We start from the raw sequence: 55,474 nt of genomic DNA on the forward strand, positions 1-55,474 counted from the left end.
CGCGCTCGTGCTCGGCGACGCCACGCTGCATGCGGCGTTCGCCCACAATCCGTTCGGCGCGCCGAAGGGGACGCCGGAGCCGCAGGCCGGTGGCATCGTCGGCTGGCTGCTGGCGCAGCAATCGGCATTCTACAAACAGATGTCGGCGACGATCCGCGCCGCCAAGGCTGACGGCAGCGCGGTGTGGACATTGCTCGGCATCTCGTTCGCCTACGGCGTGTTCCACGCCGCCGGGCCCGGGCACGGCAAGGCGGTGATCTCGTCCTATCTGGTCGCCAACGAAGAGACCGCCCGGCGCGGTATCGCGCTGTCGTTCATTTCGGCGCTGCTGCAGGCGCTCGTCGCGGTGTCGATCGTCGGCGTTTGCGCCTGGCTGCTCAACGCCACCGCCAGCACGATGTGCAGCGCCGAGCGGGCGATCGAGATCGGCAGCTACGCTCTGATCGCGCTGTTCGGTGCGCGCCTGGTCTGGGTCAAGGGCGGCGGCTTCTTCCGTGCGCTGCAGGCGAATATCCGCAGGCCGCAACTGGCGATGGCCGGCGTGCCCGCGGGGGTGGCCGAGCATGACCATGATCATGCGCACGGTCATGCCCACGCCCGGCATGCGCATGCGGCCGATGACCATCATCACGACCACGATCATCACCACCCCGGGCACGACCACGGCCCTGCGCACAGCCACGCGCACGCCCATGGCGATCACCATCATCACGGCCCCGGCGAATCCTGCGATCATTGCGGCCATTCGCATGGGCCGGAGCCGAGCGAGCTTGCCGGCCCAGGCGGCTGGCGCCGTGGGCTGGGTGCGGTGCTGACGGTCGGCATCCGTCCATGTTCCGGCGCGATTTTGCTGCTGGTGTTCGCGCTGGCCCAGGGATTGTTCTGGGCCGGCATCGCCGCCACCTTCGTCATGGGGCTCGGAACCGCGATCACGGTCGCGACCATCGCGGTGGCGGCGGTGTCGGCCAAGGGGCTGGCCCGCAAGCTTGCCGTGCAGCGTGACGGCGGCGGCATGCTGGTGATGCGGGGGCTCGAATTCGGCGCCGCCGGCCTCGTGCTGCTGCTCGGCTGCGGACTTCTCCTAGGCTATGTTGCGGCCGAGCGTGTGACGTGTCTTTAACCAGCAGGCCGCAGATTTCTGTTTTTGAACCGTCACGGCAAAACTCGACGGAGTTTCGTGCGTAGATGGTGTAGTCGTCACGGAGCCGCTGCGGTGATTCCGCAGTGGCTGAACAGCAGCCCCGTCATCGCGTCGTCTTGACAACGATAGGCCAAAGCGCGAAGCCAAGCAGCAACATGAGCGTCATCATACCGATCCATGGACCTGCGATCGCCCCGGCGCCCGCGCCGGAGCGGGTCGGCGTGCTCCTGGTCAACCTCGGGACCCCCGACAGTTGCGACACCAAGGGCGTGCGGATCTATCTGCGCGAGTTCCTGTCGGATCCGCGCGTGATCGAGAACCAGGGGCTGTTCTGGAAACTCGCGCTCAACGGCATCATTCTGAACACCCGTCCGGCCCGCAAGGCCAAGGACTATCAGAAGATCTGGAACCACGAGGCGAACGAATCGCCGCTCAAGACCATCACCCGCGGGCAGGCCGAGAAGCTGGCGGCGTCGCTGGGGGATCGCGGTCATCTGATCGTCGATTGGGCGATGCGCTACGGCAATCCGTCGCTGCGCGACCGGATCGAGGCGCTGGTGGCCAAGGGGTGTTCCCGGCTGCTGGTGGTGCCGCTGTATCCGCAATATTCCGCCGCGACCTCCGCGACGGTGTGCGATCAGGCGTTTCGCGTGCTGCGTGAATTGCGCGCTCAGCCGACGCTGCGGGTGACGCCGCCGTATTATCGCGATCCGGCCTATATCGATGCGCTTGCGACCTCGATCAATTCGCATCTCGGGACGCTGTCGTTCGAGCCGGAATTGATCGTCGCTTCGTTCCACGGCATGCCGCAGGCCTATATCGACAAGGGCGATCCGTATCAGGCGCAATGCGTCGCCACTGTCGAAGCGCTGCGCGAGCGGATGGGGCTGGCCGACGACAAACTGCTGCTGACCTTCCAGTCGCGGTTCGGCTTCGACCAGTGGCTGCAGCCCTACACCGACAAGACCATCGAGGCGCTGGCCCGCAAGGGCGTGCGCAAGATCGCGGTGGTGATGCCGGGATTCTCCGCCGACTGCCTGGAGACGCTGGAAGAGATCGCGCAGGAAAACGCCGAGATCTTTATGGAGAACGGCGGCCAGGAGTTCACCGCGATTCCCTGCCTCAACGATTCCGATGCTGGCATCCAGGTGATCCGCCAGCTCGTGCTGCGCGAGCTTCAAGGCTGGCTGTAATCAGCTACAGCCTTCCGCGACCACATCCTTCATCGTCGAACCTGAATTGCCGCGGCTGCGACCCACCAGGGTTGCGCCGAACCGGCGCACCCATCACCATGCCCGCACGACAAGTGAAATCCGGCGAGGAGAGTTTGCATGTTCTATGATCTCAGCGGGTTCGATGTGGTCTCCATCGTTCTCGTCCTGCTGGTGATCCTGACGCTGTTCGCCGGCGTCAAGACGGTGCCGCAGGGCTACGATTGGACGATCGAGCGGTTCGGCAAGTTCACCCGGACGCTGTCGCCGGGCCTCAATCTGATCATCCCGTATTTCGATCGTGTCGGCCGCAAGGTGAACATGATGGAGCAGGTGATCGAAATTCCCGAACAGGAAGTGATCACCAAGGACAACGCCACCGTGACGGTGGACGGCGTTGCGTTCTATCAGGTGTTCGACGCTGCCAAGGCGAGCTACGAGGTCTCCGACCTCAACCAGGCGATCGTGGTGTTGACCATGACCAACATCCGCTCGGTAATGGGTTCGATGGACCTCGATGCGGTGCTGTCGCATCGCGACGAAATCAACGAACGGCTGCTGCGCGTGGTGGACGCTGCAGTGTCGCCGTGGGGTTTGAAGGTCAATCGTATCGAAATCAAGGACATCGCGCCGCCGGCCGATCTGGTCGAGGCGATGGGGCGGCAGATGAAGGCGGAGCGCGTCAAGCGCGCCGACATTCTCGCCGCCGAAGGTCAGCGCCAGTCCGAGATCCTGCGCGCCGAGGGTGCCAAGCAGGCGCAGATTCTGCAGGCCGAGGACCGCCGCGAGGCTGCGTTCCGAGACGCCGAGGCGCGCGAGCGCTCAGCCGAAGCCGAAGCGCGGGCGACCCAGATGGTCTCGGAGGCGATCAGCCAAGGCGACGTCTCGGCGCTCAACTACTTCATCGCCGACAAATACATCAAGGCGTTCGGGCAACTCGCCGATTCGCCCAACCAGAAGGTGATCATGCTGCCGGTCGAGGCGATGAGCATGCTCGGCTCGCTCGCCGGAATCGGCGAGATCGCCAAGGCGACCTTCGGCGAGAGCGCCGCCTCGGCGCAGGCCGCCGCCCGCCGCGGCTCGGTGCCGCCGGCCGGGCCGGCGACGCCACCGGTGCGCTGAGCCAGGGCCGCGACCATGGCTGGATTGTTCGCCGCGCTCGGCGCCTGGAACTGGCTGATTTTCGGCTTCGTGCTGATGGCGCTGGAGCTGCTCGCGCCCGGCGTGTTTCTGTTCTGGCTTGGTTTGGCGGCGCTGTTGGTCGGGCTGTTGGCGCTGCTGCTGGAGCCGGGATGGCAGGTCCAGATCCTGCTGTTCGCGCTGTTCGCAGCCGCCGCGGTGCCGCTGTGGCGACGGATGGCGCGCAGCGGCGCGGTCGAGTCGCACGCCACCAACCCGTTTCTCAATCGCCGCACCGACGCGTTGGTCGGCCGCGAATTCACCCTGGAGAAGCCGATCGAGGGCGGCGTCGGCACGGTACGGATCGACGATACCGTGTGGCGCGTGTTCGGCCCGGATACGCCAGCCGGCAGCCGGGTGCGGATCGTCGCGGCGGACGGGGTGAAGCTGACAGTGGCGGCAGTTTAGGCCTTCTTCCGATCTTTCAAGCGAGGCGGAGTCATCCTGAGAGCCTGACCGGAAATGCGGGCAGTGAAATCAAGCACTTTCGTTTCAGCCCGTCATGCCCGGCCTTGTGCCGGGCATCCACGTCTTGCAGCGAAAACAGCAAGAAAGGCGTGGATGGCCGGGACAAGCCCGGCCATGACGAAACTAATCGTCAATTGAACGGCTTATTAAAGCCTCTCAATTAGCTGCCCGCATTTCCAGTCAGGCTCTGAGGCGCGCGAATGCTTAAGCCACCCCGGCCCGCAGCAGGTCGTGCAGGTGCACGATGCCGAGCGGCTTCTTGCCTTCGGCGACGAGCAGCGCGGTGATCTTCGAGGAGTTCAGCAGCTCCAGCGTCTGGCCGGCGAGCAGGTTCGGGCTGATCGTTTTCGGATTGCGGGTCATCACCTCGTCCACCGTCGCGGTCATCAGGTCGGACCGCATGTTCCGGCGGAGGTCGCCGTCGGTGACGATGCCGGCGATCTGGCCATTGCTGTCGATGATGCCGACGCAGCCGAAGCCCTTGGCGGACATCTCGACCAGCGCGTCCGACATTCGGGTGCCGAGCGGCTTCAGCGGGATGGCGTCGCCGGTGTGCATCAGATCGCGGGCGTATTTCAGCATCGCGCCGAGCTTGCCGCCGGGGTGCAGCACGCTGAAGTCTGAGGGGGTGAAGCCGCGGCTTTCCAAGAGCGCGATCGCCAGTGCGTCGCCCAGCGCCAGCATCATCAGCGACGACGTGGTCGGCGCCAGATTGTGCGGGCAGGCTTCGCGCGCCTTCGGCAGCGTCAGCGACACGTCGGCGGCGGTCGCCAGCGTCGAGGCAGGATCGGAGGTCATCGCCACCAGCGCGATCTTGAAGCGCTTGGCGTAGTTGATCAGGTTCTTCATCTCCGGCTGCTCGCCGGACCACGACAGCGCCAGGATGATGTCGTCGGCGGTGATCATGCCGAGATCGCCGTGGCTGGCCTCGGAGGCGTGCACGAAGAACGCTGGCGTGCCGGTCGAGGCGAAGGTGGCGGCGATCTTGCGGCCGACATGGCCCGACTTGCCGAGCCCGGTGATGATCAGCCGGCCCTTGCCGTTCTGGATCAGGTCGATGGTCGCGCCGAACGCGCCGCCGAGGTCGGACTGCAGCGCCGCGGCGAGCGCCGTGACGCCGCTGGCTTCGGCTTCCAGGGTGCGCAGGGCCGAGGGAATTGCGGCGGCGGCTTGCTCGCTCATGGTGAATGTCGTGCTGCGGGTTTTGGACAGTGCCATGCAGGGTCTCCGGCATGGGCCGCGAAGCGGCCGGACCTCTTCCTAGCATGGTGCCGGCCGGGATGCGACGCGGCGAGTCCCGGCTCATCGCCGTTCTCAACCGCTCCTTAACCATAGTTGTTTTAACTCCATTAACGATGAGGAGCGGCGTGTTCGCCCTCATTCTGGTTCAGGATGTTGATTTCGTTGGAGTTTTTATAGTCGTGACGTGGGCTCCAGCACCGGGCCGCCGCTCTCGCGCCAGCTTGTGCGCCGGCTCCGCATGTCTGGCGCTCGCTGTGATCAGTGCATCTCCGGCGGGAGCGCAGAGCCTGACGAGCGATCTGTTCAACCCGCAACGCGGTGGTTTCGTCGCCGCCCAGAACCTGCCGCTGCGGCCGACTCCGGGCACATCGGCCACCTCGGCGTCGCGGGCGCGCAACGTTTTCGCGCAGCCCCAGGACGACGACGGCGGCCCGCAGCTTCGCCCGAGTTCGACCTCGGCGCTGCAGCCGCCATCCGGGAGTGCCAACCCGGATAATGCGGGCGTCGCCTATGACGCGCTCAACCGTAAACGCCAGAAGCCGAAATATTACCCCGGTGCGCCGCGGCCGAAGTCGGTCGGGCCCGGATCGCCGATGGTCACCCCGGCCCCGCCGCCGGCGCGCCCGTTGCCGCCGTCGCAGACCGCCGCCAAGCCGCCGGTGCCGGCTGCGCTCGCCGGCCGCGTCCCCGGCCAGCCGACCCGCCGGCAGCTCAAGCGCGACGACGATCCGTTCGGTGCGGTCGGCGACTATGCCGGCAGCTTCCTGATCAAAGGCGCGCTCGAAGTCGGCGGCGGTTACGATTCCAATCCCGCGCGCACCAACACTGCGCGCAGTTCCGGCTTCTACAAGGTGGCGCCGGAACTGATGATCACCTCGGACTGGGAGCGGCATGCGCTGGTCGCGGACCTGCGCGGCGCGTTTACCGGCTACGGCCACGATTTTTATCCACCGGCCGGCACGGTGTCGCCGGCGCCGATCAGCCTCGACCGGCCGGAATTCAACGGCCATGTCGACGGCCGTATCGACGCCAGCCGGGACACCCGCCTGATCGGGCAGGGCCGTTTGATCGTCGGCACCGACAACCCGGGCAGCCCGAACATCCAGGCCGGGCTCACCAAATACCCGCTGTTCACCACCACCGGCTTCTCCGGCGGCATCGATCAGACGTTCAATCGCCTGCAGGTGACCGCGGTCGGCAATTTCGATCGCACCGTCTATCAGGACTCGCAGCTCACCGACGGCACCAGCTACCCCAACAAGGATCGCAACTACAATCAATACGGCGGCGTCGGCCGGGTCAGCTACGAGCTGAAGCCGGGCCTGAAGCCGTTCGTCGAGATAGAGGGTGACACCCGGGTGCACGACGTGCCGGTCGATCGCTATCAGTATCTGCGCGGCTCCGACGGAGGCTACGCCAAGGCCGGCACCAGCTTCGAGCTGACGCGGCTGCTTACCGGCGAAATCTCGATCGGTTACGCGGCGCGTAGATACGTCGATCCGCGGCTCGAGAAGCTCGGCGGCCTGCTCACCTCCGCCTCACTGGTGTGGACGGTGACGCCGCTGACCACGGTGAAGTTCAACGCCGACACTCAGATCTCGGAATCGCCGCTGGCCGGCGTATCGGGCGTGTTCACCCGCACCTACACGGCGGAGGTCGACCACGATTTCCGCCGCTGGTTGACCGCGATCGGCCGGTTCACCTACGCGACCTACGATTATCAGGGTTCCGGCCGCTCCGACCGGCTCAATTCGGTCGAAGGCAATCTGATCTACAAGCTCAGCCGTTCGTTGTGGGTCAAGGGGCAGCTCCGCTACGACAAGCTCGATTCCAACGTCGTCGGCGGCAGCTACAACGCCACCGTGGCGATGCTGACCGTCCGGCTGCAGAACTGAGGCGGGCGTCGTTCGATGCCGCCGGGGAGGCGGCTTCGTCGTCCGCTAATCGTTGAGAGCCGAGGCCTCCGGCCGCCAGGTCAGCAGCCGCTTCTCCAGCGCGGTGAGCAGGCCTTCGGCGACCAGCCCCACCAGCTTGGCCGGCAGATAGATCTGCTTGTCGATGTCGCCCACCATGATCTTCAGTGGTGTCTGCGCGCTTGCCGGGACGGCGGTCAGCAGGGCAAAAATCACGGCGGCGACAAGTCTGCGGATCGGCGTTTCTTCGTGACGTCCGCTGGTCGCTGGCCCAGAACGGCCGCCTCGCCCGCCGCATCAGGACTCGGGGGGCGGCAATCTATTAATGCCGATCGCGCGGCGGATCGGTCCCGAGGTGCGGCGGTCGCCGCCGAGTGTCGTCAGCCGCGCCAGCGCGAACGGTCGGCCTTCATCCGCCTGAACCGCACCCCGGAGCCGTCCGGCAGCCGGGTGGCGATATAGCCGGCAGCCAGGCACGCTTCGCGCTGCGGCATGTGCTCGTCCGGCGCATAGGTCGAATCCCACCAGGCGGCACGTTGCGACGCGCGCGGCAGGTCGAAGCCGAGCATCTCTTCGATCTCGTCCATCCGCAGCACCAGCTCCGGCGCGGTTTGCTGAGCAAGGTAGTCGCGTAACGGGTCGAAGTTCTTCATCGGGAGCGTCAACGTTGGTCGGAGGAGCGGACACGGACGGATAGTGTGGTGCGAGCGAGGTGCGTTCGCCGGGCAATACATACGGCCCAAGGTGAAAGCGCCCGTTAACCCCACGTTACGTCAATAGCGCAACTTAAGCGCTCCGCAAGACATTGCGTGGAACTTGCGGTGATGGACACGCACGGTCTTCTCGACACCCTCAGAAGAGAAATCCGCCGCCGCCGACGCATGTCGGCGCGGCTGATGGTGGTGTTCTCGATGATCACCGTGCTGGGGTTTTCGGCGGTGTGCGGCAGCGTGCTGATCGACATGCGGCGCAGTGCCGAGGATCTGGCCCGGCAGACACTGGAAAATCTGGCGGTCTCGATCGATGCCGACATCGACCGCAATCTCGAACTGTACGATTCGGCGCTGCGGACGGTCGCCGGCAAACTGTTGCTGCCCGAGCTGACCTCGGTCGATCCGGCAATCGCCCGGCTGATCCTGTTCGATCATTCGATCGTGGCGCCGCATTTCGGCGCGATCCGGATCTACGATCAGCACGGCAATCTGACCCGCGACTCGGCAGCTCCGAATCCTGCCGCGGAGAACAGGGCCGATCAGCGCTTCTTCGTGGCGCACCGTGACGACCCGAAGCTCGGGCTGTTCATCGGCAAGCCGCAGCAGCTCGACGGCGTTTATTCCGTGATCGTCAGCCGCCGGGTCAGCGGCTCCGACGGCACGTTCCTCGGTGTCGTCGCGGGCTCGATCAGCTTCGGCTACTTCCAGGACCTGTTCAAACGCCTGCGGCTGCAGCCGCACGACATGATCGCGGTGCTGGCCCATGACGGCACGCTGATGACGCGCGCGCCGCTGACGCCGGAACTGATCGGTAAGAACATGATGTTCACGCCCGGCGTTCAGAAGATGTTCGAACGCCGCAGCGGCTCGTTCGCGGGCGCCGGAACGCTGGACGGCGTCAAGCGGATGTTCGTCTGGAGCGACAGCACCAAGCCGCTGGTGGTGCTGGTGGCGAAGTCGTGGGACGACATCTATGCGATGTGGCGTCGGGAAGCGGTCTGGATCGGCATCGCGCTGTTGGTGCTCGCCACCTTCGTCGCCGCCGTCACGGTGTTCTTCATCGGCGAGATCGATCGGCGTGCTCAGGCCGAACGCCGGCTCGAGGAGCTCGCCACCACCGATCCGCTGACCGGGCTCACCAATCGCCGCAAGTTCGACGCCGCAGTCGATAACGAATGGCGCAGAGCTCTTCGTCAGGCCAGCCCGATCGCACTGCTGATGATCGACGCCGATCACTTCAAGGCCTTCAACGACAGGTTCGGCCATCAGGCCGGCGATCAGATGCTGGTCGGCATCGCCGTCTGCATCGCCGACACCGTGCAGCGCGCCAGCGACTGCGCGTCGCGGTTCGGAGGCGAGGAGTTCGCCGTGCTGCTGCCCGGGCTGAGCGCTCCGGCCGCCGCGTCCGTCGCCGAAACCATCCGGCGCAAGGTCGAGCAATGGTCGAACGTCGAAGGCGGCGTCACCGTCTCGATCGGCGTCGCCAGCACCACGCCCACCGCTTCCCAGCATTGGCACGATCTGGTCGAATCCGCCGACCGCGCGCTGTACGCCGCCAAGGAGCTCGGCCGCAATCGCTGCGTCGTCGGCGGGCGCTGCGAGGTTACGCTGGTTGCGTAACCTCTGCCGCCGCGCCTCGGCGGAACGGGATCACTTCTCCAGATAGCGCTTCATGTCGTCGATCAGGCCGGCGCGCAGATCGGCGCGCTGCATCGCGAATGCGATGTTGGCGCGCAGGAAGCCGGCCTTTGAGCCGCAATCGTGGCGCTCGCCCTCGAATTCGACGCCGTAGAATTTCTGCGTCTTCGACAGCCCGATCATCGCGTCGGTGAGCTGGATTTCGCCGCCGGCGCCGCGCTCCTGCGTCGCCAGGATCTGGAAGATTTCCGGCTGCAGGATGTAGCGCCCGGAAATCGACAGGTTCGAGGGCGCGGTGCCGGGCGCCGGCTTCTCCACCATGCCGTCGATCTCGAACATCTTGCCGTCGCGCTTGCCGACGCCGCAGATGCCGTATTGATGGGTCTTGTCGGCCGGCACTTCCTCCACCGCGATGACGTTGGCCTTGTCGCCGAGCTTCTCGGCGGCCTGAATCATCTGCTTCAGGCAGCCCGGGGTGTTGAGCACCAGTTCGTCCGGCAGCACCACCGCGAACGGCTCGTTGCCGACGATGTCGCGGGCGCACCACACCGCGTGGCCGAGGCCGTGCGGCGCCTGCTGCCGCGTAAAGCTCATCGCGCCGGCCTCCGGCTGGTCGCGCGCCAGGATTTCCATCTCGCTCTTCTTGTTGCGCTTCTCCAGCGTCACATCGAGCTCGAACTGGCGGTCGAAGTGATCCTCGATCATGCCTTTGTTGCGGCCGGTGACGAATACGAAGTGCTCGATGCCGGCTTCCCGCGCTTCGTCGACGACGTACTGGATCAGCGGTTTGTCGACGATGGTCAGCATCTCCTTCGGCATCGCCTTGGTGGCGGGGAGAACGCGGGTGCCGAGGCCGGCGACCGGGAAGACGGCTTTGCGGATTTTCATGGTCGGGAGATCTTTCGAGAGGGTACGGGAGGCGACATCGGACGGTCTTGCAACCTGCAACCAAGGCGGATGTGTGAAGTTCCGAAACGCGGCGCGAGGCCTCGATCGGGACAGATTGTCACATCAGAACGACGGCGTCCCCGGTACGAAAGCATCGAATGCCGCCCAGAATTGTTGGCGGTAGCGATCCTGCTCCTGCAGGATTTCGTGTTTGGCGCCGGGGATCACCAGATGCGAACCGGCGCGCAGATGGTAGGCGAACTCTTCGATCGCCGGCGTCGACACCACGCTGTCCATGCCGGCCGCGACCATCAGGATCGGCTGCCGGATCTGCGACGGGTAGTGGGTCGCCTTGAAGGCGTGCATGGCGCGGAGCGCGGTATCGGCCCAGGCAACGGTCGGCGAGGCGAGGCCGAGGGTCGGGTCCTCGGTGACGATCGCGGCATTGCGGGCGTAGCGCAGCGGGTCCGAGGTCAGCTTGTTGCCGGCGAACGGCTCGGTGTTGGCGAGCACGTCGTTGCCGCCGGGCACGTAGCGACCACCCTGGCCCGCCAGCCGCATCGCGCGCAGCAGCAGCCTGATCGGTAGTGCGGTGGTGTTGCCGGCGAGATCGATCATCGGCGCCGACAGGACCATGCGGTCGAACCAGCGCTTGCCGGAGCGGGCGATACGCAGCATCACCGCGCCGCCCATCGAATGCGCCAGCGCGAAATGCGGCGGCGGGCAGTCGGGCAGCACGACCTCGCGGACGAAGGTTTCGACGTCGATTTCGAAGTCGGCGAAGTTGCGCACATAGCCCTTGCGATAATCGCGCAGCCGGCGTTCCGAATGGCCCTGGCCACGCCAATCGAGCGCCGCGACCGCAAAGCCGCGACCGCGCAGGTCGCGCACCGTTTCGAAGTACTTCTCGATCTGTTCGGTGCGCCCGGTGAAGATGCACACGGTGCCCTTGCGGTGCCCTGTCGGCTCCCATCGCGCGAAGCGGAGCTGCACGCCGTCGGGCGTCTTGATGAAACCGGAGACGGCGTCTTCGGGCACCGGATTGGCAGGAGTCGAGACGAGCGTCATGAATCGGGTCCGGGTGAGCGCAAATGCCTGGAAATCTGAATGAAGTCGGCGGGCGCGAACGGCCTCGGGACCCCTCTTGAACCCCGAAACACCCCTCCCATATCATCTCCGTGCAGGCCACACCAAGGGGTCAGGAACTGACTTCTCAGGCTGTACGGACGAGGCCCGGCCCGATGGCGGGCGGGTCGTCACATAGTCGCTTCTAGGAGGACTTTGACCATGCGTAGCTTCGATCTCACCCCGTTCTATCGTTCGACCATCGGTTTCGACCGCCTGTTCAATCTGCTCGACCAGACCGCTGCGGATGCGGCGGCGCCCGGCTATCCGCCCTACAACATCGAGCGGACCGGCGAGAATGCGTATCGCATCACTGTTGCGGTCGCGGGATTCTCTCCGTCCGAACTGTCGATCGTCAGCAAGGAGAATACGCTGACCATCAAGGGCGAGAAGGGCGGTGAAGAGGCCGCCAAGGCCGAAGTGCTGTATCGCGGTATCGCCGCGCGCGCCTTCGAGCGGGCATTCCAGCTCGCCGACTACGTCACGGTGAAGAACGCCAGCCTCGAAAACGGTCTGCTGCACGTCGATCTCGTGCGCGAGATTCCCGAGGCGAAAAAGCCGCGCAGCATTCCGATCAGCATCAGCGCTCAGGCGTCTCCGCAGGTGGTCACGGATAATTCCGAGAAGGCTGCCGCGTAACGCGCGGCCCACTCACAAGCGTTCTTTCGCTGCATAGCCACCACGCAAGCGCCCCAGGCAACCGGGGCGCTTTGCTGTCGGGAGGACCATGCTCTCCTTGACGGGAGCGACTCGCCGGAGAGCGGTACCGGCGGTTACTCCAGTCCCTGCACCGGCGGCATCGCTTCGGTCGGGCGGATGGTCGCGGAGGAGGGCTTGGCCTGCACCCGCGAAGGGCCTGCGGCCGACGGTACCGCGCTGGGCTGGGTCTGCACTGCCGCGGTATCCTGTTTGGTATTCTTGGCCGCGTCCTGCTTGGCCTGATCGAGGACCGGCTTGGAAGCGTCCTTGGCGACATCGGCGCCGACGGCTTTCGCGGCCCTGTCGCCGGCCGGGTGCTGCGGTGCCGGCCGCGGTAGTGGCGTCGCGGTCGGTCTGCTGGCGAGGCGCGCGACTGGTTTCGGCGGTCGCGGCGGATTGCGTTCGATGAAGCGCGGCAGCCCTTGGATCCGGCCGTAGCTGGCGACCGTGACCTCTTCCATTCGGTCGCCCATCTGCCAGGCCGGCATGAACCGGACCAGCCGGCCGGTGCGGGCGTCGATCACCAGACGGCCGTCGTCGCCGTCCGGATTGATCACCGCCATGGTGTAGACGAGGCCGCGCTGGCGCGGGTAGCCGAGCGGGGCGAACCCCTCGGCGCGCGCCGCCCGGGTGACCGCGTCCGGCGATAGCACGTCGAGCCCCTCGGCCGGCAGCGCCATGCGGCGCACCTCCCGCCGCGGCGGCGGAGGCGGCATCGCCGCGTAAGAGCCCTGAATGTCGGACACTTTGGTGATTGGCGGCCGTGCGTCGCCGCCGGCCGGCAGCGGATCGGCCATCGCCGTGGTTGCGGCGGTCGCGGCGAGACCGGCCGACATCATCCACCTTTTGAATTTCATGGTTCGAAGCTCCCTGCAGCGCCCGCCCCGTTCTTGCGCGGGCGGGAGCCTCGCGGGGGAATTTGACCCGGAGTTGGCTCAAACGCGGCGCATTTGTCGTGAATCCGCGGCGGCGGGGGCCGCATTGCGCCATCAAAATCGAGCCCGGACCGGCGCAACCGACCATCGAATGGGCGACGTGGGCGCGCTTGTGTGCTAGACAAAAATTTGGCAAAGTCGTGCTAGGACAGCATCGCTGTCTCATTTACGGTGGTAGCCCGGCACGGGGTTTGCAGCGTCACGCGAGGCGATTGACGTCGCGCGCGGCACCTGATTGTCCGTTGGGCGATATGGACACCGGGGTCTGAATACGCAAATCGTGGCTCGCGGAGCGCGAGCGGTGGCCCGGAGGGTGCCGCGAGCGTCCGAAGTGCGCCGATGCTGGAAGTGTATCCCCTCCCGGGATGAAGAGGACGAAGATGAGCGGGTCTGAGTACGAGCGCGAAAATATGGTTGCCAATGCGCTGACGGCGGACTCGGCTGTCAAAACCCCTGCGCGCGAGCACACTTGGCGTCCGCCGGCCGAAGGTCTGTACGACCTGTCGCGCGAGAAGGACGCCTGCGGCGTCGGCTTCATCGCCAACATCAAGGGCGTCAAGTCGCATCAGATCGTCCGAGATGCGCTGCGCATTCTGTGCAACCTCGAGCACCGCGGCGCCGTCGGCGCCGATCCGCGCGCCGGCGACGGCGCCGGCATTTTGGTGCAGATCCCGCACGCCTTTTTCAGCCGCAAGGCGACCGAGCTCGGCTTCTCGCTGCCGGCGCCGGGTGAATACGCCGTCGGCGCGCTGTTCATGCCGCGCGAGACGTCGTGGCGGAAGGTGATCAAGAGCATCATCGAGGATCGGATCAAGGCCGAAGGGCTGACCTTCCTCGGCTGGCGCGACGTGCCGACCGACAATTCCTCGCTCGGCGAGACCGTGAAGCCGACCGAGCCGGCCAACATGCAGGTGTTCATCGGCCGCGGCAGTGCAGCCAAGTCCGAGGACGAGTTCGAGCGCCAGCTCTACATCCTGCGCAAGTCGATCTCGAACGCGATCTATCAGCGCCGCGAGCGTGGCCTTGCCGGCTATTATCCGGTGTCGCTGTCGTGCCGCACCGTGATCTACAAGGGCATGTTCCTGGCCGACCAGCTCGGCAAGTACTATCCCGACCTCAACGAAGACGATTTCGCCAGCGCGCTGGCGCTGGTGCATCAGCGGTTCTCGACCAACACCTTCCCGACCTGGTCGTTGGCGCATCCGTACCGCATGGTCGCGCACAACGGCGAGATCAACACGCTGCGCGGCAACGTCAACTGGATGGCGGCGCGCCAGGCGTCGGTGCATTCGGAGCTGTACGGCAAGGACATCAGCCGGCTGTGGCCGATCTCCTACGAAGGCCAGAGCGACACCGCCTGCTTCGATAACGCGCTCGAATTCCTGGTGCGCGGTGGCTACTCGCTGCCGCACGCGGTGATGATGATGATTCCGGAAGCGTGGGCCGGCAACCCGCTGATGGACGAGAAGCGCCGCGCCTTCTACGAGTATCACGCTGCGCTGATGGAGCCGTGGGACGGCCCCGCCGCGCTCGCTTTCACCGACGGCCGCCAGATCGGCGCCACGCTCGACCGTAACGGCCTGCGCCCGGCGCGCTATCTCGTCACCAAGGACGACCGCATCGTGATGGCGTCCGAAATGGGCGTCCTGAAGATTCCGGAAGACCAGATCGTCACCAAGTGGCGGCTGCAGCCCGGCAAGATGCTGCTGGTCGATCTCGAGCAGGGCCGGTTGATTCCGGACGAAGAGATCAAGGCGCAGCTCTCCGCCAGCCATCCTTATGCCGACTGGCTGCATCGCACCCAGATCGTGCTCGAAGAGCTGAAGGAAGCGCCGGTCAAGGGCCAGCGCTCCAACCTGCCGCTGCTCGATCGGCAGCAGGCGTTCGGCTACACCCAGGAAGACATCTCGATCCTGCTGACACCGATGGCGTCGACCGGCGAGGAAGCCTCGGGCTCGATGGGCAACGACACCCCGCTGTCGGCGCTGTCGGACAAGCCGAAGCTGCTCTACACCTACTTCAAGCAGAACTTCGCCCAGGTCACCAATCCGCCGATCGATCCGATCCGCGAAGAACTGGTGATGAGCCTGGTGTCGATCATCGGGCCGCGGCCGAACCTGTTCGACACCGAAGGGCTCGCCGGCACCAAGCGTCTCGAAGTGCGTCAGCCGATCCTCACCGACGGCGATCTCGAGAAGATCCGCTCGATCTCCGAGATCGGGGATTCGCACTTCAAGTCGCGCACGCTCGACACCACCTTCCATTCGGCGCTCGGCGCCTCCGCGATGGAGCAGGTGCTCGATGACCTCAACGCCCGTGCCGAATCCGCGGTGCGTGACGGCGTCAACATCATCATCCTGAGCGACCGCGCCGCCGGTGCCGATCGGATTCCGATCCCGGCGCTGCTGGCCTGCGCTTCCGTGCATCATCACCTGATCCGCACCGGCCTGCGTACCTCGGTCGGTCTGGTGGTCGAGTCGGGCGAGCCGCGCGAAGTGCATCACTTCGCCTGCCTGGCCGGCTTCGGCGCCGAGGCGATCAATCCGTATCTCGCCTTCGAGACCATCATCGCGCTCAAGGACCGGCTGCCGGCCAAGCTCGACGACTACGAGATCGTCAAGCGCTACATCAAGTCGATCGGCAAGGGCCTGCTCAAGGTGATGTCCAAGATGGGCATCTCGACCTACCAGTCGTACTGCGGCGCGCAGATCTTCGACGCGGTCGGCCTGCGTCACGACTTCATCGCCAAGTACTTCGCCGGCACCCATTCGCAGATCGAAGGCGTCGGCCTCGCCGAAATCGCCGAAGAGACCGTGCGCCGCCATCGCGACGCGTTCGGCGAGGCGCTGGTGTACAAGACCGCGCTCGACGTCGGCGGCGAATACGCCTACCGCACCCGCGGCGAGGATCATGCCTGGACGGCGGATTCGGTCGCCACGCTACAGCATGCGGTGCGCGGCAATTCGCAGGAGCGCTACCGCGCCTTCGCCAAGCTGCTCAACGAGCAGCAGGAGCGGCTGCTGACGCTGCGCGGCCTGTTCAAGATCAAGGGCGCCGAGGCCGAAGGGCGCAAGCCCGTGCCGCTCGCTGAAGTCGAGCCGGCCGCCGAGATCGTCAAGCGGTTTTCGACCGGCGCGATGAGCTTCGGCTCGATCTCGCGCGAGGCGCACACTACGCTGGCGATCGCCATGAACCGGATCGGCGGCAAGTCGAACACCGGCGAGGGCGGCGAGGAGGCGGATCGCTTCAAGCCGATGGCCAACGGCGATTCGATGCGCTCGGCGATCAAGCAGGTCGCCTCCGGCCGGTTCGGCGTCACGACCGAATATCTCGCCAATTCGGACATGATCCAAATCAAGATGGCGCAGGGTGCCAAGCCCGGCGAAGGCGGTCAGTTGCCCGGCCACAAGGTCGACGCGACGATCGCGGCGGTGCGCCACTCGACCCCCGGCGTCGGCCTGATCTCGCCGCCGCCGCATCACGACATCTACTCGATCGAGGATCTGGCGCAGCTGATCTACGATCTGAAGAACGTCAATCCGTCGAGCGCGATCTCGGTGAAGCTGGTGTCGGAAATCGGCGTCGGCACTGTCGCGGCGGGCGTTGCGAAGGCGCGCGCCGACCACGTCACCATTTCGGGCTTCGAAGGCGGCACCGGCGCGTCGCCGCTGACCTCGATCAAGCACGCCGGCAGCCCGTGGGAAATCGGCCTCGCCGAAACCCACCAGACCCTGGTGCGCGAGCGGCTGCGGTCGCGCATCGCCGTCCAGGTCGACGGCGGCTTCCGCACCGGCCGTGACGTCGTGATCGGCGCGCTGCTCGGTGCTGACGAGTTCGGCTTCGCCACCGCGCCGCTGATCGCGGCGGGCTGCATCATGATGCGCAAGTGCCACCTCAACACCTGCCCGGTCGGCGTCGCGACGCAGGATCCGGTGCTGCGCAAGCGCTTCACCGGCCAGCCCGAACACGTCATCAACTACTTCTTCTTCGTCGCCGAAGAAGTGCGCGAACTGATGGCGAGCCTCGGCTACCGCAGCTTCAACGAGATGGTCGGTCAGTCGCAGATGCTCGATCAGGCCGCTCTGGTGGCGCACTGGAAGGCCAAGGGCCTCGACTTCTCCAAGCTGTTCTTCAAGCAGAAGGCGGAGAACGGCCAGACCATCTTCCACTCGGAAGTTCAGGATCATCATCTCGACAGCGTGCTCGACCGCAAGCTGATCGCCAAGTCGCAAGCGGCGATCGACCGCGGCGCGCCGGTGAAGTTCGAGATCGAAATCAACAACACCGACCGCTCCGCCGGCGCGATGCTGTCCGGCGAGGTGGCGAAGCACTACGGCCATGCCGGCCTGCCGGCCGACACCATCCAGGTCCACCTCAAGGGCACCGCGGGGCAGGCGTTCGGCGCCTGGCTGGCGCGCGGCATCACCTTCGATCTCGAAGGCGAAGGCAACGACTACGTCGGTAAGGGCCTGTCGGGCGGCAAGATCATCGTCCGGCCGCCGGCGATCTCCGGCATCGTTCCGGAAGAGTCGATCATCGTCGGCAACACCGTGATGTACGGCGCGATCGAGGGCGAGTGCTACTTCCGCGGCATCGCCGGCGAGCGCTTCGCGGTGCGTAACTCCGGCGCGGTCGCGGTGGTCGAAGGCGCCGGCGATCATTGCTGCGAATACATGACCGGCGGCATCGTGGTGGTGCTCGGCAAGACCGGCCGCAACTTCGCCGCCGGCATGTCGGGCGGCGTCGCCTACGTGCTCGACGAGGACGGCTGCTTCGCCAAGACCTGCAACATGGCGATGGTCGAGCTCGAGCCGGTGCTGTCGGAGGAGATGATCAACGCCGGCGCGTTCCATCAGGCCGGCGATCTCGAAGCGCACGGCAAGGTCGATGTGTTCACCGATCTGCTCGGCGCCGACGTCGAGCGGCTGCATGTGCTGATTTCGCGTCACGCCAAGTACACCGGCTCCAAGCGCGCCCAGGACATCCTGGCGAACTGGAAGAGCTACTTGCCGAAATTCCGCAAGGTGATGCCGGTCGAGTACCGCCGCGCGCTGCGCGAGATGAAAGCCCGCGCCGCCGAGGAGCCGAAGATCGCGATCGGGGCGTAGTTACACCAGCGCTTCCTCGTCATTGCGAGCGAAGCGAAGCAATCCAGAAGCTCCTTGCGTTGAGCTGGATTGCTTCGTCGCTTCGCTCCTCGCAATGACGGAGAGTGCGTGCCAAGACACAAAGTCGAAGACAAGAATTCGAGGCGTCAGAGTTCGATGGGCAAGGTCACGGGGTTTCTGGAAATCGAGCGGCACGATCGCGCCTATGCGCCGGTTGCCGAGCGGATCAAGGGCTACAACGAATTCGTGGTGCCGCTCAGCGAGAAAGACCTGCGCGACCAGGCCGCCCGCTGCATGAATTGCGGCATCCCGTATTGCCACGGCACCGGTTCGGCGCAGCCCGGCACGACCGGCTGCCCGGTCAACAACCAGATCCCGGACTGGAACGACCTAGTTTACAACGGCTATTGGCAGGAAGCCTCCCGCACCCTGCACTCCACCAACAACTTCCCGGAATTCACCGGCCGGATCTGCCCGGCGCCGTGCGAGGCGTCGTGCACGCTGAACATCGACGACAACCCGGTCACCATCAAGACGATCGAATGCGCCATCGTCGACACCGCGTTCGACAACGGCTGGGTCAAGCCAGAAATCGCCGCGGTCAAGACCGGCCAGAGCGTCGCCATCATCGGCGCCGGCCCGGCGGGCCTCGCCTGCGCCCAGCAGCTGGCACGCGCCGGTCACGACGTCCACGTCTATGAGAAGTTCGCCAAGGCCGGCGGCCTGCTGCGCTACGGCATCCCGGACTTCAAGATGGAGAAAAATCTGATCGACCGCCGCGTCGCTCAGATGGAAGCCGAAGGCGTCACCTTCCACTACGGCACGCCAGTTGGCGGCAGCGCTGCGGGTGCGGTCGATCCGGCCGAGCTCTTGAAGCAGTACGACGCCGTGGCGCTGACCGGCGGTGCCGAAGCGCCGCGCGATCTGCCGATCCCGGGCCGCGAGCTTGCCGGCATCCATTTCGCGATGGACTTCCTCACCCAGCAGAACCGCCGCGTCTCCGGCGAAGCCGTGAACGGCACCGACATCCTCGCCACCGGCAAGAACGTGGTGGTGATCGGCGGCGGCGACACCGGCTCGGACTGCATCGGCACCTCGATCCGTCAGGGCGCCAAGTCGGTGACCCAGATCGAAATCATGCCGGCGCCGCCGGAGCGCGAGAACAAGGCGCTGACCTGGCCGAACTGGCCGATGAAGATGCGCACCTCGTCGAGCCAGGCCGAAGGCGCGCTGCGCGAATTTGCCGTGATGACGCAGTCGTTCGAAGGCGAGGGCGGCGTCGTCAAGAAGCTGAACTGCGTCCGCGTCGACGCCAAGTTCCAGCCGATCCCCGGCACCGAATTCGTGCTCGAAGCCGACCTCGTGCTGCTGGCGATGGGCTTCGTCTCGCCGGTCAAGGAAGGTCTGCTGACCCAGCTCGGCGTCGCGCTCGACCCGCGCGGCAACGTCGCCGCCGACCTGTCGCACTTCACCACTTCGGTCGACAAGGTGTTCGCCGCCGGCGACATGCGCCGCGGCCAGTCGCTGGTGGTCTGGGCGATCCGCGAAGGCCGCCTCTGCGCCCAGGCGATCGACCGCTTCCTGATGGGCGCGACGACCCTGCCGCGGTAAGCGGCGCGTAGCAGCGCCGTAGGATGGGTAGAGCGCAGCGAAACCCATCACCGCCTGGCCGCGCAGCGATGGGTTTCGCGTTGCTCAACCCATCCTACAGACGATCACTCACACAGGCGCCATGCGCGGGCTCGACCCGCCTGCGCGGCCGTAGCCGCTCCGGCGCAGCGAAGACCCGCGCATCCATTCGCGCGCGCAAGCGCGGCATCATCGAAATCGCCTAGGACGAAGAACGATGGATGGCCGGGTCAAGCCCCGCCATGCCGTGCGGGGCGAACTCACCACGCGTCATTCCGGGGCGCGACCGTAAGGACGCGAACCCGGAATCTCTTTGCTATCAGCTCGGGGTTCCGGGTTCGCTCGCGTTGCGAGCGCCCCGGAACGACGGTGCAGGGAGAGTCGCGGCGCGGACGACTAATCGCCCGAACTACCCTTAGCGGATAGCCCTCACGCATTCCTCGCCATCAGGCCGCCGTCGACCGGGCTCAAAACGCGCAGTGGAAATGCGCCTGCCGCCAAGGGGCAAAAATCAACGTTGACAAGTATGTCGAATAGGAATAAATACACATCACCTCTCCCATCGAGGGGCGCCTCCGGAGGCGTCTTGAGGCGGGGAGAGGGGCGGCGTCCTGCGTCGCGTGGTTCGCAGCCACGTGACCCGGGAGGCCGAGGGTCACCGTCCGCCGCTACTACGAGCGGCCGCCGCTTCAGAGGCTGGACGGGTACAGTGGAGGCCGGGGAAAGCCCGCAAACTCGCTGTGTCCCGGAAGAACGGTCCTTCGGCCCAAAGATCGCCGCGGTGGGCGCGCCGTGAGGCGTTGCGCGAGGGATCGCAAGCCCTCGCGACAAGATCCACCCTTAGCGCCGCACGGCGCGCCCCCGCCCCTCGCTGCGATAGCGACGGGCGCACAACTCGGGCTCATCGAGCCGCGAGAGCGATTGGCCGTGGCTGTTTGACAGTGTGGATCGGAGAATGTGGGGAGGCCGTGCGCTTGCGCCGCGCTGATGCGGCATCGCCCGACGTGATCGGGCGATCCGGTTGCAGAGCGTTGCTGTGATGGGGTGCCCTGACGTGACCGCTCGTGAATACTGGATCCCCGCCTGCGCGGGGATGACGGTTGAGGGTGGGGCGACGCTATGGCGGCGCTATCAGGTACAAACTATCCACGAGTCATTCCGGGGCACGCAGCGAAGCTGCGTGAACCCGGAATCTCTGGGCCGCATAACGCTTCGGGGTTCCGGGTTCGCGTAGCTGTGCTACGCGCCCCGGAACGACGGTGCGGGGGGGCGAGGAACGCGGTCTCGCGTATCCCCTCACGCATTCCGTGCCATCAACCCGCCGTCGACCGGGATCACCGCGCCGGTGATGAACGAGGCGGCGGGCAGGCACAGGCTCAGTGTCATGTGGGCGACTTCTTCCGGGTCGCCGTAGCGGTGCAAAGCGGTGCGGCGGCGGGCGTATTTCTGCTTGTGCTCGGCGCTGATGCGGTCGGTCATGCCGGTGGTGATCGGGCCGGGGCAGATGCAGTTGACGGTGATGCCTTCGGGGCCGAGCTCGACCGCGAGCGAGCGTGTCAATCCGGTGACGCCGGCTTTGGCCGCCGAATACGGGCTGTGCGGCGCGGTGGCGCCGAGCGCTTCGGTGGAGGCGATGTTGACGATGCGCGGGCTCTGCGATTTGCGCAAATGCGGCAGCGCGGCGCGGATCACGCGGGGATGCGCGGTGAGCAGAATATTCAGCGCGCGCTCCCACACCGCCTCGTAGTTCGCATCATCGATCGGCAGCGCCGCCGAGATGCCGGCGTTGTTGATGACGATGTCGAGCCCGCCCAGCGTCTGCGCGATGTGCTCGACGCCGCTTTTGATCGCCTCGGCGTCACCGACATCGAGCGCGAACGCGGTCGCCTCACCGCCGCGCGCCTTGATGGCGTCGGCGACCGGCTGCGCGCCGGCCAGGGTGACGTCAGTGACTGCGACGCGTGCGCCTTCGTCGGCGAACACATGCGCGGTGGCGCGGCCCATGCCGCTCGCAGCGCCCGTGACGAGAACGCGCAGGCCTTTGACGGAACGGCTGAGGGGCTTGTACGACATCGGTTTCCTCCGGTTGTTTCTTGTTGCGGAATGTGCGGCGCGCCGGGCGCGCGGCCTTCCGATTGACAAGGCTGACATCGATCGACACACAGGTCAAACGTCGCGCAGACGACGAACAACAAACAAACAGGAGGACGCGCGTGAGCGATCTCGATTTCAGCGGCAAGCAGGTTCTGGTGGTCGGCGGCTCGAGCGGCATCGGCAACGGCATCGCACAGGCGTTCCGCACCCGCGGCGCCGAAGTCTGCGTCACCGGCACGCGAGCGGCCCCATCGGACTATGCCGTCGAAGACGGCAGCAACTTCGATGGACTGACCTACGTCCAGCTCGACGTCGGCAAGGCGCAGGCGGTCGACGCGTTCGCCCCGCCGATTCAAAAGCTCGACGTGCTGGTGCTGGCGCAGGGCGCGGTGATCTATCGCCGCGGCGAGTTCGAGATGGACGGCTTCCGCCACGTCATGGAAGTCAATCTGATGAGCCTGATGGCCTGCGCGTCGAAATTCCACGCCCAGCTCAAAGCGTCGTCCGGCAAGCTGATCATCGTGTCGTCGACCGCGGCATTCCATGCCACCAAGGGCAACCCGGCCTACAACGCCTCCAAGACCGGCGCTTACGGCCTGACCCGGACGCTGGCGCAGGCGTGGGCCGAGGACGGCATCCGCGTCAACGGCATCGCGCCGGGCCTGGTCGATACCAAGATGACCAAGGTCACCACCGACAATCCGAAGCGGCTCGCCGGCGCGATCGAAGGGATTCCGATGAAGCGCCTCGGCACCCCCGAAGACATGGCCGGCGCCGCGCTGTTCCTCGCCTCGCCGCTGTCGGCCTATGTGCTCGGCCAGACGCTGGTGGTCGATGGCGGGCTGATTTTGTAGCAGAGCCTGCAGGATGGGTTGAGCGGAGCGAAACCCATGCGGGACGCGCGGCAGGATGGGTTTCGCTCCGCTCAACCCATCCTACGAACTAACTGGGCGTCATTCCGGGGCACGCGCAAAGCGCGTGAGCCCGGAATCCATATCCGCCGAAGTGGCGGTTATGTCGCGACGTTTATGGCTACAGCCTCGCGAAATCATGAACGCTGCGGCGTATGGATTCCGGGCTCGCGCTGCGCGCGCCCCGGAATGACCAACGACAGGGGCGTGCGCCTCAGCGGAAGATCGAGAAGAAGCCCGACGCGCTCGGCGGCGGGGCGCGGCGGCCCTGCTGCTGCTGGCCGCCGAATCCGAAGAAGCCGGATGCGGTCGGCGGCGGCGGTGGCGGGGCGGAGCGCGCGACCCGGCGCTGCGGCTGCTGCGGCGATGCGGCGGTGTTGCCCGACGAGCCGCTGCTCGGTTTGGCGCTCGCCACCGGGACTTCCGGCTTCGGCGGCTCCTTCGGCGGCGGCGGTTCCTGGGCCTTCTCGATCGAAACTTCGCGGCGCGGCCAGACGTCGTCGTCGGCGCGGCCGGCGGGAGCGGACAACGGTTCGCCCTTCACCAGCGTGCGCGCCACCAGCGCATCGACCGGAGCGGGCTGCGTGCCGGGGCCGCCGAGCAGGCGGTCGGTCGAAACCGAGGAGGCGACCAGCGGCAGGATCGGACCGGCCACCGGGCGCGGCGCCGGGCCGCTCGGCGGCTTGGCCTCTTCGGGGCTCGCCGGCTCGGTCGGCAGCGCGATCGGTCCGCTGCGCGCCGCCAGCAGCCGGGCGATCTCGCGCTCGGCGTAATGCGCCAGCTTGCGGGCGCCGGCCTTGGTGAAATACACGCCGTCATAGGAGCGCAGCCGGCGGATCTGGCCCTCGAAATCCGGGCCCTGCAGCACGTAGCGGCCGCCTTCGTCGACGAAGCCGTCCCAGACGTCGACATAAGTGATGCCGGCCTTGGCGGCGCCTTCGCGGAACAGCGCGTTGAGAAACTGCATGTCCGAGGTCGCCTTGGTGCCGCGCACCGCCGGCAGGCCGACCCACAGAATCGGGACGTTCTTGGCCTTGAGGACGTTGATCAGCTCTTCGATCTTCTTGGCATACAGCTCCGACCAGCGATCGTCGCGGAACTGGGCGACGCCGCTCGCGGCGCGCTTGCCCTTCTCGGTCATGATCCGCAGCGAATCGTCGTCGTCCTCGTCGTCGTCCGCCGCATTGTCGGCGGCCTTGTCGTCCGGCTTGGCTTCCTCGCCGGGCTTGGCGGCCTTGTCGTCCTTCTTCTTGTCCTTGTCGGGCGTCGCCTGCTCGCGGATCGGAATCCGGTCGGACAGGCCGAGCATCACCACGATCGCGTCCGGGTTCTCCTGGGCCATCACCTCCTTGGCGGCGGCGACCCAGTCCGACGGCTCGCCCTTCGGGGCGTAGCGCAACAGGCCGGAGATGGTCTTGAATTTGCGCACCACGCCCATTTCGGGCTGCTCAGTGTAGGCCTGCTCCAGGCCGTAGCCGAGCCAGTCGGCCATCGAGTCGCCGAGCACCAGCACGGTGCGGTCCGGCACGGTGTCACGCTTCTCCGGCCCCGGCGCTTTGGAATAGTCCTCGCGCGGTGCCGGCCGGCGCTGCGGCTGGTTCTGATGGAACGGCTGGAACACGTCGTTGCCGAACCAGCCGAAACCGCCGCCGCCACGCTGCTGCTGGCGCTGCGGCGGGCCGCCGCCGAAATCGAAGAACTGCGCCGAGGCCGGCGCGGCGATGCCGACCAGCAGCACGCCGGCGACCGCCAGCACGGCCAGCGGGCCGCGCTCGGTGAAGACGCCAAAAAACGATCTCGGCTTGTCGGACATGCGGATCTTGCGCAATCGCTACCGTTCGGTACGGGAGCTGATCCCTATACTAGCGGATTCGGGCCGCAACCGGGCAGCTTTCGCTGGCTCCATAAGGCGGTCCCGGCCTCGCCCGTCAAGGGCTTCGGCCGGGCCGTGCGTGGGCCGTTCAGGCCGCCGATCGGCCGGACCACAGCCGGGCGTCGAGCGCGGCGGCGAGCGGCGCGGAGACCGGCGTCATCGGCAGCCGCACCTCGGGGCTGTCGATCAGCCCGCGCCGCCACAGCGCATGCTTGATCGGCGCCGGCGAGGGCTCGGCGAACAGCAGCTTCGGCAGGTCGGCGAGCCGTTGCCATTCGGTCGTCCCGCCGAGCCGGTCGCCGGCCTGCAGCCGATACATCATCGCGGCGAACGCCTCGGTCTCCAGATGTGCGGAGGCCAGGATCGCGCCGTCGCAGCCGCGGCTCAGCGCATCGAAAGCGAGCGCGTCCTCGCCGGTGAGCACTGCAAAGCCCGGCGGCCGCAGCCGCAGCAGCTCCGCGGTCTGCGCCGGATCGGCGCAGCAATCCTTGACGCCGACGATGCTGGCGCGCTCGGCGAGCCGCAGCATCGCCTCGTTGTGCAGATTGACGCCGGTGCGATACGGGATGTTGTAGATCAGGATCGGCCGCGTGGTGGCGTCGGCCGCGGCTTCGAAATGCAGTACCATCCCGTGCTGCGACGGGCGGGTGTAATACGGGCAGGCGATCAGCACGCCATCGACCGGCCAGCGCGCGGTCCGCTGCAGCGCCTTGGTAAGCTTGCGCGTGTCGCTGCCGGACAGGCCGAGATACACCGGCAGCTTGCGGCCGCCGGCCGCCAGCGCGTCGGCGCTCAGCATCACCAGGCGCTCGAGCTCGTCTTCGTCCAGCGTCAGCCCTTCGCCGGTGGTGGCGCCTAGGATCATCCCGTCGAGCGGGGCGCGTGCGTAGTGCGCGATCAGCCGGCGCAGCGATGCGGCGTCGAGCTCGCCGTCGCGAAACGGCGTGATCAGCGGCAGCCACAGCCCGCGCGGCGGCGTTTGGTCGGGTTGGTCGGTGCAGGTGTCCATCTTCGATCTCCTTGGCGGACCGGAAGACGGAGCAGCAACAAAAAACCCCGTCGAAACCGGCGGGGTTGGGTGCATGCGTGAAGGCGAAACTGATCTATCGCGCGCGCAAGCCACCGGCCCCTAAAGGAGCGCGGCTTTTCGATTTCGAAGCGGTGGCACGAACGATCATGCGGCGGAAGATGCGTCGGCAGAAAGGTCGATGTCAATCGAGAGTCACTCGGCCGTCGGTGAAGTTGGAGCACCAGCTACCTTCCTCTCAACCTCTCCAACATCTCCCCGGTTGCGAACCCGTCCGCGGGCGCGCCGATCGAGGCCTGGAAATTGCGCAGCGCTTCGCGGGTCATGCTGCCGAACTGGCCGTCGGGGGTGCCGCGGTAGAAGCCGCGGCTGGCGAGGAGCTGTTGCAATTCCAGCTTTTCGGTGCGGGACAGCGCCTTTTCCTGGCGCGGCCAGTCCTGGACGAACGGGCCGCCGCCGCGCAGCCGGTCGGCGAAATGGCCGATTGCCAGCGCGTAGGCCTCTGCCGGATTGTACTTCATGATCACCCGGAAATTGGTGAGCATCAGGAAGCCGGGGCCGTCGGCGCCGGCCGGCGCCAGCAGATAGGCCTTGTCGGACGGGCGCGGGAATGCCTGTCCGGTCGGGCGCTGCAGGCCCATCTGCTGCCACTGCCCCAGCGACTGGCTGTGGCGGCGGTCGGCCAGCATGTAGTTGAAGCCTTTCGGCACCACGACTTCGTAGCCCCAGGTCTCGCCGCTCTGCCAGCCGTCCTTCTTCAGGTTGTTGGCGGTCGAGGCGATCAGGTCGTAGGGGTTGTCGACGACGTCGCGGCGACCGTCGCCGTCGGCGTCGACCGCGAAGCGCTTGAACGCGGTCGGCATGAACTGGGTCGGACCGAACGCGCCGGCCCAGGAGCCGCGAAGCTGCTCGGGCCGCAGATCGCCGCGATGCAGGATCTCCAGCGCGGTGAGGAATTCGTCCTTGAAGTACTTCTGGCGGCGGCCGACGCAGGCCAGCGTTGCGGTCGAATTGACCACGTAGCGATCGCCCATCTGGGTCGAGTAGTTCGATTCGATGCCCCAGATCGACGCGATGATGTAGCGGTCGACGCCGTAGGCGCGCTCGACGGCGTCGAACTGCGGCTTGTACTGCGCCAGGATCTCGCGGCCCCTGGCGAGGCGGGTGTCGTTCACCAGGATGTCGAGATAATCCCAGATCGACTTGGTGAACTCCGGCTGGGAGTCCATCAGGTCCATCAGCCGCAAATCGGGGCTGAGGCCCGCGGTGAAACGCGCAAAGCTTTCGCGCGAGATGCCGCGGCGCGCGGCGTCCGGCCACATCGAGGCGACGCAATTGTCGGAATTCGCCGCGGCCTGCCGGATCGCCGCCGCGGTCATCAGTGGATGGCCTGAGGCGCCGTCCTCACCGCTCCATTCTGTGGTTGCGCGCACCGGCGCTGCGACCGGCGCCTGAGCTGGGGCGTTGACCGGCTGCGGCGCGGCGCCGGCGGGCCGGTTGCCCGGCAGCGCGCCGGTGAACAGGTCGAAGATCGCGAACGGATTGTTGCGCTCGGCGGTCTGTGCGGTCGCCGCGGCCGGCAGCAACGCTGCGCCGATCAGTGCGGCCGTTGCCGCGCGCGCCAGCCGATTGTGAGTTGCCGTCATCGATCGATCCCGTCTGCTCGCATCTGCCCCCGGCCGCGAGGAGGCCAGTTCGACGTTTCGATCAGCTTAACAAAGCGTTTTTTTGGCGTCAGCGGCCGTACCGATGCGGCGCCGCCGTGGCGGACTTGACGGCCGGCGCATTTCGCGGCCGAGATGCCCGAAACCGCCGCAACACAGGGGCAGCCGCGATGCTCGGCATTCACGATTTTGGGCTGTTCGTCGCGTCCGGACTGCTACTCAATGTCACGCCCGGGCCAGACACCGCCTACATCGTCGGCCGCGGCCTGCAATTCGGCTGGCGCGGCGGAGCGGCCGCCGCGCTCGGTGTCGGCACCGGCTGCCTGGTGCACGTCGCTGCCGCGGCTGCCGGCCTGTCGGCGCTGCTGATGGCTTCGACGCTGGCGTTCGGCGTGCTCAAGCTGGTCGGCGCCGCCTATCTGCTCTGGCTCGGGATGCGGATGCTGCTGGCCGGGCCAGCCGATTTTGCCGCGAGCACAGGCGCCGCTCCGGCGCTGTCGCTGCCGGCGGTGTTCCGCCAGGGCGTGCTCACCAATGTGCTGAACCCCAAGGTGGCGCTGTTCTTTCTCGCCTTCCTGCCGCAATTCGTCGCCGCCGATGCGCCGAACAAGGCGCTGGCGTTTCTCGTGCTCGGGCTGATCTTCGTGGTCAACGGCACGCTGTATTGTCTGGCGCTCGCCGCGTTCGCAGCGCGTGCGGCCGACCGGTTGCGCCGCTCCGGCACGGTGCTGCAGTGGATCAACCGCGGCCTCGGCGCGCTGTTCGTCGCGCTCGGCATCCGGGTGGCTTTGGCGCGCGTCTGATCGGGCCGCGCGGCGGTCAGCCGATCAGCTTCACCAGCGTGGTGGCGGCGAGATAAAGGCCGAGCCCGATCAGGGCGATCAGGAACCAGCGCCGGAACGTGTCGGGGTGCATCCGCGTCCGTACCGCCTGGCCGGCGAACATGCCGGCGAATGCCGCCACCATTGCGATCACGCCGGGCAGGGCGGTGGCCGTCGACAGCAGCCCGGCGTCGGTCAGGTTCACGGCCAGCGCCAGCGTCGCGGTGGTGAAGAACACGCCGAGCGCCTGCACCAGCTCGTCCTTCTCCATCCCGATCGCCTGCAGATACGGCATCGAGGGAATCACCTGGACGCCGGTCGCCGCCGAGATCACCCCGGTGATCAGTCCGACCGGGCCGCCGACCCATCGCTCGCGGTTCGGCGCGAGGTGAAAACGGTGCTTGCTCAGGCCGAGAATCCCGTAGGCCACCAGCAGCACGCCGAGCACCAGCGCGCCGTAGCGGGCGTAAGGCCCGGTCATCAGCCCGGCGCCGAGGCGGATGCCGATCACGGTGCCGAGCAGCAGCGGCCACAGCCGGCGCAAGATGTCGCGCAGATAGCTGCCGACGAAGGTCTGCCAGATGTTGGTGACGATCGCCGGCACGATCACGATGGCGACCGCCTGGGCCGGCGGCATTGCGATCGCCAGCAGTCCGATCGACACCGTCGGCAGGCCAAGGCCGATCACGCCTTTGATGAAGCCGGCAAAGGCGAACACCGCGGCGATCACGAACAGGAAGGAAACCGTCATCGGGCCAGCTAGCCCGATCCGCCAAGACCCGGCAACGGCGGCGCGAGGCGGAGGTCAATGCGCCTGGCGCGCAACTCGCGTCGCGCCAGGGACGATCGGCTTTCGGCTCAGCCGTTGAGGATCTTCATCGCGGCTTCATGCACGCGCTTGTCGCCGGCCGCGACGATCCGGCCGCCGTTCTGTGCCGGCTGGCCGTCCCAGGTGGTGATGATGCCGCCGGCGCCAGTGATGATCGGAATCAGGGCGGCGACGTCGTAGGGCTTCAGCTCGGTCTCGATCACCAGATCGAGCTGGCCGGCGGCGAGCATGCAATAGGAGTAGCAGTCGCCGCCGTAGCGGGTCAGCCGTGCCCCGGCCTGCACCTTCTCGAAGATCGCGCGGTCGGCATCGTTCATCAGCAGCGGCGACGTGGTGAACAGCACCGCGTCCTTGATTGCCGCACAGCGCCGCACCCCGAGCTTGCGCTCGCCGGACGGGCCCTTGTAGCTCGCCGAAGCGTTGTCGCCGGAAAAGCGTTCGCCGATGAACGGCTGGTGCATCATCCCGAACACCGGGGTTCCCTTGTGCAGCAGCGCGATCAGCGTGCCCCACACCGGAAAGCCCGCGATGAACGATTTGGTGCCATCGATCGGATCCAACACCCAGACGTAATCGGCGTCTTCGCGTTCGTTGCCGAACTCTTCGCCGACGATGCCGTGCTGAGGGAAGCTGGCCTTGATCAGCCGCCGCATCACCGCCTCGGCGGCGCGGTCGGCCTCGGTCACCGGATCGAAGTCCCGACCGGGCTGCTTGTTGTCGATCGTCAGCGAGGTGCGGAAGAACGGCAGAATGGTGTCGCCCGACGAGGTCGCAAGGCGGCCGATAAAGGCGGCGAAATCGATGACCGTCACGGGCGATCCTAAGGCGAGGGTTGCGGGCGAGGTATGGAACCGACCGTATCCGCACGGAGCGATCGTCCACCCTACGCCTCCTTTATTATGGCGGGCGAGTCTGGGTCCATAGCTTCGCGCGTCGGCAATAAGCCGGACGCACAGCTTTGATTGCGTCGCGGAAGGACGAGGAACCGGGCGGGAACAAGGCCACGGAACGGCCTCGCGTCCTTTGGTCGCGAGCGTTCCATCTCATTGATCTGGCTCAAAAAATCTCCGCAGTTTCGCGGCGCAGGCGATGCTCAGACATGCGTTTTTTGCATGAAGAAACGCCCAAAAACACTTGCTTTTTGTGCGGCGCGGCCGCATATTGTTGCGGTGCGGTAGCGCCTCGCGCTATCGCTGCCCTCCTTGGGCGTTTCCTCCCTAGACTTGGGCCGCTTGCCATCGCAAGCGGCCCTTTTTTCTGTCTTGGGCTCCTCGGATCTCCCGGCATCCACCGCATTGTCTCGGGAGAAGCACACCGGAAATCGGAACGGGCAGCAGCGGCTATTCAGCCGCGGCCTGGAACGGGCGAAGGTCGTCGAGCGGAATCGCCGCGAGCCCCTCGGCGAGACGGCCGAAATCCTCTGCCACCGCGTCGAACCGGTCGCTCCGCAATCGCAGCCGCTCGTCCATATAGATCGCGCGATTGAGCTCGACCTGGACGGTGTGCAGCCCGGTGCCCGGGTTGCCGTAATGCTCGGTGATGAAGCCGCCCGCATAGGGCTTGTTGCGGCCGGTCGAATAGCCGCGCGCCGCCATCGTCTCTTCGATCACGGCGGCGATCAGCGGCGAGCAACTGGTGCCGTAGCGATCGCCGATCACGATGTCCGGCCGCTTCGGCTCGTCGCGCGAGATGCCGACCGACGGCATCGAATGGCAGTCGACTAGAATCACCGAGCCGAACTGCTGGTGCGCCTGATTGATCAGCCGGCGCAGCGCACGGTGATACGGCTTGTACAGCGTCTCGATCCGGCCGAGCGCGTCGTCGATCGGAATGCGCTCGTGATAGATCTCCTGGCCGTCGCCGACCACGCGCGGGATCGTCCCGAGGCCGCCGGCGACCCGCATCGATCGGGTGTTGGCGAAGCTCGGCAGCCGTCCGTTGAACATCCGCGGGTCGAGTTCGTAAGGCTCGCGATTGACGTCGATATAGGAGCGCGGGAAATGCACCCGCACCACCGGAAACCCGTCGTGGATCAGGTGGCCGATCAGCTCGTCGACGAACGAATCTTCGGAGCGCTGCAGCGCTTCGAGATCGATCCGCGAGGCGTTCAGGAAGGCGTTCGGATACACCGAGCCGGAATGCGGTGAGTTGAAAATAATCGGCGCGCGCCAGATCGCCGGTTCGGCAATCTCGAAGGCGGGGGAGAACTCACCGTCGAACTCGGTCATCGTTGTCCGCCACCTGTCAGATTCGCCGTTCTCCTGTCTGGCCGAAAGCGCGTCTGGTGATTTGATGGGCGGTATTGTCGGCAATCGGGCCGGCGCTGCCAAGCAAAATCCTTCCAGAAGCGGAGGCAGAACGCCGAGGCCGAGCAAAAGTGCCGATCTTGATTTGTTGATTCAGGATGCGATCGGGCGCAGGGTTATCCACACCTCTTGCTCGCGATGGGCCGCGGGAATTTCACCCGAAATTTACCAGACTTCGGTCTAAGTGGATCGATCGGTTCTCCTCGCCCGGATTTGAAGTTCCAGTCACCATGCACAAGATCCTTCTCGCCGAAGACGACAACGACATGCGCCGCTTCCTGGTGAAGGCGTTGGAAAACGCAGGCTTCCAGGTTTCCTCGTTCGACAACGGCATGTCGGCCTATCAGCGGCTTCGCGAAGAGCCGTTTGAAATGCTGCTGACCGACATCGTGATGCCGGAGATGGACGGAATCGAGCTGGCGCGCCGCGCCTCCGAGCTCGATCCCGACATCAAGATCATGTTCATCACCGGATTCGCCGCGGTGGCGCTGAATTCCGATTCGGATGCGCCGAAGAACGCCAAGGTCCTGGCCAAGCCCGTGCACCTGCGGGAATTGGTCAGCGAAGTGAATAAGATGCTCGCCGCCTGAGATTGGCGTCGAAATCCTGCTTTGGTGTCCTTGCCTGACCGGCCCGGAGCCGATATAGGGACGCCACCCGTGAAGACGATCTGAGGGCGCGTAGCTCAGCGGGAGAGCACCTCGTTGACATCGAGGGGGTCACAGGTTCGATCCCTGTCGCGCCCACCATCCTCAGATCCCGTCATCGTTAGATCCCATCATCCTCAGCTCCTATCGTCTCCTCCAGCGCTGCTGGTTGCAGGTCCCGGGACCCGCAATCCTTTGGGTGCGCTGGCGTTCCGTTGGGAACGAAGCGGCCTGCGACGAATTGGCTCAGCATCGCCATTTTGACGCATGGGAGCGACACGATGATCAAGCAGATTGCCATCACCGCCGCCGCGCTGGCGGCTGTCTCGGCCGCCGTCATCACGCCGGCCACTGCCGACGAGGTCGGCATCGGCGTCGGCCCGGTAGGGGTCACCGTCGGGACCAGCCACGGTCCGTATTACGATCGCGACGACCACTATGTGGTCCGCGAGCGACGGGTCTATCGCGAGCGGGAGCCTGACGAGACGGTCGTGGTTCGACGCCACTACCGCGACGAGCCGCGCCGCCGCGTGATCATTGAGCGCGACGACGATTAAGACGGCCAACCAAACGTCGAACGGCCTCCTGTTGCGGAGGCCGTTGTCGTTGGCGGGGCCGTGTCGTCGGCGGGGCCCATCAAGCCGAATCGGCGGCGGGCTTGCGGCCGCTCGCGGCCCCGTAGCGCAGGCCGTCGATCAGCAGTGCGACCATTCGCCTGGTATGGGCGGGGTCGCCGCCGGGCGCCGAGGTGCAGAGCTGCGCGACGGCCTTGAGCAGATCGAACGGGTCGACGTCGCGCCGCACTTCGCCCGCGGCGCCGGCCGCATCCAGCAAGGATTGCAGCGCCGGGCGAAGCCGCTGTTCGAAATAGGCCGGCAGGCTGTCATAGGCCGGATTGCCGGAATACAGCGCCGCAGCCAAACCGCGCTTGGTGGCGACGAAATCGACGTAATGCTGCATCCACTGCGACAACGCATCGACCGGCGGATACTCTTTGGCCAGCGTCGCGGCCGCGTCCGCACAGCAATCGACTCCGTTGCGAAACACCGCGACGATCAAATCCGACCGCTGCGGGAAGTGCCGATACAGCGTGGCGATCCCGACGCCGGCCTTCTCGGCGATCTCGCGCACCGGCGCATCGACGCCCGAGGTGGCGAACACCGCCAGCGCCGCGTCGAGCAGCGTCTTCAGATTGCGCTGCGCGTCCGCCCGGACCCGGCGCGGCGCGCGGGCCGCGGACGTGCCTTTCCGGGGCGGCTTTTCGGACACAAAAATACCTCTTGATAAACGGAACAATGTTCCGTATAAGGAGTTGCTGGTTCGTTATCTCATATCGAACCCCGCCGGGCTACGCGGCCTCGGCCAAACAACCAGCGCTCAGAACCAACCAACCGCTCAGCGGTTCTCGAATTTTCCGTCTCGCACATTTTCGTCTCGCAAGACGTGCGCGCGAACACGACCGCTTGCGCGTTGCTTCATCCCGTCCCGAAGGAGGTCCTATGACCGCTGATCGCACTGCCGCGCCCATCGCGGCGATCCGCATCAATGGAGTCGACTGTCCGGTCCCCTCAGATCCGCGCGTTTCGCTGCTCGATCTGCTGCGCGAGACCCTGAACCTGCACGGCACCAAGAAGGGTTGCAACCAAGGCGCCTGCGGCGCCTGCACGGTGCTGGTCGATGGCGAACGCATCGTGTCGTGCCTGTCGCTCGCCGTGCAGCACGCCGGGCGCAGCGTCACGACCATCGAAGGTCTCGCGAGCGGGGAGGGACTGCATCCTCTGCAGCAGGCCTTCATCGACCACGACGGCTTCCAGTGCGGCTACTGCACGCCGGGGCAGATCTGCTCGGCGGTCGGCATGGCGGCCGAGCTGCAGCGCGGCGTGCCGAGCCACGTCACCCGCGATCTTGCGCAGGAGCATGTCGCGCCGACCGACGACGAGATCCGCGAACGCATGAGCGGCAATCTGTGCCGCTGCGGCGCACACAACGGCATCATCGCGGCGATCCGCGACAGCTATGCGGAGGCAGCGGAATGACTCCTTTCGATTACTCCCGCGCCGGCAACGTTGCCGAAGCCGTGCGGCTCGGCGCCGCTGCGCAGGCCAAGTTTCTCGGTGGCGGCACCAATCTGGTCGACCTGATGCGCGAGACGATCGAGCACCCGGCGGCGTTGGTGGATATCACCGGACTGCCGGCGGAGATCGCCGAGCGTGACGACGGCGGCCTCATCATCGGCGCGGCGGTGCGCAACACGACGCTCGCCGAGCATCGCGCGGTGCGCCGGCGCTATCCGATGTTGTCGCGTGCCATTTTGGCGGGCGCCTCGGCGCAGATCCGCAACATGGCGACGGTCGGCGGCAACCTGCTGCAGCGGACACGTTGTCCTTACTTTTACGACGACGCCGGCTCGCGCTGTAACAAGCGTCAGCCGGGCCAGGGCTGCGACGCGATCGACGGCTTCAATCGCAACCACGCGATCCTCGGCGCATCGGAGGCGTGCGTCGCGACGCATCCGTCGGACATGTGCGTGGCGCTCGCCGCGCTGGACGCGGTGGTGCATCTCGAAGGTCGCAACGGGACGCGCGTGCTGCCGTTGGGCGACTTGCATCGCCTGCCGGGCGACCGTCCGGATCAGGAGACAAGCCTGCAGCCCGGCGAACTGATCACTGCGATCGAGCTGCCGGCGCAGCCGATCGCAGCGCGCTCGGCCTATCGGAAAGTGCGCGATCGTTCCAGCTACGCGTTCGCGCTGGTCTCGGTCGCCGCTGCGCTCGAGGCCGAAGGCGGAAAAGTGAAGGACGTCCGGCTGGCGCTCGGGGGTGTCGCCCATAAGCCGTGGCGGGCGCTGAAGGCCGAGCAGGCGCTCCGTGGTCGAGAGGCTTCGGCGGAGGCGTTCCGTGCCGCGGCCGAAGCGGAGCTCGCCGCTGCGGTGCCGCTGCGCGACAACGCCTTCAAGATCGAACTGGCCAAGCGAACGATCACTGCCGTTCTCGGCGAACTCGCAGGAGATGCCCGATGAGCATCATGGATGAAGCCAAACAGGCGGTGCGCGGCGCCGTGCAGGACGTGATGGAGAAGGCGGTCGCGCTCGCGCCCGATAGCTGGATGCCGGGCGGCGATCCAGATCCCTTGATCCGCGCCAAGCACGGTTCGATCGGCGCGTCGATCCCGCGGGTCGACGGTCCGCTGAAGGTGCGGGGCGCCGCGCCGTTCGCGGCGGAGTTCGCGCTCGACGGCATGCTGTACGCCGCGCTGAGGTTCAGCACCGTGCCGAAGGGTCGGATCGCGACGCTCGACACCGCGCAGGCCGAGGCCGCGCCCGGTGTGGCGCTGGTGATGACTTATCGTAATGCACCGCGGATGAAGCCGATGCCGCTGTTCATGACGGCCGAGAAGGCCGATGGCGGCGACAATCTGCCGATCATGCAGGACGACCGCATCCATTGGAACGGTCAACCGATCGCCGTTGTGTTGGCGGACACGCAGGAGCAGGCCGACTACGCGGTCTCGCTGATCAGAGCGACTTACGAGGCCGAGCCCGCGGTGACCAGCTTTGGCACCGCGAAGGCGAAGGGCACCGAGCCCGGTCTGTTCATGGGACAGCCGCTCAAGGCCGAGAAGGGCGACGCCGAAGCGGCGCTCGCCAAAGCGCCGGTCCGGGTCGATTGCCGCTATACGACGCCGCGGCACAATCACAACGCGATCGAGCCGCACGCCGCCACGGTGGTGTGGGAGGGAGATAAACTGATCGTGCACGATGCTTCACAGGCCGTGCAGCACACGGCGTGGTCGCTCGGGGACATCTTCGGCATCGCCGAGGAGCAGGTCCACGTCACCTCGCCATTCGTCGGCGGCGGCTTCGGCGGAAAATGTCTGTGGCAGCATCAGGTGCTCGGCGCGGCGGCGGCCAAGCTCGCCGGCCGGCCGGTACGCATCGCATTGTCGCGCGAGGGCGTGTACCGGATGATCGGCGGCCGGACGCTCACCGAACAACGCTTCGCCATCGGCGCCGAGCCAGACGGTCGCTTCGTCTCGCTGATCCATACCGGCATCGCCCCGACCTCACGACAGAACGCGTTCCCCGAGCCGTTCATCCTGCCGACGATGAGTAGTTACGCCTCGCCGAACATCAAGCTCGATGTCGAAACCGTCCACCTCGACATGCTGGCCAATACCTTCATGCGGGCGCCGGGCGAGTCGGTCGGCACCTTCGCGATGGAATCGGCGATCGACGAGATGGCGGTGGCGCTCGGCATCGATCCGGTCGAGCTCCGCATCCTGAACCAGCCGGACCAGGATCCACTGAAGGGGACGCCGTTCTCGTCCCGGCACATCGCCGAAGCCTGGCGTGCCGGTGCGGAGCGGTTCGGCTGGTCGCAGCGCAACCCGACCGCCGCCAGCGTGCGCGATGGCGAGTGGCTGGTCGGCCTGGGCTGCGCCACCGCGACCTATCCGTATCACCGCATGCCTGGCGGTGCGGCGCGTATCACCCTGAGCCGCGACGGCACCGTCAAGGTCGAGATCGCCGCGCACGAGATGGGCATGGGCACCGCGACCGCGCATACTCAGGTGGTGGCCGAGCGGCTCGGCCTGTCGCGTGATCAGGTGACGTTTGCGTATGGCGACTCGACACTGCCCGGCGCGGTGCTGGCCGGCGGCTCGCAGCAGACGGCATCGATCGGTGCCTCGGTGATCGCGGCGCATCATGTGCTGATCGAGGAGCTGCTCAAGCTGGCCGGCAACGACTCGCCGCTCGCCGGCCTCAGCGCCGACGAAGTCGGCACCGTGAACGGCGGCCTCGCCAAGCTCGACGATCCATCGCGCCACGAAAGCTACGTATCGATCCTGACGCGATCGGGCCGCGATCATGTGGCGGCCGAAGGCACCGCCTCGGCGCCGCTCGAAACCATGCACTGGTCGATGCATTCGTTCGGGGCGCTGTTCTGCGAGGTCGGCGTCAACAGCGTCACCGGCGAAACCCGCGTGCGGCGCTTCCTCGGATCTTACGATTGCGGCCGCATCCTCAATCCGAAGACCGCAGCGAGCCAGTTCCGCGGCGGCATCATCATGGGGCTCGGCTTAGCGCTGATGGAGGAGACACAGTTCGACGAGCGCAGGGGCCGGGTGATGAATCCGAGTCTGTCCGACTATCACGTCCCGGTGCATCTCGACGTGCCGGAGATCGACGTGATCTGGACCGACATTCCCGATCCGCGCGCCCCGATGGGCGCCCGCGGAATCGGCGAGATCGGCATCACCGGGGTCGGCGCCGCGGTCGCCAATGCGGTGTTCAACGCCACCGGCAGGCGCATTCGCGATCTGCCGCTGACGCTCGACAAGCTGATGTGAAATCGATCGGGTCGTGGAGCCGCCCACGGCCCGTTCGTCACCTTGCGGTGGCGGCGTTTCGCGCTTGGGCGGGGAAAGTTGTTAGCTGTGGCGGCCGCGCTGGGGTGGGGATCGGCGTATCGCAGTGGGCCTGAGGAATCAGTCCTCGTCCGGCGGAGTGACGCCGGTGCAGCTTCGGCACTGCCGCTTGCCATAGGTCGCGATACTGAGGCTCTTGCACACCAGACGCTTGGCCATCGCCTGCAGCGGGCTGCGCGCCAATTGAAGCATCAAAACCATCTCGAGCATGTCGTCGTCTCCCCACCAGCAAGGTGGAAATGGTGCGGAGGCAGCGGGCACAGTAGTCCCGCTGCAGCGCAGCAGGCATGCATGATAGATGCATCTGCATTAAATTTGGCCGGGACGGGCGGGGCGCGCTCGGGGCGCCCCGCCGCTCCCGATCAGCCGTGGAGCTTGATCGCGGTTTCGGCGATGGTCTTGCCCTGGTAGCGGGCGCCCGCGAGTTCGGTTTCGCTCGGCTGCCGCGAGCCGTCGCCGCCGGTGATCGTGGTGGCGCCATAGGGCGCACCGCCGGTGACCTGGTCGAGCCGCATCTGGTCGCCGAAGCCGTAGTTGAGGCCGACCACCACCATGCCGAAATGCAAGAGGTTGGTGATGATCGAGAACAGCGTGGTCTCCTGGCCGCCGTGCTGGGTCGCGGTCGAGGTGAAGGCGCCGCCGACCTTGCCGTTCAGCGCGCCGCGCGCCCACAGGCCGCCGGCCTGATCCAGGAAGTTGGACATCTGCGACGCCATCCGGCCGAACCGCGTGCCGGTGCCGATCACGACCGCGTCGTAATTGGCAAGATCTTCGACGGTTGCGATCGGCGCGGCCTGATCGAGCTTGTAGTGCGACGCCTTGGCGACCTCCGGCGGCACCAGCTCGGGCACGCGCTTGATGTCGACCTGCGCGCCGGCCTCGCGCGCGCCCTCGGCGACCGCATTGGCCATCGCTTCGATGTGACCGTAAGCCGAGTAGTAAAGAACCAGAACCTTCGCCATGGGGGATCTCCGTTTGCTGGGTGATTGGGTGGGGCAAGTCGTTAGGTGAGCGTCAATGGCCGGGCTTGACCCGCCTGCGGGGCCGAAGCCCCCTTCGGCGCGGCGAAGGCCCGGCCATCCATCCTTCTTCGCCACGACTCTTGCGAAGCGGATGGATGCGCGGGGCGAGCCCGCGCATGACGTTGGTGACGAGAGGCGGCGGCCTTACGCCGCGTCGACCAGCACGAGCTCGGCGTCGGCGAGCGCGGTGATGGTGAGCTTGGTCTCGCCGTGGATCGCGGCGCCGTCGCGGGCGTTGACGCGCACACCGTTGATTTCGACGCTGCCGGCGGCCGGCACCAGATAGAGGTGTCGCGTCTTGTCGGCGTCGTATTCGGCGCTCTCGCCGGCCTTCAGTGTCGTCGCCAGCACCCGCGCGTCGGCGCGGATCGGCAGAGCGTCGGTGTCGCCCTTGAGGCCCGACGCGATGGTGACGAGCTTGCCGGAGCGATCGGCCTTCGGAAACGGCTTGGAGCCCCAGGTCGGCTGGCCGCCGCTCTGCGTCGGCTCGATCCAGATCTGGAAGATCCGCGTTGTCTCCGGCTCGAGGTTGTACTCGGAGTGCCGGACGCCCGAGCCCGCGCTCATCACCTGAACGTCGCCGGCCTCGGTGCGGCCCTTGTTGCCGAGCGAGTCCTGATGGGTGATGGCGCCGTCGCGCACATAGGTGATGATCTCCATGTCGCGATGCGGATGCGGCGGAAAGCCGGTATCGGGCGCGATCTCGTCGTCGTTCCAGACCCGCAAGGCGCCGTGGCCCATGTTGTTGGGGTCGTAATAGCTGGCGAACGAGAAATGGTGCCTGGCCTTGAGCCAGCCATGGTCGGCGCCGCCGAGACGGTCGAAGGGACGGAGTTCAATCATTGAAACCTCCTGATGTCGGGCGCTGGGTTGGCGCCATTGACTTGCGTTGGCTCTTGAATAGGGATCCCCTCGTGGTTCATAAATAGAAATGATCGAAACTCATCGTTTCCAAGAATGACTTAAAGTTCCCATGTCGCAATTGCCTGACTTCGAGGCGCTGGCGATCTTCGCCAAAGTGGTGGAGCTGCGCTCGTTCGCGGCGGTGGCCGCTGAACTCCGGCTGTCGAAGGCGACGGTGTCGAAGGCCGTGACCCGCCTGGAGAAGCGGCTGGGGGCGCGGCTGTTCAATCGCACCTCGCGACGGCTGGCGCTGACCGATGCCGGGCATCGGCTCGCCGAACGCGCCGCGCAACTGCTGGCGGATGGCGAGGCCGCCGAGGCCGAGGCGCTGGCGCAATCGGCCGCGCCGCGCGGCCTGGTGCGGCTGGCGGTGCCGATGACGTTCGGCGTTAAAATCATCGCGCCGCTATTGCCCGAGTTTCTGCTCGCCTATCCGGACGTGTCGATCGATCTGCATTTGTCCGATGCGATGGTCGATCTGATCGGCGACGGCTTCGATGCCGGCGTGCGGATCGCATCGTTGCCAGATTCGTCGCTGGTGGCGCGCCGGCTGTGCGCGATGCCGCGCTACACCGTGGCATCGCGCGCCTACCTGGAAGCGCACGGCCGGCCGACGCATCCGATGCATCTGGCCGAGCATCGCTGCCTCGGCTACGCCTATCTGTCGACACCGAATACTTGGCACTACAGCAACGAAGCCGGTGAGCAGGTTGCGGTGCGGCTGGCCGGTCCGCTCCGCGTCAACAATGGCGAAGCGCTGCTGCCGTCGGTGACCGCCGGGCTCGGGATTGCGGATCTGCCGGAGTTCATCGTCGGCGATGCGATTGCGGCCGGCGAGGTCGAAGTGATTCTGCAGGGCTGGCACCAGCGCGAAGGCGCGGTGCATCTGGTCACACCGCCCGGCGGTCCGCGGCCGGCGCGGGTCGAGGTGCTGTCGGAATTCCTCGCCGATCGGCTCGGCCGCTTGGGTCGCAGACGGGACGGCGCGCGCTGATCCACGCGCCGGCCTCAGTCGAGCGTGGCGTTGATCTCGTAGGCCCGTTCCGGGCCGACCAGCGTGAATTTCAGCGCGGCACCCGAGGCTTGTGCTCCGGGCGGGAGGCCGTCGAGCGCGAAGCTGAAGCGGCGCAGGCCGGGCGGCGCGCCTTTGATCTCCTTCGGCACCGGCAGCGCCCATTCGGGCGTCGGTCCTTCGACGAACAGACTGATCTTGGCCTTGGGCGGCGCGACGACATCGACCTCGACGTCCTTGTCCCCCTTCCGCGTCACGTCTCGGATCGCCACCGGATTGGCGTCGCCGACATTGGCGGGCACCGGCACCGAGTCGAGTGCGGTCGCCAGCGCACCGTCCTGGGTCGATGCGACGCTGGCGAAGGACAGTTCGGGCGTCGCCTGAACCGGAATGCACAGCTTGTCGCAGACCGCGTAGTCCACGGTCGCGCGCAGCGTCACCGGCTTGTCGGCATGTTTGGTCACAATGCGCAGCGGCAGAACCACCTGGCCCTTGTAGCCTAGCGACGTGCCGCCGGCTCCATCGGGAAACGCCTGCGGCGCAGGCCACAGGATCGTCACGGTCTCGACGTTCTCCGACTTCGAGAAATCGAACCGCGGCGGCACGCCGGAATCACCCGGAGTGCGCCAATACGTCTTCCAGCCCGGCTGCAACTGGAAAGCGATGCCACCTAGCAGCACCGCGCCGCTGCGTGATCCGGCGAGCAGCCGAACCGCAGAGTACTGCTCGCTGACCCACGGCGACACATCCTCGGCGCGCGCGCCGCAGATGGAGGCCGCAAGGACAGCGGCGGCGGCGAACACGGTGGCACGGGACGGAACGATTGCGATCATTTGACGTATCTAGAGTTTTGGCGGCGGCGGAGCCACTGAAATGGCGATGAAATCGCGACGATTCGGCGGGGTGAGATTGATTGACAGGATCGGCACCCAATATCAGGATGATGGTGCAACGCGAGGATCCCCTGATGGAGACTGAATCCAAAAGGCCGAAGTCCGGCGCAGCCAAGAAGTCTCGCGCCGCCAAGGCGCGTGGCGAGGGGCCGAGCTATCTGGACGGCCAGCTCCTGATCGCGATGCCGGTGATGGAAGACGAGCGGTTCGCGCGCTCGGTCATCTACATTTGTGCGCATTCGTCAGAGGGGGCGATGGGAATCATCGTCAACCGGCCCGCCGGTAGTATCGACTTCCCGGAGCTGCTGGTTCAGCTCGACATCGTCGAGAAGGCCGAGCAGATCCAGCTTCCCGACCACGCCGAATCCATGAAGGTGCTGAGGGGCGGACCGGTCGAGACCGGCCGCGGTTTCGTGCTTCATTCGAGTGACTTCTTCATCAAGGACGCCACCTTGCCGATCGATGACGGCATTTGTCTGACCGCCACGGTGGACATCCTCAAGGCGATTGCCGGTGGCACCGGACCGAAGCACGCCATCCTGGCGCTCGGCTATGCCGGCTGGGCACCCGGCCAGCTCGAAAACGAAATCCAGGAAAACGGCTGGCTGCATTGCGCAGCCGACGCGGATTTGGTTTTCGGCGACGACATCGAAGACAAATACGACCGCGCCTTGCACAAGCTCGGCATCGAGCCCGGGATGCTGTCCGCCGAGGCGGGGCACGCATAGCGCCTCAACACGGATGTCGTCGCCCGCGCAGGCGGGCGACCTAGTATTCCAGAGCCTTCGTTTTTATCTGCGAGCGCACCGCCGTACTGGATCCTCCGCCTTCGCGGAGGATGAAGAGTGGACCGGGCGGCGCCTGATCCTGTCTCAGCTCGCTGCTGCCAGGCGCTGCTCTTCGGTCAGCAGCTTCATCGCCGCGTCCGCGTCCATCGGTTCGCCGAAGGCGAAGCCCTGGGCGTATTCGCAGCCAAGCTGGTACAGCTCCACCGCGTCCGAATCCGTCTCGGCGCCTTCCGCCACCACGTCCATGCCGAGGTCGTGCGCCAGCGCGATGATCGACTTCAGGATCACCGGGCGGGTGCCACGGCTGGTGGTGCGAACGAACGACTGGTCGATCTTGATGGTGTCGAACGGGAAGCGCTGCAGATAGCTCAGCGACGAATGGCCGGTGCCGAAATCGTCGAGCGACAGCCCGACGCCCAGCTCGCGAATCCGCTGCAGCATCTGGGCGGCGTGCTCCGGATTCTCCATCACCAGCGACTCGGTGAGTTCGAGCTTCAGCGTGCCGCGCGCCACCGAGGATCGCGACGTGACGGTGCGGATGTCGTGCAGCAGGTCGTGGCGCAGAAGCTGTCGCGACGACACGTTGACGGAGGCGAACAGCGGCTCGCGGGCGCGCATCGCGCGCTGCCACACCGAGAGCTGCTTGGCGGTCTGATCGAGCACGAAGGTGCCGAGCTCCACGATCAGCCCGATCTCTTCGGCGATCGAGATGAACTCGCTCGGCGACATCCGGCCGAGCTTGGGATGATCCCAGCGCGCCAGCGCCTCGAAACCGGCGATCGAGCGATCTTCGAGCCGCACGATCGGCTGGTACAGGATGGTGATTTCCTTGCGCTCGATGGCGCGGCGCAGCTCGGATTCCAGCGTCAGCCGGTCCGATTTCCGCGCCCGCATCGCCGGCTTGTAAACGTCGATGCGGTCGCCGCCGATCCGCTTGGAGTGATACATCGCCAGCTCGGCGTCCTTGATGATCTCGTCGGAGAGCTGGGTCTGCGGGTCGCTCAAAGCGAGGCCGATCGAGGCGGTCAGGAAGATCTCGCGATCGTTGAACGCGATCGGCGCCTTGATGGTCTTGCGGATTGTCTCGGCGAAGGCGGTGATCTTGGCCGGGTCCTGCTCCGACATCAGGATCAGGCCGAACTGATCGCCGGCGATCCGCGCCAGCGTGTCTTGCGGCTTGAGAATCCGGCTCAGCCGGCGCGCCAGCGTCAGCAGAATGGAGTCGCCGACCGCAATCCCGACGGAATCATTGACCTGCTTGAAGCGGTCGAGGTCGATCACCATCAGGGTCGGCCGCAGTGTCGGCATCGTCTTGGCGAAATTCGCCACCGCGCTCAGGCGGTCGATGAACAGTTTGCGGTTGGGCAGGCCGGTGAGGTTGTCGTGCACGCTGTCGTGCAGCATCCGTTCTTCGGCGTTCTTGACCTCGGTGACGTCGGTCAGCGTACCGACCACCCGGGTGACTTCGCCGTCGGTGCCGACCACCGGGCGTGCCTTCAGCGAGAACCACATGAAGTGGCCGTCCGGGGTGCGCAGCCGGAAGTCCTGGGTCAGGCGGCCGCGGCGCTGGTCGAGCACCGAGTCGAGCGCAGCGCGGAAGCGGTCCTGATCGAGCGGGTGCAGCACTTCGAGCCAGCTTGCCGCCGAGCCTTCGAGCGCGCCGCGCTTGAGGCCGAGCAGGGCTTCGGTTTCAGGGCTGGTGAATACCTTGTCGGCGGAGACGTCCCAATCCCAGATCAGGTCGCCGGAGCCGATCAGCGCCAGCGCCCGGCGCTCGACGTCGGAGATCACCCCGCCCGCGGCGCCGCTGCCTGCGAAGGCGTGCTGCATCACGGTGAAGCCGATCAGCATCACGATCAGCACCAGGCCGCCGAGTAGCGCCGGGCCGACGATGTCGTTGGTGACGGCGCCTGCGACCGCCATGCCCGAAGCGACCACCCAGACCACCAGCAGGAACCAGGTCGGGATCAGCAGCACCGCGCGGTCGAAGCCGTGGGTCGACAGATAGACGATCAGCCCGAAGCCGGCGAAGGCGATCAGCACCAGCGAAATTCGCGCGATGCCGGACGCGACCGCGGGATCGAACAGCGCCAAAGCGACCAGCGATCCGAGGAAGACCAGCCAGCCGAAGGTGATGTGCGAATAGCGGACGTGCCATCGACTGAGATTGAGATAGGCGAACAGGAACACCAGCAAGGTCGCGGCGAGGATCGCCTCGCCGGAAGCGCGCCACACCCGTTCGGCGCCGGACGACATGTCCAGCACCTTACCCCAGAATCCGAAATCGATGCCGATATAGACCAGCACCGCCCAGGCCAGCGCCGCCGCGGCCGGGAACATGATGCTGCCCTTGACCACGAACAGGATCGTCAGCACCAGCGCCAGCAGGCCGGAGATGCCGATCACGATGCCCTGGTACAGCGTGAACGAGTTGACCTTGTCCTTGTAGGCCTCCGGCTCCCACAGATAGAGCTGTGGCAGCTTGTCGGTCCGCAGTTCGGCCACGAAGGTGATCACCGAGCCTGGGTCCAGCGTGACACGGAAGATGTCGGCGGTCGGGCCTTCCTGTCGCTCGGGGCGATCGCCGGTCGACGGCGTGATGGTCGCGATCCGCGACATGCCGAGATCCGGCCACAGCAGCCCGGAGCCGACCATCCGGTAGTGCGGCGCCACGATCAGACGATCGAGCTGATCGTCGGAGTTGTTGGCGAGCGCGAACACCACCCAGTTCTGGCCGCCTTCGCGGGCGCGAACTTCGACGCGGCGGACGATGCCGTCATTGCCGGGCGCGGTTGAGATCTGAATCCGGTCGTTATCGCTGTGCAGATGTTCGAGCACACCGGTGAGGTCGATCGCCGGCGCGTCACTTCGAACGCTGACGGCATCGAGGGCGTGGGCCTGCGGGGCAGCCGCAACCATCATCACGCCCAGCGCCAGCAGCGCGAGGCATCTGATCAGACGCAAGTCGGTTCTCCGCGTTCACACCGGGGCGAACGGCGCGGCCCCGCGCACCGTGAGCTACCGATAGATGACATGAAAGCGAGTGGAAACATAGACTTTACAGCGATCCCGGGAGTTGTCCTGCTCACACAGTCAACACAATTTTGCCAATATGCTGGCTGGTTTCCATTCGCCGATGGGCGTCGGCGGCCTCGCGTAGTGCGAAAGTGCCGTCGATCAGCGGCTTGATCCGGCCTTGCTCGAGCAGGGGGAGCACCTTGGCTTCGATCGCCGCGACCATCGCGGCTTTGTCGGCGTTGGAGCGCGGCCGCAGCGTCGATCCGGTGTGATGCAGCCGCTTGGTCATCAGCTTGACGAAGTTGACGTTGGCCTTGGCGCCGCCGAGAAACGCGATCTGAACGATGCGGCCGTCCATCGCGGCGGCGTCGTAGTTGCGCTCGATGTAATCGCCGCCGACCATGTCGAGGATCACTTCGACGCCTTTGCCGCCGGTCGCTTCCTTGACTGCGGCGACGAAGTCTTCGGTCTTGTAGTTGATGGCGCGGCTGGCGCCGAGCTTCAGGCAGGCATCGGCCTTATCCTGCGAGCCGACGGTGGTGATCACTTTCGATCCCAGCGCGACCGCAAGTTGGATCGCCATCGTACCAATCCCAGACGAGCCGCCGTGCACCAGCAGCGTTTCGCCGGGCTGCAGGCCGCCGCGCTCGAATACGTTGTGCCACACCGTCATCAGCGTCTCCGGCGTGGCGCCGGCTTCGATCATCGAAAAAGCTGCCGGCACTCGCATCGCCTGCGCGTCCTGGGCGATGCAGTATTCCGCATAACCGCCGCCGGCCACCAGCGACATCACCTTGTCGCCGATCTTGTGCCGGCTGGCGCCTTCGCCGAGCGCCACGACTTCGCCGGCGATTTCCAGCCCCGGCAGATCGCTGGCGCCGGGCGGTGGCGGGTAGCTGCCGGAGCGCTGTGCCACGTCGGGACGATTGACGCCCGCGGCGGCGACCTTCACGAGGATTTCGCCCGGACCCGGTTGCGGCACCGCCCGCGTCTCGGGCAGCAGGACCTCGGGGCCGCCGGGCTTGCTGATCCCGACCACGGTCATTTGCGAAGGGATCGGTTCCATGATTTTTCCTTGGCTGGCGAGGCAGGTGGGTGTCATCTGGCGGCGCAGGCTGTGATTAGACAGCCGGAGGCCGGCTGGCAACCGCAGCGGATCACGAACGGGCGAGGGACGCGATGGCGATCGAGGACGACGACAAGCCGAGGACCAAGACCAGCCATGATATCGGACAGGATCTGTCACTGCTGTCGGTCGAAGAGCTCAGCGGCCGGATCGCGCTGCTGAAAGCCGAGATCGCCCGGCTCGAAACCGCGCTGTCGATGAAGCGGGCGACCCGGGAAGCTGCGGATCGCATATTCAAATCATGAACGAAAAGTTGATAGCAGGTGCGTTTCTGTCTCGTGTTGGGACAGTTCGCGCCGGCCGCGTCATGGCAAACAGAGGGTAAACAAATTCGCTCGTTTACGCCCGATTAAGCTTTCCCGCGTACTACTGTGGATGTCCATCTTTGGACCGAGTGGCTCCTGTCCACTCTGTTTTGACGCCTCCCTGTTATCAACTTAAAAGCCGCCGGAAACGGCGGCTCTTTTTTGGCCTCGGTATCGTCCGTAGTGCCGGCGTCACGCTTTGGTCATTGACCGCCACAATGCTGTCTCTGAAGCTGCGTTAACCTTTGTGCGCGGGTCCGCTGGACTCCGGACGAGGGCGGCGTAATGATTTGTTCATCATAAGCCGGCGCGCAGCTTCGCGAGCCCGGCAGAAGTACACGGTAGTGTGAGGCGTTGATCATGTCTGATGTCGCGCAGGGCGAAGCCGCCTTGGTGGTGCTCAGCGAGCGGCTGACCAGTTCGGCAGCGTTCACGGCACTGTTTCGGGAAGGGATGGACCTGGTCGAGGAGACCGCCGCCTATCTCGACGGGGCCGGTCGCGCCGAGGCCAAGCTGCTCGATCGGGCCGTCAGCCTGACCTACGCAACCGAGAGCATGCGCCTGACCACCCGGCTGATGCAGCTCGCCTCCTGGCTGCTGCTGCACCGGGCCGTCAAGGAAGGCGAGATGACGCTGATCCAGGCCAATCGCGAAAAAACCAAGGTGAAGCTGTCCGCCGCCGATCCCGGCGCGCCGGACGTGCTGGAACGGCTGCCGGAACAGTTGCAGTCGCTGATCGCACGGTCGATGAGCCTGCAGAGCCGGATCCGCCGGCTGGACTCCAGCATGCACACCCCGCCGGAGCCGATCGCGGTCGGCAATCCCCTGGTGCCGCAGCTCAACATGCTCAAGGCAGCGTTCGAGAACTGACGCGCCTCTAGTTTCGCTTGTTCTCAAGCCGCAATGGCCGGGCTCGTCCCGGCCATTGGCGTTTTGAGCGCCTGCACGGCTCCGTCCCCGCCTCCCGAAGTCTCGCAGGGGCCTGATCCGCCAACGCAAAACGCCCCGCGCGAGCAGGGCGTTTGTCGTGTTCGGTCGTCTGAATAAGCGGCGAGCAGCCGGCGAAAGCCGGCGGCCGGCTCAATCCTTCTTGAGGAAGCCCGAGAACTTCTTCTGGAAGCGCGACACGCGGCCGCCGCGGTCGAGCACCTGCTGGGTGCCGCCGGTCCAGGCCGGATGCGACTTCGGATCGATGTCGAGGTTCAGCTTGTCGCCTTCCTTGCCCCAGGTCGACCGCGTCACGTATTCGGTGCCGTCGGTCATGACGACGGTAATGGTATGATAGTCCGGATGAATTTCGGTCTTCATGGGTGATCCCTTGCGCTCGCCGGCGCCTGCATCGCGATGATTTCGGGCGAATTTGCCGGGCTCTATATCCCAGCAACGCCGCCTGCACAAGGCACCGCACACGATCCGGTGACCGGGGTGTCCCGGATTTGCCACCCACGACGATTGCGGCCTATGTGGTGCCGGCTGAAGCGTTTCCATCGATTTGGCAGTTTCGAATGACATCACCGAACAAACCGCAAGGTCCCAACTCCGACGCGTCGGCGATCACTCTGTCGCTGGATGCGATCGCCGCGACCGAGAACGTCGGTCCGCGCACTGGCACGTTGCGAGCCGATGCCGATTCCAGCCAAGTCGAGGAGGTCGCGGCCGTCGTCAAGCGCAGCCGGCTGAAGCCGCTGCTCGAGCTGATGCCTTACGTGGCGCGTTATCGGGGCCGCGCTGCGCTGGCGCTGGTCGCGCTGGTCGTCGCAGCGGCGACGACGCTGCTGGTTCCGGTCGCGGTGCGGCGCCTGATCGACTTCGGCTTCAGCGCCGAAGGCGTCGCACTGATCAACGGCTATTTCACCGTGATGCTCGGCGTCGTCGCGGTGCTCGCGATCGCCAGCGCGGCGCGTTATTACCTGGTCATGACGATCGGCGAGCGGATCGTCGCCGACGTCCGCCGCGACGTGTTCCGGCATCTGACGGCACTGTCGCCGGCATTCTTCGATTCAGCGCGCAGCGGCGAACTGATCTCGCGGCTCACTGCCGACACCACCCAGATCAAATCCGCCGTCGGCGCCTCGGTGTCGATCGCGCTGCGCAACATGCTGCTGTTCGTCGGGGCGATCTCGATGATGGTGGTTTCGAGCCCGCGCCTGTCCGGTTTCGTGCTGGCGGCGATTCCGCTGATCGTGATCCCGCTGGTGGCGTTCGGCCGCTGGGTGCGGCGGTTGTCGCGCAACGCGCAGGACACCCTGGCCGACGCCTCCGCCTATGCGTCGGAACTGGTGGGCGCGATCCGCACCGTGCAGGCCTACACCAACGAGCGCGTCGCCAACGCGCGGTTCGGCGGCGCCGTCGAACAGTCCTACGAAGCGGCGCGCAGCTCCACTTCGGCACGGGCGCTGCTCACGGCCATCATCATCTTCATCGTGTTCGCCAGCGTGGTGGCGATCTTGTGGGTCGGCTCGCACGATGTCGCCACCGGCATCATCACCCCCGGCCGGCTTGGTCAGTTCATTCTGTACGCGGTGTTCGCAGCCTCCAGTCTCGGCCAGCTCAGCGAAGTGTGGGGCGAAGTCTCGGCAGCCTCGGGTGCGGCGGAGCGGTTGTTCGAAATTCTCCGCGTCAAGCCTCAGATCGCCGCGCCGGCGCAACCCAAAGCGCTGCCGATGCCGGTGCGCGGCGAGGTCGTGTTCGACAATGTCAGTTTCTCGTATCCGACCCGCCCGGATTTCAGGGCGCTGGACGGGCTGTCGCTGTCCATCCGGGCCGGCGAGAAGGTGGCGATCGTCGGTCCCTCCGGTGCCGGCAAGAGCACGCTGTTTCATCTGCTGCTGCGATTCTACGATCCGATCTCGGGGTCGGTCTCGCTGGACGGCGTCGCCATCAACACTGCCGATCCGCAGGCGGTGCGCGAGCGGATCGCTCTGGTGCCGCAGGACTCGGTGGTGTTCGCCGCGACCGCGCGCGACAACATCCGTTTCGGCCGCGATGATGCCAACGAACTCGACGTCGAGCGCGCCGCCCAGCAGGCCCACGCGACAGAGTTCATCTCGCGCCTGCCGGAAGGCTTCGACACCATGCTCGGCGAGCGCGGCGTGACGCTGTCCGGCGGCCAGCGTCAGCGCATCGCCATTGCCCGTGCGATCCTGCGCGAGGCGCCGCTGTTGCTGCTCGACGAGGCGACGTCGTCGCTCGACGCCGAAAGCGAAGTGTTGGTGCAGACCGCGCTGCAGCAGTTGATGCGCGACCGCACCACGCTGGTGATCGCGCATCGGCTCGCCACCGTGCTGTCGTGCGACCGCATCGTGGTGATGGAGCACGGCCGCATCGTCGAACAGGGCACCCACGCCCAACTCGTCGCCCGCGGCGGCCTCTACGCCCGCCTGGCCAAGCTGCAATTCGAGGCGGCGTAGGTTCGCGTTTACTTCGAACGGTTTGGTAGGTTCGGATCTCGCGCCGCATGACGGACTGCGTGGATGGTGATCTCGTCTGTGCCGACCTCGTAGAAGATCAGATACGGATAGGGCGTCGTGACCAAACGCCTGACCGCTGCGTCGTCTGTCCGCGTTCCAACTCTCGGATGCGTTCGAAGCAGTTCGATCGCGCTTCGAATCCGTGCTTGGACACGCTTTGCGCTTTGCGGCGATTGTTCGGCAATATAGGCGAGGATGGCACTGAGATCGGCAAGTGCCGGCTCGGTGAAGCGGACCTTCACAGGTCGTACTTGGCCCACAGCATGCGGACATCCTCGTCGGACGCGAAGGCTCCGCGCCTCGCCGCAACTTTCGAGCGTTCGATCGCAGTCCGCTCGTCGTCCGACAGCTCAACGATGACGTTATCGTCGCCGGTAAGCTGCAGCACTACCCGCGCAATATCGTCCTGCAGCTCGTCAGGAAGACGGCGAGCCACTTCCAGCGCCTGATCGAGTAGCTTGGTCATAGGATAAGACTAGCAATTTCCGGCTGCTTGCGGAAGCTCACGGCCGCCACAGCATATTCAGCACTGGCCGGCCTGAACTGTTGAGTTCCTCGCCGGTCACCGCGAAGCCGTTGCGGCGGTAGAATTTGATGGCGCGGTAGTTGTCGGCGTTGACCTTGAGAGTGACCTCGGTCGGCGAGCGCCGCTTGGCCTCATCCACCAGCGCCTCGGCGACGCCCCAGCCCCAATGTTCGGGTTCGACCACGAGCTGGTCGAGATAGCCGGCTGCGTCGATGGTGACGAAGCCGATGAGCGCGCGGTCCTGCGCGGCGACGATGATCGCCGCCTGCGGCACCAGCTCGTTGCGCCAGCGCTCGCGCCACCACTCGACCCGCTTGGTGAAGTCGATTGCCGGATAGGCGAGCTGCCAGGTCCGCAGCCACAGCGCGATCGCCGAATTCTCGTCGGCAGCGTCGTAAGAGCGCAGCGTGAAGTTGGGGGATGTCATCGCCCGTACCATGAACCGTCACTCCGGGGCGCCGCGCAGCGGCGAGCCCGGAATCCGTGGTCACCGGTGGAGATTATGGAGTCCGGCCCTGCGCTGCTGGCGCCGCGCATCCCGGAATGACGACGCTGAGGATATTCGCCGCCCAAGCTCACCGCTCCGTCAGCTTCAGTTCGATACGGCGGTTGCGCTTGTAGGCGTCTTCGGTGTCGGCGGTGTCGAGCGGCTGGAATTCGGCGAAGCCGGCGGCGACCAGGCGTTGTGCGGGCACGCCGAGTGAAATCAGATACTGCACCACCGAAATCGCCCGCGCGCTGGACAGCTCCCAGTTGGACTTGAACGCACCGGTAATCGGCCGCTTGTCGGTGTGCCCGTCGACCCGCACCACCCAGGGGATTTCCGCCGGGATCTTCTTGTCGAGCTCCTTCAGCGCATCGGCAACCTTATCGAGCTCGGCGCGGCCTTCCGGCAGCAGCACCGCCTGGCCGGTGTCGAAGAACACTTCGGACTGGAACACGAAGCGGTCGCCGACGATGCGGATGTCGGGGCGGTCACCCAGGATGGCGCGCAGCCGCCCGAAGAATTCCGAGCGATAGCGCGACAGCTCCTGCACCCGCTGCGCCAGCGCGACGTTCAGGCGCTGGCCGAGATCGGCGATCTTGTTCTGGGATTCCTTGCCGCGCTTCTCCGAGGCGTCGAGCGCCTCTTCGAGTGCGGCGAGCTGGCGGCGCAGCGCGGCGATCTGCTGGTTCAGCACCTCGACCTGGGCCAGCGCGCGGGCCGAGATCTGCTTTTCCGAGTCCAGCGCCTTGTTCAGTTCACCGGCACGGCCGGCGGCGTCGTTGCCGGCCCCGGCAAGGCCGTCGTACAGGCCCTTGACCCGGTCGCGCTCGCTTTCGGCGGCCGACAGCCCGGCGCGCATCTGGGCGAGCTGCTCCTCGAGATTGAGCTTGCCGAGTTTTTCCAGCGACAGGATGTCGTTGAGTTGGGCAATCTTGGCGTTCAGCTCGGCCAGCGCCTTGTCCTTGCCGGTGACCTCCTGCGACAGGAAGAACTGCACCACCAGGAACACGGTGAGCAGAAACACGATGCCGAGGATCAGCGTCGACAGCGCGTCGACGAAGCCGGGCCAGTAATTGAAGCCGGACTCCTGCCGGCGGCCGCGGGCCAGCGCCATCAGCTCTTCTCCGGCTGGCGCAGGTTCTTCTCCGGCCGTTGCACCAGGGCCGACAGCAGTTCCTTGATCTCGCGGTTCTGCTCGCCCTGGGCGTCGGCCCATTCGCGGATCATCTGCTGTTCGTTGCGCATATGCGCCACCAGACTCTGGATCGCATTGGCGAGGTTGGCCATCGCCGCCGTCGTGGCGCGATTGGCGCCGCCGTCTTCCAGCGTCAGCCGCAGCCGCTCCAGCGCGGCCTGCAGATCGGCGCTGCCCGCGAGCGCGCCGTCGCCCGCCGAACTGCGCACCGTCGAGGCCAGCCAGTCTTCGAGGTCGGTATAGAACCGGTTCTGGGCCTGGCTGGATTGCAGGTCGAGAAAACCAAGCACCAGCGAGCCGGCGAGTCCGAACAGCGACGACGAGAACGAGATCCCCATGCCGCCGAGCGGGGCGGCGAGGCCCTCCTTCAGCGTGTCGAACAGCGAGCCGGCGTCGCCGGTGACCTTCAGGCTGCCGATCACCCCGCCGATCGATCCGACGGTCTCGATCAGGCCCCAGAACGTGCCGAGCAGGCCGAGGAACACCAGCAGCCCGGTCATGTAGCGCGAGATGTCACGCGCCTCGTCGAGCCGGGTGGCGATCGAATCCAGAAGGTGCCGCATCGTTTGCGGCGAGATCGCGATCCGCCCGGAGCGTTCACCGCCCAGAATCGCCGCCATCGGCGCCAGCAGGCTCGGCCGCCGGTCGAGCGCCAGCCCGGGATCGCTGATGCGGAAGTTGTTGACCCAGGCGACCTCCGGATACAGCCGGATCACCTGGCGGAAGGCCAGCACGATGCCGATCAGCAGCACCGTGCCGATCAGGCCGTTGAGCCCGGGATTGGCCATGAACGCGGCCAGCACCTGCTTGTACAGCACCACCACGATCAGCGCGCACAGCACCAGGAATACCAGCATCCGCACCAGGAAGATTCGCGGCGACGACAGCTTGTCGAGTTCGATCTCCATCGCGTGGCGCGGGGAAGGGCCTGAAGCCATCGTCGGTTCGGTCTCCGGTTTGCCGGAAGCGGCTGTTTCACCCAATATGGCACAGCACGGCGCGGAAGAAAGCCGTTGCGGCGGTTATCCGCTTCCGCGTCGCGCTGGAACTCGAATCGAAACGCCGATGCGGTCCGGCACGTATCTGCAGGCGCAGCATGGCAGTCGAACGACGGGTGGATGATGACGGGTGTGTATCTCGGGGCGCTGGCGGGAATCGCGGTGGCGCTGGCGGTGTTGATGGCGGGTGCCTGGGTGGTGCAGCAGCGGACCGGCAATTCCGGCTGGGTCGACACCATCTGGACGTTCTCGCTCGGGCTCACCGGCGCAGCCGCTGCGCTGTGGCCGATTGGCGGCGTGGCGCCGGATGCGCGGCAATGGCTGGTGGCGGTGCTGGTCGCGGCGTGGTCGCTGCGGCTCGGCTCGCACATCGCGGCCCGAACCCGGCACATCACCGACGATCCGCGCTACGCCGCCTATGCCGCTCAGTGGGGTGCCGACGCGCCGAAGAAGATGTTCTTCTTCCTGCAGAACCAAGCCTACGGCACGATCCCGCTGGCGTTCGCGATCTTCGTCGCCGCCCATGCGCCGGCAGGCGGCCTGCGGCTCCAGGACTATCTTGGCGTGCTGATCCTGATCGCCGCGATCGCCGGGGAGGGGTTGGCCGACTCTCAGCTCAAGGCGTTCCGCGAAAATCCGGCCAACAAGGGCAAGGTGTGCGACGTCGGCCTGTGGGGCTGGTCGCGGCATCCGAACTACTTCTTCCAGTGGTTCGGCTGGCTGGCCTATCCGGTGATCGCGATCCCGTTCGCCGATCCGCTGTCCTATCTCTGGGGCTACGCCGCGCTGCTGGCACCGCTGTTCATGTACTGGATCCTGGTGTACGTCACCGGCATCCCGCCACTCGAGGAACAGATGCTGCAATCGCGCGGCGACCGCTATCGTGACTACCAGGCTCGAACCTCGATGTTCTTTCCCCTGCCACCCCGGCGCTCCGCCACGTCATGAGTGCTGTCGCCTCGCTGATCGATGCCGCCGAGCGGCTGCCGCTGCCGGACGCGGTGATCCGCCTCGGCATCCGGGCGCTGTGTGCGCGGACCGCGGCCAAGATGGCGCAGGGCAATCCGGCGACCGACGCCGCGTTCGCGCAGGCGATGGCCGAACGGGCGGTGGCCGAACACACCGATGCCGCCAACGCCCAGCACTACGAAGTGCCGGCGGCGTTCTTCGGCAAAGTGCTCGGGCCGCATCGCAAATACTCGTCCTGCTTCTATCGCGATGCCGAAACCGATCTGGCTCAAGCCGAGGCGGAGGCGCTACGGCTGACGATCGAGCACGCCGATCTGCGCGACGGCCAGGCGATTCTCGAACTTGGCTGCGGCTGGGGCTCGCTGTCGCTGGCGATGGCCGAGCGGTTCCCCGGCGCGCGGATTCTATCGGTGTCGAATTCGGCATCGCAGCGTGAATACATCGAGGCCGAGGCAACGGCGCGGCGCCTGACGAACCTGCGGGTCGTCACATGCGACATGAACGCCTTCGAACCGAACGAGACGTTCGATCGGGTGGTCTCGGTCGAGATGTTCGAGCACATGATGAACTGGCGCAAGCTGATGACCCGGATCCGCGGCTGGCTGAAGCCGGGCGGGCTGTTCTTCATGCACATCTTCAGCCATCGCCGCGGCGCCTATCTGTTCGACCGCGCCGATCGCGCCGACTGGATCGCACAGCATTTCTTCACCGGCGGGGTGATGCCGAGCCATCGGCTAATCCAGCAGTATGCCGATCTGTTCAAGATCGACGAGCAATGGCGCTGGAGCGGTCGTCACTACCAACGGACGGCGGAAGACTGGCTGGTCAATTTCGATCGTCACCGCGGTGAAATCGAAACTATCCTGCGGCCGGTCTATGGCGACGACACCGCACTGTGGATGCGGCGCTGGCGCTGGTTCTTTCTCGCCACCTCCGGCCTGTTCGGCTACGCTGACGGCGATGAATGGGGCGTTAGTCACTACCGCCTGAAGCCAGCGTGACGAGTCGCCCGAGGGGCGCGACGTGATGCCGCTCCCTGCCGGCTGCGAAGCTCGCTCCTGCCGCTGCGCCTCGCAAACCGGATCGCCGGGCCGAATTCACAACGCTGTGAGTAGCGGCGGCCGAGCTGCCCCGAGAGGCTCGAAATCCCGTTTAAGAAACAGCTAACTACATGGAACTAATCGGTTCTTGGTTGTAGCCGCGGCCTGGCAAAATTGATCCGGCGCAATGCGGGCAGCGGTACTTTCCGTAGTTTTGCCTTCGACGAAAGCAGG

Annotated in this window: 49 protein-coding genes and 1 tRNA gene (1 of these 50 only partly in view); 24 read left to right on the forward strand and 26 right to left on the reverse strand. The window is 66.2% G+C overall.

Annotated features, from left to right (window positions below; translation table 11 throughout):
• From M9H71_RS14710 to M9H71_RS14725, 4 genes are all read left to right on the forward strand, one after another.
• A protein-coding gene (locus M9H71_RS14710; RefSeq protein WP_455405711.1) for a nickel/cobalt transporter crosses the window boundary here: on the forward strand, positions 1 to 1,120 show its 3' portion. 50 nt of this gene lie to the left of the window's left edge; 1,120 of the gene's 1,170 nt are visible here — the last part of the coding sequence; its start codon lies off the left edge, out of view; it ends in the stop codon at positions 1,118 to 1,120.
• Positions 1,121 to 1,296: 176 nt separating this feature from the next.
• On the forward strand, positions 1,297 to 2,334 hold the full coding sequence (gene hemH / locus M9H71_RS14715) for a ferrochelatase (protein WP_455405712.1): 1,038 nt from the start codon (positions 1,297 to 1,299) through the stop codon (positions 2,332 to 2,334).
• A gap of 138 nt (positions 2,335 to 2,472) precedes the next feature.
• Positions 2,473 to 3,474, forward strand: a complete 1,002-nt coding sequence (locus M9H71_RS14720; RefSeq protein WP_455405713.1) for an SPFH domain-containing protein — start codon at positions 2,473 to 2,475, stop codon at positions 3,472 to 3,474.
• Between the two features lie 15 nt (positions 3,475 to 3,489).
• Positions 3,490 to 3,939: an NfeD family protein gene (locus M9H71_RS14725; protein ID WP_455405714.1), complete on the forward strand. Its 450-nt coding sequence runs from the start codon at positions 3,490 to 3,492 to the stop codon at positions 3,937 to 3,939.
• A gap of 264 nt (positions 3,940 to 4,203) precedes the next feature.
• On the opposite strand, the gene M9H71_RS14730 is transcribed toward M9H71_RS14725, so the two are convergent.
• A complete protein-coding gene (locus M9H71_RS14730) occupies positions 4,204 to 5,217 on the reverse strand; it encodes a KpsF/GutQ family sugar-phosphate isomerase (RefSeq protein WP_455405715.1) in 1,014 nt (337 codons plus the stop codon).
• Positions 5,218 to 5,420: 203 nt separating this feature from the next.
• On the opposite strand from M9H71_RS14730, the gene M9H71_RS14735 reads away from it, so the two are divergent.
• Positions 5,421 to 7,136: an outer membrane beta-barrel protein gene (locus M9H71_RS14735; protein WP_455405716.1), complete on the forward strand. Its 1,716-nt coding sequence runs from the start codon at positions 5,421 to 5,423 to the stop codon at positions 7,134 to 7,136.
• Positions 7,137 to 7,181: 45 nt separating this feature from the next.
• Here M9H71_RS14735 and M9H71_RS14740 read toward each other — a convergent pair whose 3' ends face one another.
• Together M9H71_RS14740 and M9H71_RS14745 are read right to left on the reverse strand one after the other, a co-directional pair.
• A complete protein-coding gene (locus M9H71_RS14740) occupies positions 7,182 to 7,370 on the reverse strand; it encodes a hypothetical protein (protein WP_455405717.1) in 189 nt (62 codons plus the stop codon).
• A gap of 164 nt (positions 7,371 to 7,534) precedes the next feature.
• The gene (locus M9H71_RS14745) at positions 7,535 to 7,807 is read right to left on the reverse strand and encodes a DUF7662 domain-containing protein (protein ID WP_415217442.1); all 273 of its coding nucleotides are present in this window, start codon (positions 7,805 to 7,807) and stop codon (positions 7,535 to 7,537) included.
• Positions 7,808 to 7,978: 171 nt separating this feature from the next.
• On the opposite strand from M9H71_RS14745, the gene M9H71_RS14750 reads away from it, so the two are divergent.
• Complete coding sequence (locus tag M9H71_RS14750) at positions 7,979 to 9,487, forward strand: sensor domain-containing diguanylate cyclase (RefSeq protein ID WP_455405718.1); 1,509 nt, start codon at positions 7,979 to 7,981, stop codon at positions 9,485 to 9,487.
• A 30-nt stretch (positions 9,488 to 9,517) separates the two neighbouring features.
• On the opposite strand, the gene galU is transcribed toward M9H71_RS14750, so the two are convergent.
• Together galU and M9H71_RS14760 are read right to left on the reverse strand one after the other, a co-directional pair.
• Entirely contained in the window at positions 9,518 to 10,393 is an 876-nt protein-coding gene (gene galU, locus M9H71_RS14755) for a UTP--glucose-1-phosphate uridylyltransferase GalU (RefSeq protein WP_455405719.1), read from the reverse strand.
• Between the two features lie 123 nt (positions 10,394 to 10,516).
• Entirely contained in the window at positions 10,517 to 11,461 is a 945-nt protein-coding gene (locus M9H71_RS14760; protein WP_455405720.1) for an alpha/beta hydrolase, read from the reverse strand.
• Between the two features lie 219 nt (positions 11,462 to 11,680).
• Here M9H71_RS14760 and M9H71_RS14765 point away from each other — a divergent pair, with 219 nt between their 5' ends.
• Positions 11,681 to 12,157: an Hsp20 family protein gene (locus M9H71_RS14765; protein ID WP_455405721.1), complete on the forward strand. Its 477-nt coding sequence runs from the start codon at positions 11,681 to 11,683 to the stop codon at positions 12,155 to 12,157.
• Positions 12,158 to 12,291: 134 nt separating this feature from the next.
• Here the strand turns inward: M9H71_RS14765 and M9H71_RS14770 are convergent, their stop codons facing one another.
• Positions 12,292 to 13,074, reverse strand: a complete 783-nt coding sequence (locus M9H71_RS14770) for a hypothetical protein (RefSeq protein WP_455405722.1) — start codon at positions 13,072 to 13,074, stop codon at positions 12,292 to 12,294.
• A 458-nt stretch (positions 13,075 to 13,532) separates the two neighbouring features.
• On the opposite strand from M9H71_RS14770, the gene gltB reads away from it, so the two are divergent.
• Both gltB and M9H71_RS14780 read left to right on the forward strand, forming a co-directional pair.
• Complete coding sequence (gltB, locus tag M9H71_RS14775; RefSeq protein ID WP_455405723.1) at positions 13,533 to 18,260, forward strand: glutamate synthase large subunit; 4,728 nt, start codon at positions 13,533 to 13,535, stop codon at positions 18,258 to 18,260.
• A 156-nt stretch (positions 18,261 to 18,416) separates the two neighbouring features.
• On the forward strand, positions 18,417 to 19,871 hold the full coding sequence (locus M9H71_RS14780; protein WP_455405724.1) for a glutamate synthase subunit beta: 1,455 nt from the start codon (positions 18,417 to 18,419) through the stop codon (positions 19,869 to 19,871).
• 1,314 nt (positions 19,872 to 21,185) lie between these two features.
• Here M9H71_RS14780 and M9H71_RS14785 read toward each other — a convergent pair.
• Positions 21,186 to 21,962 carry an SDR family NAD(P)-dependent oxidoreductase gene (locus tag M9H71_RS14785; protein WP_455405725.1) on the reverse strand — a complete coding sequence of 259 codons (777 nt, stop codon included), beginning with the start codon at positions 21,960 to 21,962 and terminating at the stop codon, positions 21,186 to 21,188.
• Between the two features lie 140 nt (positions 21,963 to 22,102).
• Between M9H71_RS14785 and M9H71_RS14790 the strand changes: the two genes are divergently transcribed.
• Positions 22,103 to 22,837 (forward strand): SDR family NAD(P)-dependent oxidoreductase, encoded by a 735-nt coding sequence (locus M9H71_RS14790; RefSeq protein ID WP_455405726.1) that lies wholly within the window; start codon positions 22,103 to 22,105, stop codon positions 22,835 to 22,837.
• A 271-nt stretch (positions 22,838 to 23,108) separates the two neighbouring features.
• On the opposite strand, the gene M9H71_RS14795 is transcribed toward M9H71_RS14790, so the two are convergent.
• The 3 genes from M9H71_RS14795 to M9H71_RS14805 all read right to left on the reverse strand — a co-directional run bounded on the left by M9H71_RS14795 (position 23,109) and on the right by M9H71_RS14805 (position 27,440).
• A complete protein-coding gene (locus M9H71_RS14795) occupies positions 23,109 to 24,707 on the reverse strand; it encodes an SGNH/GDSL hydrolase family protein (protein ID WP_455405727.1) in 1,599 nt (532 codons plus the stop codon).
• A gap of 148 nt (positions 24,708 to 24,855) precedes the next feature.
• On the reverse strand, positions 24,856 to 25,776 hold the full coding sequence (gene dapA, locus M9H71_RS14800) for a 4-hydroxy-tetrahydrodipicolinate synthase (RefSeq protein WP_455405728.1): 921 nt from the start codon (positions 25,774 to 25,776) through the stop codon (positions 24,856 to 24,858).
• Between the two features lie 245 nt (positions 25,777 to 26,021).
• Entirely contained in the window at positions 26,022 to 27,440 is a 1,419-nt protein-coding gene (locus tag M9H71_RS14805; protein WP_455405729.1) for a lytic murein transglycosylase, read from the reverse strand.
• 188 nt (positions 27,441 to 27,628) lie between these two features.
• On the opposite strand from M9H71_RS14805, the gene M9H71_RS14810 reads away from it, so the two are divergent.
• Positions 27,629 to 28,261: a LysE family translocator gene (locus tag M9H71_RS14810; protein ID WP_455405730.1), complete on the forward strand. Its 633-nt coding sequence runs from the start codon at positions 27,629 to 27,631 to the stop codon at positions 28,259 to 28,261.
• A gap of 16 nt (positions 28,262 to 28,277) precedes the next feature.
• On the opposite strand, the gene M9H71_RS14815 is transcribed toward M9H71_RS14810, so the two are convergent.
• The 3 genes from M9H71_RS14815 to M9H71_RS14825 form a co-directional block, all read right to left on the reverse strand.
• Positions 28,278 to 29,030 (reverse strand): sulfite exporter TauE/SafE family protein, encoded by a 753-nt coding sequence (locus tag M9H71_RS14815; protein WP_455405731.1) that lies wholly within the window; start codon positions 29,028 to 29,030, stop codon positions 28,278 to 28,280.
• Positions 29,031 to 29,137: 107 nt separating this feature from the next.
• Positions 29,138 to 29,920, reverse strand: a complete 783-nt coding sequence (gene hisN / locus M9H71_RS14820; protein ID WP_455405732.1) for a histidinol-phosphatase — start codon at positions 29,918 to 29,920, stop codon at positions 29,138 to 29,140.
• 528 nt (positions 29,921 to 30,448) lie between these two features.
• A complete protein-coding gene (locus M9H71_RS14825; protein ID WP_455405733.1) occupies positions 30,449 to 31,336 on the reverse strand; it encodes an N-formylglutamate amidohydrolase in 888 nt (295 codons plus the stop codon).
• A 308-nt stretch (positions 31,337 to 31,644) separates the two neighbouring features.
• Between M9H71_RS14825 and cpdR the strand changes: the two genes are divergently transcribed.
• From cpdR to M9H71_RS14840, 3 genes are all read left to right on the forward strand, one after another.
• Positions 31,645 to 32,004 (forward strand): cell cycle two-component system response regulator CpdR, encoded by a 360-nt coding sequence (cpdR, locus tag M9H71_RS14830; RefSeq protein WP_011156442.1) that lies wholly within the window; start codon positions 31,645 to 31,647, stop codon positions 32,002 to 32,004.
• Between the two features lie 84 nt (positions 32,005 to 32,088).
• Positions 32,089 to 32,163: transfer RNA gene (locus M9H71_RS14835), tRNA-Val, on the forward strand.
• A gap of 179 nt (positions 32,164 to 32,342) precedes the next feature.
• On the forward strand, positions 32,343 to 32,618 hold the full coding sequence (locus M9H71_RS14840) for a hypothetical protein (protein ID WP_455405734.1): 276 nt from the start codon (positions 32,343 to 32,345) through the stop codon (positions 32,616 to 32,618).
• 79 nt (positions 32,619 to 32,697) lie between these two features.
• On the opposite strand, the gene M9H71_RS14845 is transcribed toward M9H71_RS14840, so the two are convergent.
• On the reverse strand, positions 32,698 to 33,330 hold the full coding sequence (locus M9H71_RS14845) for a TetR/AcrR family transcriptional regulator (RefSeq protein WP_455405735.1): 633 nt from the start codon (positions 33,328 to 33,330) through the stop codon (positions 32,698 to 32,700).
• A gap of 230 nt (positions 33,331 to 33,560) precedes the next feature.
• Between M9H71_RS14845 and M9H71_RS14850 the strand changes: the two genes are divergently transcribed.
• From M9H71_RS14850 to M9H71_RS14860, 3 genes are read left to right on the forward strand one after another with little or no spacing between them, the layout of a single operon-like run.
• A complete protein-coding gene (locus tag M9H71_RS14850; protein ID WP_455405736.1) occupies positions 33,561 to 34,097 on the forward strand; it encodes a (2Fe-2S)-binding protein in 537 nt (178 codons plus the stop codon).
• The gene (locus tag M9H71_RS14855) at positions 34,094 to 35,080 is read left to right on the forward strand and encodes an FAD binding domain-containing protein (protein WP_455405737.1); all 987 of its coding nucleotides are present in this window, start codon (positions 34,094 to 34,096) and stop codon (positions 35,078 to 35,080) included. Before M9H71_RS14850 ends, M9H71_RS14855 begins: the two co-directional genes overlap by 4 nt.
• 50 nt (positions 35,081 to 35,130) lie before the next feature.
• Positions 35,131 to 37,410, forward strand: a complete 2,280-nt coding sequence (locus M9H71_RS14860) for a xanthine dehydrogenase family protein molybdopterin-binding subunit (RefSeq protein ID WP_455405775.1) — start codon at positions 35,131 to 35,133, stop codon at positions 37,408 to 37,410.
• A 138-nt stretch (positions 37,411 to 37,548) separates the two neighbouring features.
• Here the strand turns inward: M9H71_RS14860 and M9H71_RS14865 are convergent, their stop codons facing one another.
• The 3 genes from M9H71_RS14865 to M9H71_RS14875 all read right to left on the reverse strand — a co-directional run bounded on the left by M9H71_RS14865 (position 37,549) and on the right by M9H71_RS14875 (position 39,353).
• Positions 37,549 to 37,698, reverse strand: a complete 150-nt coding sequence (locus M9H71_RS14865) for a hypothetical protein (protein WP_455405738.1) — start codon at positions 37,696 to 37,698, stop codon at positions 37,549 to 37,551.
• Between the two features lie 152 nt (positions 37,699 to 37,850).
• The gene (gene wrbA, locus M9H71_RS14870; protein ID WP_455405739.1) at positions 37,851 to 38,450 is read right to left on the reverse strand and encodes an NAD(P)H:quinone oxidoreductase; all 600 of its coding nucleotides are present in this window, start codon (positions 38,448 to 38,450) and stop codon (positions 37,851 to 37,853) included.
• Positions 38,451 to 38,654: 204 nt separating this feature from the next.
• Positions 38,655 to 39,353, reverse strand: coding sequence for a pirin family protein (locus M9H71_RS14875; protein WP_455405740.1), 699 nt, complete (start codon positions 39,351 to 39,353; stop codon positions 38,655 to 38,657).
• Positions 39,354 to 39,483: 130 nt separating this feature from the next.
• Between M9H71_RS14875 and M9H71_RS14880 the strand changes: the two genes are divergently transcribed.
• Positions 39,484 to 40,407, forward strand: a complete 924-nt coding sequence (locus tag M9H71_RS14880; RefSeq protein WP_455405741.1) for a LysR family transcriptional regulator — start codon at positions 39,484 to 39,486, stop codon at positions 40,405 to 40,407.
• Positions 40,408 to 40,421: 14 nt separating this feature from the next.
• Here the strand turns inward: M9H71_RS14880 and M9H71_RS14885 are convergent, their stop codons facing one another.
• Positions 40,422 to 41,258 (reverse strand): protein-disulfide reductase DsbD domain-containing protein, encoded by an 837-nt coding sequence (locus M9H71_RS14885; protein WP_455405742.1) that lies wholly within the window; start codon positions 41,256 to 41,258, stop codon positions 40,422 to 40,424.
• Between the two features lie 134 nt (positions 41,259 to 41,392).
• On the opposite strand from M9H71_RS14885, the gene M9H71_RS14890 reads away from it, so the two are divergent.
• Positions 41,393 to 42,046: a YqgE/AlgH family protein gene (locus tag M9H71_RS14890; protein WP_455405743.1), complete on the forward strand. Its 654-nt coding sequence runs from the start codon at positions 41,393 to 41,395 to the stop codon at positions 42,044 to 42,046.
• A 144-nt stretch (positions 42,047 to 42,190) separates the two neighbouring features.
• Here the strand turns inward: M9H71_RS14890 and M9H71_RS14895 are convergent, their stop codons facing one another.
• The gene (locus M9H71_RS14895) at positions 42,191 to 45,070 is read right to left on the reverse strand and encodes an EAL domain-containing protein (protein ID WP_455405744.1); all 2,880 of its coding nucleotides are present in this window, start codon (positions 45,068 to 45,070) and stop codon (positions 42,191 to 42,193) included.
• A 121-nt stretch (positions 45,071 to 45,191) separates the two neighbouring features.
• On the reverse strand, positions 45,192 to 46,190 hold the full coding sequence (locus M9H71_RS14900) for an NAD(P)H-quinone oxidoreductase (RefSeq protein WP_455405745.1): 999 nt from the start codon (positions 46,188 to 46,190) through the stop codon (positions 45,192 to 45,194).
• A 113-nt stretch (positions 46,191 to 46,303) separates the two neighbouring features.
• Here M9H71_RS14900 and M9H71_RS14905 point away from each other — a divergent pair, with 113 nt between their 5' ends.
• Together M9H71_RS14905 and rcdA are read left to right on the forward strand one after the other, a co-directional pair.
• Positions 46,304 to 46,495, forward strand: coding sequence for a DUF1192 domain-containing protein (locus tag M9H71_RS14905; protein WP_455405746.1), 192 nt, complete (start codon positions 46,304 to 46,306; stop codon positions 46,493 to 46,495).
• 420 nt (positions 46,496 to 46,915) lie between these two features.
• Positions 46,916 to 47,425, forward strand: a complete 510-nt coding sequence (gene rcdA / locus M9H71_RS14910; protein ID WP_455405747.1) for a protease adaptor protein RcdA — start codon at positions 46,916 to 46,918, stop codon at positions 47,423 to 47,425.
• A gap of 210 nt (positions 47,426 to 47,635) precedes the next feature.
• Here rcdA and rpmE read toward each other — a convergent pair whose 3' ends face one another.
• On the reverse strand, positions 47,636 to 47,863 hold the full coding sequence (gene rpmE, locus M9H71_RS14915; RefSeq protein WP_455405748.1) for a 50S ribosomal protein L31: 228 nt from the start codon (positions 47,861 to 47,863) through the stop codon (positions 47,636 to 47,638).
• A gap of 197 nt (positions 47,864 to 48,060) precedes the next feature.
• Here rpmE and M9H71_RS14920 point away from each other — a divergent pair, with 197 nt between their 5' ends.
• Complete coding sequence (locus tag M9H71_RS14920) at positions 48,061 to 49,965, forward strand: ABC transporter transmembrane domain-containing protein (protein WP_455405749.1); 1,905 nt, start codon at positions 48,061 to 48,063, stop codon at positions 49,963 to 49,965.
• An 8-nt stretch (positions 49,966 to 49,973) separates the two neighbouring features.
• Here the strand turns inward: M9H71_RS14920 and M9H71_RS14925 are convergent, their stop codons facing one another.
• The 5 genes from M9H71_RS14925 to M9H71_RS14945 all read right to left on the reverse strand — a co-directional run bounded on the left by M9H71_RS14925 (position 49,974) and on the right by M9H71_RS14945 (position 53,171).
• Entirely contained in the window at positions 49,974 to 50,267 is a 294-nt protein-coding gene (locus M9H71_RS14925; protein WP_455405750.1) for a type II toxin-antitoxin system RelE/ParE family toxin, read from the reverse strand.
• Positions 50,264 to 50,491, reverse strand: coding sequence for a hypothetical protein (locus tag M9H71_RS14930; protein ID WP_455405751.1), 228 nt, complete (start codon positions 50,489 to 50,491; stop codon positions 50,264 to 50,266). Before M9H71_RS14930 ends, M9H71_RS14925 begins: the two co-directional genes overlap by 4 nt.
• A 37-nt stretch (positions 50,492 to 50,528) precedes the next feature.
• Positions 50,529 to 50,978: a GNAT family N-acetyltransferase gene (locus M9H71_RS14935; RefSeq protein WP_455405752.1), complete on the reverse strand. Its 450-nt coding sequence runs from the start codon at positions 50,976 to 50,978 to the stop codon at positions 50,529 to 50,531.
• 148 nt (positions 50,979 to 51,126) lie between these two features.
• Positions 51,127 to 52,152 (reverse strand): peptidoglycan -binding protein, encoded by a 1,026-nt coding sequence (locus M9H71_RS14940; protein ID WP_455405753.1) that lies wholly within the window; start codon positions 52,150 to 52,152, stop codon positions 51,127 to 51,129.
• Positions 52,152 to 53,171: a flagellar motor protein MotA gene (locus M9H71_RS14945; protein WP_455405754.1), complete on the reverse strand. Its 1,020-nt coding sequence runs from the start codon at positions 53,169 to 53,171 to the stop codon at positions 52,152 to 52,154. The genes M9H71_RS14940 and M9H71_RS14945 overlap by 1 nt, the downstream gene beginning before the upstream one ends.
• A gap of 180 nt (positions 53,172 to 53,351) precedes the next feature.
• On the opposite strand from M9H71_RS14945, the gene M9H71_RS14950 reads away from it, so the two are divergent.
• Both M9H71_RS14950 and M9H71_RS14955 read left to right on the forward strand, forming a co-directional pair.
• Positions 53,352 to 54,179, forward strand: a complete 828-nt coding sequence (locus tag M9H71_RS14950; RefSeq protein ID WP_455405755.1) for a DUF1295 domain-containing protein — start codon at positions 53,352 to 53,354, stop codon at positions 54,177 to 54,179.
• Positions 54,176 to 55,201: an SAM-dependent methyltransferase gene (locus M9H71_RS14955; protein ID WP_455405756.1), complete on the forward strand. Its 1,026-nt coding sequence runs from the start codon at positions 54,176 to 54,178 to the stop codon at positions 55,199 to 55,201. Before M9H71_RS14950 ends, M9H71_RS14955 begins: the two co-directional genes overlap by 4 nt.
• Positions 55,202 to 55,474 lie beyond the last annotated feature (273 nt).

Source organism: Rhodopseudomonas parapalustris (genome assembly GCF_053772255.1).

What these genes read in the sequence shown, in the direction of transcription:
- M9H71_RS14810 (WP_455405730.1), top strand. Translation starts at nt 27,629, where the DNA reads ATGCTCGGCATTCACGATTTTGGGCTGTTCGTCGCGTCCGGACTGCTA.
- M9H71_RS14940 (WP_455405753.1), bottom strand. Translation starts at nt 52,152, where the DNA reads ATGGCGCTGGCCCGCGGCCGCCGGCAGGAGTCCGGCTTCAATTACTGG.
- M9H71_RS14795 (WP_455405727.1), bottom strand. Translation starts at nt 24,707, where the DNA reads ATGTCCGACAAGCCGAGATCGTTTTTTGGCGTCTTCACCGAGCGCGGC.
- M9H71_RS14855 (WP_455405737.1), top strand. Translation starts at nt 34,094, where the DNA reads ATGACTCCTTTCGATTACTCCCGCGCCGGCAACGTTGCCGAAGCCGTG.
- M9H71_RS14780 (WP_455405724.1), top strand. Translation starts at nt 18,417, where the DNA reads ATGGGCAAGGTCACGGGGTTTCTGGAAATCGAGCGGCACGATCGCGCC.
- rcdA (WP_455405747.1), top strand. Translation starts at nt 46,916, where the DNA reads ATGTCTGATGTCGCGCAGGGCGAAGCCGCCTTGGTGGTGCTCAGCGAG.
- M9H71_RS14880 (WP_455405741.1), top strand. Translation starts at nt 39,484, where the DNA reads ATGTCGCAATTGCCTGACTTCGAGGCGCTGGCGATCTTCGCCAAAGTG.
- M9H71_RS14905 (WP_455405746.1), top strand. Translation starts at nt 46,304, where the DNA reads ATGGCGATCGAGGACGACGACAAGCCGAGGACCAAGACCAGCCATGAT.
- M9H71_RS14935 (WP_455405752.1), bottom strand. Translation starts at nt 50,978, where the DNA reads ATGACATCCCCCAACTTCACGCTGCGCTCTTACGACGCTGCCGACGAG.
- galU (WP_455405719.1), bottom strand. Translation starts at nt 10,393, where the DNA reads ATGAAAATCCGCAAAGCCGTCTTCCCGGTCGCCGGCCTCGGCACCCGC.
- M9H71_RS14720 (WP_455405713.1), top strand. Translation starts at nt 2,473, where the DNA reads ATGTTCTATGATCTCAGCGGGTTCGATGTGGTCTCCATCGTTCTCGTC.
- M9H71_RS14920 (WP_455405749.1), top strand. Translation starts at nt 48,061, where the DNA reads ATGACATCACCGAACAAACCGCAAGGTCCCAACTCCGACGCGTCGGCG.
- hemH (WP_455405712.1), top strand. Translation starts at nt 1,297, where the DNA reads ATGAGCGTCATCATACCGATCCATGGACCTGCGATCGCCCCGGCGCCC.
- M9H71_RS14785 (WP_455405725.1), bottom strand. Translation starts at nt 21,962, where the DNA reads ATGTCGTACAAGCCCCTCAGCCGTTCCGTCAAAGGCCTGCGCGTTCTC.
- M9H71_RS14885 (WP_455405742.1), bottom strand. Translation starts at nt 41,258, where the DNA reads ATGATCGCAATCGTTCCGTCCCGTGCCACCGTGTTCGCCGCCGCCGCT.
- M9H71_RS14930 (WP_455405751.1), bottom strand. Translation starts at nt 50,491, where the DNA reads ATGACCAAGCTACTCGATCAGGCGCTGGAAGTGGCTCGCCGTCTTCCT.
- dapA (WP_455405728.1), bottom strand. Translation starts at nt 25,776, where the DNA reads ATGGACACCTGCACCGACCAACCCGACCAAACGCCGCCGCGCGGGCTG.
- M9H71_RS14890 (WP_455405743.1), top strand. Translation starts at nt 41,393, where the DNA reads ATGGAGACTGAATCCAAAAGGCCGAAGTCCGGCGCAGCCAAGAAGTCT.
- gltB (WP_455405723.1), top strand. Translation starts at nt 13,533, where the DNA reads ATGAGCGGGTCTGAGTACGAGCGCGAAAATATGGTTGCCAATGCGCTG.
- M9H71_RS14875 (WP_455405740.1), bottom strand. Translation starts at nt 39,353, where the DNA reads ATGATTGAACTCCGTCCCTTCGACCGTCTCGGCGGCGCCGACCATGGC.
- cpdR (WP_011156442.1), top strand. Translation starts at nt 31,645, where the DNA reads ATGCACAAGATCCTTCTCGCCGAAGACGACAACGACATGCGCCGCTTC.
- M9H71_RS14760 (WP_455405720.1), bottom strand. Translation starts at nt 11,461, where the DNA reads ATGACGCTCGTCTCGACTCCTGCCAATCCGGTGCCCGAAGACGCCGTC.
- M9H71_RS14850 (WP_455405736.1), top strand. Translation starts at nt 33,561, where the DNA reads ATGACCGCTGATCGCACTGCCGCGCCCATCGCGGCGATCCGCATCAAT.
- M9H71_RS14825 (WP_455405733.1), bottom strand. Translation starts at nt 31,336, where the DNA reads ATGACCGAGTTCGACGGTGAGTTCTCCCCCGCCTTCGAGATTGCCGAA.
- M9H71_RS14770 (WP_455405722.1), bottom strand. Translation starts at nt 13,074, where the DNA reads ATGAAATTCAAAAGGTGGATGATGTCGGCCGGTCTCGCCGCGACCGCC.
- M9H71_RS14725 (WP_455405714.1), top strand. Translation starts at nt 3,490, where the DNA reads ATGGCTGGATTGTTCGCCGCGCTCGGCGCCTGGAACTGGCTGATTTTC.
- M9H71_RS14955 (WP_455405756.1), top strand. Translation starts at nt 54,176, where the DNA reads ATGAGTGCTGTCGCCTCGCTGATCGATGCCGCCGAGCGGCTGCCGCTG.
- M9H71_RS14945 (WP_455405754.1), bottom strand. Translation starts at nt 53,171, where the DNA reads ATGGCTTCAGGCCCTTCCCCGCGCCACGCGATGGAGATCGAACTCGAC.
- rpmE (WP_455405748.1), bottom strand. Translation starts at nt 47,863, where the DNA reads ATGAAGACCGAAATTCATCCGGACTATCATACCATTACCGTCGTCATG.
- M9H71_RS14950 (WP_455405755.1), top strand. Translation starts at nt 53,352, where the DNA reads ATGATGACGGGTGTGTATCTCGGGGCGCTGGCGGGAATCGCGGTGGCG.
- M9H71_RS14805 (WP_455405729.1), bottom strand. Translation starts at nt 27,440, where the DNA reads ATGACGGCAACTCACAATCGGCTGGCGCGCGCGGCAACGGCCGCACTG.
- M9H71_RS14745 (WP_415217442.1), bottom strand. Translation starts at nt 7,807, where the DNA reads ATGAAGAACTTCGACCCGTTACGCGACTACCTTGCTCAGCAAACCGCG.
- M9H71_RS14840 (WP_455405734.1), top strand. Translation starts at nt 32,343, where the DNA reads ATGATCAAGCAGATTGCCATCACCGCCGCCGCGCTGGCGGCTGTCTCG.
- M9H71_RS14750 (WP_455405718.1), top strand. Translation starts at nt 7,979, where the DNA reads ATGGACACGCACGGTCTTCTCGACACCCTCAGAAGAGAAATCCGCCGC.
- M9H71_RS14860 (WP_455405775.1), top strand. Translation starts at nt 35,131, where the DNA reads ATGGAGAAGGCGGTCGCGCTCGCGCCCGATAGCTGGATGCCGGGCGGC.
- wrbA (WP_455405739.1), bottom strand. Translation starts at nt 38,450, where the DNA reads ATGGCGAAGGTTCTGGTTCTTTACTACTCGGCTTACGGTCACATCGAA.
- M9H71_RS14865 (WP_455405738.1), bottom strand. Translation starts at nt 37,698, where the DNA reads ATGCTCGAGATGGTTTTGATGCTTCAATTGGCGCGCAGCCCGCTGCAG.
- M9H71_RS14900 (WP_455405745.1), bottom strand. Translation starts at nt 46,190, where the DNA reads ATGGAACCGATCCCTTCGCAAATGACCGTGGTCGGGATCAGCAAGCCC.
- M9H71_RS14730 (WP_455405715.1), bottom strand. Translation starts at nt 5,217, where the DNA reads ATGGCACTGTCCAAAACCCGCAGCACGACATTCACCATGAGCGAGCAA.
- M9H71_RS14765 (WP_455405721.1), top strand. Translation starts at nt 11,681, where the DNA reads ATGCGTAGCTTCGATCTCACCCCGTTCTATCGTTCGACCATCGGTTTC.
- M9H71_RS14815 (WP_455405731.1), bottom strand. Translation starts at nt 29,030, where the DNA reads ATGACGGTTTCCTTCCTGTTCGTGATCGCCGCGGTGTTCGCCTTTGCC.